Source organism: Wandonia sp. (assembly GCF_984588085.1).
Map to the genome: position 1 here is coordinate 1 of NZ_CFIGVI010000008.1, position 42,784 is coordinate 42,784.

Here is a 42,784-nt window from a genome sequence, read left to right on the forward strand (position 1 = left end):
TAAAATGAACAGAAGAAGAAAACATCTGCCACATTAGCGATAATAAATTACCGTAAAATTGGGGAGCAAAAAAAGTCCTACAGGAATATAAATGATATATTTGATACGTATAATACGTTAATTTACAATCCCTGCAACATTGTAAGTACGTGATTAAAGAAACATGAAAAGTAGTTATTTAGTCTTCTTACTTTGTTTGCTTAGTTTACTGCTAAGGTTTTTCATAGCATCCAACGAGAGCTTTCTTCACATATGGGACGAACAGTTTCATGCTCTGGTAGCAAAAAACATGTCTGAGCATCCCTTTACACCGATGTTATTCCCCTCCATTGACAGTATAACAAATACTACCAACTGGAATTACGCCCATATTTGGCTACATAAACAGCCCTTTTTCCTTTGGTTGATGGCACTTTCCATCAAACTATTCGGTTCTACTGCCTTTGCTGTTCGAATTCCCTCTATCCTATTGAGTTCGTTTGCTATATTCGGTGGGTATAGACTTGGTAAAAACTTATCCGGTAATTTTACTGGTCTTGTACTTGCTGTACTTCTGTCTACCTCGTTTATCGCCAATAATCTTTCAACCGGGCAGGAAACAACAGATCATAATGACGCCATATTTGTCAGTTTGGTACTTATTTCTTTTTGGTTGCTTTCCGAATACTGGTTTAACGACAAAAAAAAGATGATGTATTGCATCGGAATAATTGCCGGAATGGCCGTACTGACCAAATGGTTAACCGGACTAATCGTATTCCTCCCCTGGTTTCTTCTTATTGTACAAAAAGGAATTACCGCACAACGCGTTAAGCACATTATTACAGCATTCATCATTACCTTACTTATCGTATTACCCTGGCAATTGTACTGTTATTATCAGTTTCCGGCCGAGTATGTACACGAAATACAATTGAATCAACTTCACTTCTCCTCTGTTGTGGAAGGACATGGTGGTGACTCCTGGTATTATCTCAAAAATTTACGGCACCAATATCTGAAAATTCAATTTCCCGCTGTATTCATAGTATGGCTTGGTTTACTCCTTTTCTTTCTAATTAAAGAAAAAGACAATTCCCGACGAATATTTGTTTCTATACCGATACTGGCTGTATTTCTTTTCTTTTCAATCGCCCAAACGAAAATGCCGCTGTTTACTTTTATGGTCTTCTTTCTACTGTACTACCTACTGGCGTTTTTCATCTCAGAAATCGGAAAATCGATCCAACAACGCTTCTCTCCTGTCATTACCCGAATAATTTTGGGGCTTGTTCTTCTTTTCGTCTCCTTTCACAACCTTAGACTTCAGGAATTCAGAAACATACATTTTCCGAAAACATCCGGAGAACATCAGTACTATTTCAACCAAAATAAGCAACACTATGATCAGATTATGGAAATCGAACAATTAGCATTTTCTGAAAAATCGTCCATTTTCTTCAATACCCCCAAACACCTCCACCCTTCCTATACCTTTTTCACAGGAGTTCCCTCCTTTGATTTTATTCCGAACGAACCGGTAATATACAACCTGATAACAGACGGTTACCAACCGATCATTTTATTTGAACCGGAAGCTTTTAACAAAGAAGAAATGAGTCAACAATACACAATTTTACACAAACTCTCAAACGGTTCTCTGTTGACAACTCCGGTCATTCGTGAATAAATTACCTCGTCTTTTCTCCCGAAATACGGGAAAACCCTTTATTTTTGCCAATTGTGTTTTAACAAATTGAAAAGAATTTGTTAAACTGATTAGTAGTAAATAAATAAAAACCAAATGAAGAATTTAAAAGCTTTCTTTTTATTACTTACCATCACTTTCACGACCTTCCTGAAAGCTGATGAAGGTATGTGGCTTCCTTTCCTGTTAAACAGGAATTATGAGGACATGAAAAAACACGGTCTTAAATTGACTCCGGAGCAAATTTATGACATAAATAACGCTTCGTTGAAAGACGCTATTGTATCCTTTGGAGGATTCTGTACAGCAGAAGTAATCTCTGACAAAGGGCTATTGCTAACCAACCACCACTGTGGATATGATGCTATCGCCGGAGCTTCTTCGGAGGAAAGTAACTACCTGAAAAATGGTTTTTGGGCAAAGTCACTGGATCAGGAGATTCCGATTCCGGGACTTACAGCAACATTTATCATCCGTATGGAGGATGTTACCGAGGCCATCACAAAAGAACTGAACGAAAACATGTCTGTTCAGGAACGGGCTATGAAAATTCGAGAAATCTCTAAGATTCTTACTGACGAAGCAATTGAGGGAACAAATTATGAAGCATTCGTGCGTGATTTTTACGAAGGAAACGAATTCTACCTTTTTGTAAAAGAAACCTACAAAGACGTTCGTTTGGTTGGAGCTCCTCCTTCGGATATCGGAAAATATGGTTATGATACAGACAACTGGGTATGGCCACGTCATACAGGTGATTTCTCTATGTTCCGTGTTTATGCGGACGGAGCAAACAAGCCTGCTGAGTTTTCAGGAGAAAACAATCCTCTGACACCGAAACACTTCCTTCCTGTTTCTCTGAAAGGAGTTAATGAAGGAGATTTCGCTATGGTTATGGGATTCCCTGGATCTACTGACCGTTTCCTATCTTCTTTTGGTGTAAAGCAAGCCATTACGCTGGATCAGCCAAAACGTGTTGAACTTCGCGCCAAGAAGCTTGAGATCATGAAAAAATACATGGATCAAAGCGAGGCTGTTCACCTGAAATATGCTTCAAAATACGCTCAGGTAGCGAACTACTGGAAATATTTCATCGGACAAACTGAGCAGTTGAAAAACAATAATGTTCAGGGGAAGAAAGAAGCATTAGAAGCAAAATTTGCGGCATTTGCAAAAGGAAAAGCTGAGTATGCAACTGTTCTTTCTGACATGGAAGAATCTTACAAAGTTTTAGACAAATACAATGCTTTCTCTGTATTTATCAATGAAGCAATTTTCTCTGTTGATGTCAACCTGTTTGCGTACCGTATGCTTGGACTTGGAAACGCTCTTGAAGAAGGAGATGCTGATATGATTAAAGCCAATGTTGCCAACATGAAAGAGCGCGGTGAAGCTTTCTTTGAAAAATTCAATGCTGATATTGAAGCTGAAATCATTGCTGAAATGTACAGCCGTTATTACAAAGAACTTCCTGAAGACCAGCAAGCAGCATATATTCTATCAGTAGGTAAAAAAGGAAAGGGAGACTTCTCTAAATTTGTCGCTAAGGTCAGAAAAACATCTATGTTCTTCAACAAAGATAAATTTGACACGTTCCTTGAAAACCCTACTAAAAAGGCATTAGATAAAGAACCTCTTTATCAGTTGGTTTCTTCTGTTCTTACATCCATTCGTGAAGTAAACAGTCGTGAAGAGCTAATGGTAGCCCGCGAGAAACAAGACAAAGCCTACCGTCTTTTTGTAAAAGGACTTCGTGAAATGCAACCGGACAAAAAATTCTATCCGAACGCAAACTCCACAATGCGTTTGACCTACGGACAGGTACTTCCTTACGAACCTAAAGATGCTGTTTCGTATGATTATGTAACAACTATTGACGGAATATTTGAAAAAGAAATTCCTGGAAATTATGAATTTACCGTTCCTGAGCGTCTTCGTACTTTATGGAAAAACAAAGATTACGGACAATATGCTGATAAAGACGGAAAATTGATCGTAAACTTCCTGACGAATAATGATATTACAGGTGGTAACTCCGGAAGCCCTGTAATTGATGCAGAAGGGAACCTGATTGGTACCGCTTTTGACGGAAACTGGGAAGCTATGAGTGGAGACATCTACTTTGAGCCAAATATCCAGCGAACTATTGTTTGTGATATTCGTTTTGTATTGTTCATCGTTGATAAATATGCCGGTGCAACCAACTTAATTGAAGAGATGAAAATCATCAAATAAGATAAAAGAGTTTGTAACTTTGAAACCGTCTCGAAAGGGACGGTTTTTTTATGCCTGAAAAAATATCCATAGTGCTCACTGCCCGAAATGAAGAAGATTATATTTCGGCCTGTATCTCTTCGATACAAAAGCAAACGTTTCAAAACTGGGAACTGATTGCCGTAGACGACCATTCCACAGATGAAACACTGAATATTTTACAACAACTGGCCCGACAGGATAGTCGGATAACTGTTCTCTCTAATACTGTTGAAGGTATTATTCCTGCGCTTACACTTGCCTATTCAAGAGCTACCGGGCAACTCATCACGCGAATGGACGCAGATGATCTTATGCCGGAAGACAAACTCGAAACACTCTATCACTTATTGGAGAACCATCCAGCATCTATTGCAACAGGAAAAGTCCGCTATTTTTCGGAAGGTGGTTTATCTGAAGGCTATCAGAAGTATGAAGATTGGTTGAATCATTTGTGTAGTACGCATACACACTGGGACTGGGTTTTTCGCGAATGTGTTATCGCTTCTCCAAACTGGCTCTGCCACAGAGATTGTATAGACCGTATCGGAGGATTTGAAAAATTAACCTATCCGGAAGATTATGATTTGGTATTAAGATGGTTTCGGGCAGGAATCCCCATAATCTCTACAAACAAAACAACCCATCTGTGGCGGGAACACAGTGAAAGAACTTCTCGTAACTCGTTAATCTATGAACAAAAATCTTTTTTTCAGTTAAAACTACAGCATTTTGCAGCACACTTTACCGATAGCTGTATCCTTATTGCAGGGCGTGGCTCTAAAGTGAAACTCGCACAATCGATTCTTACAACTTATACTCTTCAGGTTAAAACCATTGCAACGGAAACAGAATTATTGAATCTGCCTGTCAATCATTCCGGTACTATTCTTTTGCTTGCTTTTCTCCCTGATTCGGCTACTGAATATCTTTTCAAGAAACTCAGTGATAAGAACTATATTTTGGGTCAATCACTCTTTGTTCTGTGATTTGGATTTCCTTAGACACTCTTTGCTCAAAAAAGTGTAAATTAGCAAACATGGAAAAAGATCTCAATTTAGCCGTCCTGATTGACGGTGACAATATACCTTCTAAATATATTGAAAACATGATGCTGGAAATTGCCAAATATGGTAATCCAACCATCAAACGTATATACGGAGACTGGACAAAACCCCAACTGAGTAAGTGGAAAAATGTACTTCTTGAAGCAGCCATTACCCCTATTCAGCAGTATTCATACACTTCCGGAAAGAATGCGACCGACTCTGCTATGATTATTGATGCAATGGATATTCTGTATTCCAACAAGACACAGGGTTTTTGCCTGGTTTCCAGCGATTCGGATTTTACCCGATTGGCTACGCGGCTGCGGGAAGCAGGAATGAAAGTATATGGAATGGGGGAAAAGAAAACACCCAATCCGTTCATTGCTGCCTGTGATAAATTCATTTATCTCGAAATCCTTCAGGAAACAGACACCCCTGAAAATGGAAACAGAAGAACTTCAGAGAAGTCTGTACAGAAATCTGTCGATAAAATTACTCCTAAAGTCATCAAGTTAATCACGGCTACCATTTCTGATGCAGCAGATGAAGAAGGATGGGCTTTTCTGGGAGATGTAGGTACACTTTTACTGAAAAAGCAGCCTAATTTTGACTCCAGAAACTATGGATTCGAAAAATTGACGCCCCTTATTGATTCAATCGGACGTTTTGAAATAGAAACCCGGGATAGTCAGAAAGGACGAAATAAGCTTATCTACGTGCGAAATCTTCCCAAAACAAAATGAGTAAGTTAACAGCATTGGTAATTGGTGCTACAGGAGTAAGCGGACAAGCTTTAGTGAAACAATTACTGGAAGACAATCGCTTTACTGAAGTGATCACTTTTTCAAGAAAAAAACCGGATTTTTCGCATCCGAAGTTAACGGCACACCAGGTCGATTTTACAACTCCCGATACCTGGAAAGGACTGGTTCAGGGCGATGTTCTCTTTTCGGCCATGGGAACAACGAGAAAACAAGCAGGAAGCAACGAAAACCAATACAAAGTTGACTATACCTATCAATATGAAACAGCTCGTACAGCTGCCGAAAACGAAGTAAAAAATTACGTACTTGTCTCTTCTTTCGGTGCATCTTCCTCCTCTTCTATTTTCTACTCGCGAATTAAAGGAGAACTGGAAGATGCTATTCAACAACTTCCTTTTTCGAAGATCAGAATTCTACAACCCGGTCCTATTACAGGAGTCCGAAAAGACAAACGTCTTATGGAAAAAATTTCTGTCAAAATGCTCCGTTTCTTTAACACTATCGGGTTATTTAAGAAATATAAACCGGCTACCGGGGATGATATAGCCAAAGCCATGATTTCCTCTTTCTTTAGTACCGGAAATCGCATTGAACGAATCCAACTGGACAAAATTTTTGATTGTGCACAGGAAGAGAAACCCTGAAAAAAGAGAAAATCCGGTTGTTAAAAACTTTGTTCTATTTCGAAGGAGCAAGCCATAAAAATAATTAACTTTGAAGCATGGATAATTTTGTTGTTTCAGCAAGGAAATACAGACCGCAAACCTTCGATACTGTCGTTGGTCAGCATGCTATTACCTCTACACTGAAAAACGCTATCCGAAACAATCACCTTGCACAGGCTTTCTTATTTTGTGGTTCAAGAGGGGTCGGGAAAACGAGTACTGCCCGTATTCTCGCAAAAACATTGAACTGTTTCAACCGAACAGAAAATATTGAAGCGTGTAACCAGTGTGAGTCGTGTAAATCCTTTAATGAGGGAAGTTCATTAAATGTTTACGAACTGGATGCGGCTTCCAACAACTCGGTAGACGACATCCGCAGCCTTATTGATCAGGTGCGTATTGCTCCCCAGTTAGGTTCGCATAAGGTCTATATCATTGACGAGGTTCACATGCTCTCTACAGCTGCATTCAATGCATTTCTGAAAACGCTTGAAGAGCCTCCGAAGCACGCTATTTTTATTCTGGCAACAACGGAGAAACACAAGATTATTCCCACGATTCTTTCGCGGTGTCAAATTTTTGATTTTAACCGGATCAAAGTTAAAGACATAGCCAATCATTTATCGAAAATAGCTGTCAATGAAAATATAACAGCAGACCCTGACGCGTTGCACCTTATTGCTCAAAAAGCTGACGGAGCATTACGGGATTCTTTGTCTATTTTTGATCAGATTGTTTCTTTTTCCGGTAATAACCTTACCTATCAGGCTGTTTTAGACAACCTGAATATTCTGGACTACGATTATTACTTCAAAGCAACTGGATTTGCTAATGAAGCTAATATACCGGGGGCACTTCTTCTCTTCAATGAAATCATGGATAAAGGGTTTGACGGACATCAGTTTATCGTAGGATTGGCTGAGCACTACAGAAACCTGTTGGTTTGTAAAGATCCCCAGACAAAAGAATTACTGGAAGTTGGAGAAACGATTCAGCAAAAATACATTGAGCAGTCGAAAGAAACAGACACACATTCGATACTCCGTTCGTTACACGTTTTGAACAAAGCGGATGTTGATTACAAATCCTCAAAGAATCAACGGTTACTGGTAGAATTGGCACTTATGCAACTTTGCTCCCTGAAGGAGGAACTGGAAAAAAAAAAGGCCTGACTGACCGGGTAGACATTATTCCCTTTACGGGTCAGAAAATCAGAGAAAAAGTACGAAAAACTCCTGTTAAGCCGGTTGAAAATACGGTGAGTATTGAAACGATGTTCAAAAAGAAGGAGAAAAAAATACTTGCTGCACCAACAGGAAAGCTAAATACCACCAATTTTTCACTCAAACAGTCTTTTAACCAACAGGAAAACAGCCAACAAAACGAAGAAACCCAGGATTTTTCCAATCGCCCCAGTGAACCTTTCGGGATAGATGAATTGAAAATGGCCTGGAAACGTTTCGCCTATAAAATTCAAAATGAAGGACGTCCAAGCCTTCATTCTACACTTATAAAGCGTGATCCCAGGATTATCGGTGATAATCATATTTTATTTGAACTGGACAATACCATACAACTCAGCACTCTGGAAAATGAAAAAGGTGAGTTGATTCAGTTTGTTCGGAAGGAATTAAATAACTGGTCGATAAAACTGGACTTCAAAGTCGTTGAAGAACAAAAAACAGCCAATAGTCTGTATAGTGGGATTGATAAATTTAAAGCATTGGCTGAAAAGAATCCTAACCTGAACATGTTACAGCGTATGTTCAATCTGGACGTTGACTTTTAAGTTCGTTTACCTATTTCTGTGAGTTTTATAAGCATATTTTCTATCTGCGGTAATAACATAGTTGTACCGTCATTGTGAATCACAAAATCGGCCAATTTGGCTTTTTCCTCATCCTTCCATTGATTATTCATACGGGAACGAACCTGTCCTTCAGGAATTGTGTCACGCTCAACAACACGATTAAGGCGAACAGATTCCGGAGCTGTTATCAAGACGGTTGCATCAAACGTCTTATAAGCTCCTGTTTCAAAAAGAATAGCTGCTTCATTAAAAACAATTCCTTTCAACCCGGCGTTCTGTTCCACAAAATTAGCAAAAGCTTCTCGTACACGAGGATGTACAATTGCATTAATACGGGAGAGTAAATCTTTATTCTCAAATGCTTTTTCCGCCAAAAAAGGACGATTTAATTCACCATCTGCGTACGCCTGCTCTCCAATAAGTGTCGTTATTTCCTGAATAATACCGGGATGTACATTCATTAATTCTTTCGCCTCCTTATCCGAATAAAAAACAGGATACCCCATTTTTTCGAGTACCCTGCATACAAATGTTTTTCCGGCGCCTATTCCTCCGGTTATTCCAACTTTTAGAGGAGAACTCATATTAAATCTCCTCTACTTCAATCATTTGGAACGGCAGAGATATAATAGCCTGGTAGTCTTCTCCCGCCTCTTCCATATCCTCATCATCTTCCTCAAAGTACCAGTTTACTTTTACATCTGTACCTTTTCCGTTCAATGCTTCCAGTTTTTTAAAGAAATCGAGAATACATTTTGAGGAGGAAGTATTAAAATATTCAAGCCGGACATCGACTGTTGTAATCGGTTGCGGAGCCACACTATAGGTGTCTACCCACTCATTTAACGGTTTAAAGAAATCTATTGAATTTTCAGGAATTGATCTGCCTTGCAGAACCAGCACCCCGTTACCTTTATCGAAATTTACAGTCGGTGTCTTTGCTGTTCCATCAATTACCAGGTTTTCCATGTTATTCATCATTTATTTCGTTAAGCAATTTTTACATTTAAACAAAAGAAACTATCATCCGAATCAATCGGTAAAAACTCGTAATCCAGTTTGTTTCCAGATTTCCGGGCAATATCAATCATTCCCAATCCTGCCGTTCCTTTTTCTGAAACCTCTCCCCCGGTAAGTACTTCCTTATAATATTCTTTCAGTTGATCCCGGGACATTGAATTAATCAGTTCCAATTTAGTCCGTAATCCTGACACCTGATGAACCGGAATATAATTCCCCGTTTTTATCTCATAACTGTCCACATTGCGCGCTATCATAAAAAGTGCGGCATCCGACTCATGAAAATCACCAGTTTTCAAATCATCAGGATCAATATGATGGTACAGGTTCTGCAAACATTCTACCAACACATTAAACACTTTTTTACGAACCTTGGGAGATTGTTCAATATGCTCCATTTTCGATTCCATAATCTGTAAAACAGAAGTCAGTAATTCCGAAGTCACTATTCCCTTGAACGACAACATAATGTTTTCCCGTTCCATGGTTTTGTATAATTCATAAATGTTTTTCAGCGACTTCAAACTGAGCATATTTCTATCTCCTACAAATATAACCATTTGTGTGGCAAAATTCCTAAAACACAGGAAATTTAGCATTTAGCTCTTCTTTCCGCTAATCCGGTTTAATTGTTATTTTTGCGCAAACAGAAAATTCTTCAGAATGGCAAACCGAATAACAGAACTTTTTTCGATCGATTATCCCATTATTCAGGCAGGGATGATCTGGTGTTCAGGGTGGGAACTTGCTTCAGCAGTTTCTAATGCAGGTGGTCTGGGAATCATCGGATCCGGTTCGATGTACCCCGAAATACTGGAAGATCATGTAAAAAAGTGTAAAGCAGCTACAAACAAACCTTTTGCCGTTAACCTTCCCATGTTATACCCGGATATTGATAAACATATTGAAACAATTATCAAGTATAAAGTTCCTGTCGTTTTCACTTCTGCAGGAAACCCGAAAACATGGACCGGAAAACTGAAAGAACATGGAATTAAAGTAGTTCATGTTGTATCATCCGTAAAATTTGCCCTGAAAGCACAAGAAGCAGGCGTAGATGCTGTGGTGGCAGAGGGATTTGAAGCAGGTGGACATAACGGGCGTGACGAAACGACAACACTTTGCCTTATCCCCATGGTCAAAAAAGCGCTGGATATTCCTTTAATTGCTGCCGGAGGGATCGGAACCGGACGAGGAATGCTTGCCGCTATGGCTCTTGGTGCAGATGCGGTTCAGATCGGAAGCCGTTTTGTAGCTTCGGAAGAATCCAGCGCTCATCAGGCATTCAAAGAAAGTGTTGTTCAGGCAAAAGAAGGAGATACGATGTTGACGTTAAAAGAAATTACTCCGGTACGCCTGATAAAAAACCCTTTCTTCTCAAAAGTAGAAGAGGCTTATAAAAACTGTGCTTCTCCAGACGAAATGAAAACTCTTTTAGGACGCGGAAGAGCTAAAAAAGGAATGTTTGAAGGGGATCTGGAAGAAGGAGAACTGGAAATCGGACAAATTTCCGGTTTAATCGATACTATTTTACCTGCTGAAAAGATCATGCGCGAACTTCTCAGCGAATACAAACAAGCACGTACAGAATTACTTTCTGATAAATTCGACTGGTAACATTTATGATTCAATTCGAAAAATTCAAACTGGACAACGGTCTGACGGTTCTTTTCCACAGGGATGCAACTTCCCCTATGGCTGTTGTTAATACACTATATGATGTAGGAGCACGGGATGAGAGTCCTGAGCAAACCGGATTTGCACATCTTTTTGAACATCTCATGTTCGGAGGATCAGTGAATATTCCGGATTTTGATGCTCCCTTACAACGCGCCGGCGGACAAAGCAATGCTTTTACCTCGAACGACATCACCAATTATTATGATGTTCTACCCAAAGAAAATCTTGAAACGGCTCTTTGGTTGGAATCTGACAGAATGGTGAGTCTTGCTTTTACGGACAAAAGTCTGGAAGTACAACGCAACGTGGTTATTGAGGAGTTCAAACAACGTTACCTGAATCAACCTTATGGAGATGTCTGGTTACAACTTCGTCCGCTTGCCTATAAAGTTCACCCATACAGGTGGGCTACTATTGGTAAAGAGATCAGTCATATTGAAAACGCCACAATGGAAGATGTACGGTCTTTCTTTTCGCGATTCTACTCCCCTTCCAATGCTATTCTGACGATTGCCGGGAACTTTGAATCGGCCTATGTACAGGATAAGGTGAATAAATGGTACGGAGATATCAGTTCTGTTACCAAACCTTTCAGGAACTTGCCGGTGGAACCTGTTCAAACGGAATATCGCGAATTATCCATAGAACGAACTGTTCCGGCCCATGCGTTTTACTATGCTTTTAAAATGGGAGCAAGAAATGAAAGTGCTTATTATGCAACTGATCTTCTTTCTGACATACTGGGAAGAGGTAAGTCTTCGGTTCTGTACAAATCACTTGTGTCGGAAAAACAACTAACGACAGAAATCTCGTGCTATATTACGGGTTCAATTGATAACGGTTTACTGATCATTTCCGGTAAATTAAAAGATACAAGCACTTTTGAGGAAGTGGATACAGTTTTGTGGGAAACCCTTGAACAACTTAAAATAAAGGGTGTATCTGAAAACACACTGGCTAAAGTCAGAAATAAATGGGAAACCGGAAAAACATTCTCTGATATGGGACTTTTACCGCGTGCTATGAATCTTTCTTTTATGGAATTACTCGGAGATGCAAATGCGGTAAATACAGAGCATCAGGAATACGAGAAAGTAACCACCACGCAGATTCAGTCTTTACTACCTGCTCTGTTTACCAAAACAAACTGTTCCTGTTTAAAAGTTATTGCCAAGAAATCCTGAAATATGACTGATAGAACAAAAGCCCCTGAAATATACTCTACTGAACACATTCAGTTAGCTACTCCGTCAACCAGAACTAGTGATTCGGGAATACCTTTTTATTTCATCGAGAATATTCCCGAAGATGCCGTAAAAATCACACTTGAATTTGCTGCCGGAAAGATGTACCAGAACAGATCTCTACAAGCTGGATTTACAGCCGATTTGTTACTGTCCGGAACTGCAACAAAAACACAACAGGAAATACAGGAGTCTATTGACTTTTTTGGCGGTTATGTACAAAGTGAAATGGCAATGGAACGCAGTTCACTAACTATCTATGGGTTAAAAAAGAACATTGCTTCTATATTCGACATTGTTATAGATGCGTTTTTCAACGCTACATTCCCTGAAGATGAATTTGAAAGGCACCGGGCGATAGAAAAACAGAAGTTTATCGTCAATATGGAGAAAAATGCGGTGAAAGCCCGAAAGCTTTTCATAAATCGCCTTTTTCAGGGAACTCCGTTTGACAGCAATGCAGACATACCGGATTTTGATGAGATCAGTCGTCAGGATTGTATTGATTTTTACGAAAGCTACTTCAAACAATGCCTGATGGATGTCAATGTTGTTGGAAATCTTGACGACACATTCAAAGAAAAGCTGATAAACGACCTGTCACCTTTGAAAATCAATATTCCGACACCCCCCGCATTTGAACTCGACCCTGAAACAGGATTTTTCGAAGAGAAAAAAGAAAAAGCACTCCAAACTGCCATTCGTATCGGAAAACCGCTTTTCACTCCCGAACATCCCGACTATATTGCCTTTGACGTAGTAAACACGTTGTTAGGAGGCTATTTCGGCAGTAGATTAATGTCAAATATCCGCGAGGACAAGGGCTATACGTATGGAATCGGTTCCGGAGTTGTTTCGATGAAATCCCTGGGATATTTTTACATTGCTACGGAAGTCGGTGTTGAAGTAAAAGAAGATGCTCTTTTCCAGATCAGGCATGAAATTGAACGCTTGCAAACAGAGCTGGTTACCGAAGAAGAGTTGGAACTGGTCAGAAACTATATGATCGGGCAAATGCTAAAAAGTACAGACGGACCGTTTGCTATGATGAATCAGTTTCTTTTTCTGAACTGGTATGAATTGGATACGACCTATTTTGATACGTATATGAAAACAATACAAACCATTTCTCCTGAACAAATCCGGGAATTGGCTCAGAAGTATCTGAAATGGGAAACATTTTCAATCATAACTGTCGGGTAAGCAACTTACACTGAAAATACACGTTATCCATACGAAAACTATCAATTTCACGTTTTTACATCAGATGACAAAACTATACAGCTACATAGTATTGATTTTGATAACCGGGCTTATTCCTTTTCTTTCCCGGTCAACTCACATTATGGGAGGAGAAATCACATGGACCTGTCAGGGAAATGGCTCCTATATTTTTGAACTTGTCGTTTACAGGGATTGTAATGGCTTTGACGTATCAACAGGTGTAGAAACGATTGATGTCTGGAATCATCCTTCTGTTAATAGTATTGGTGTGAGTTTTGTCCAGCGGGAGGATCTTTCTCCCTCTTGTACACAAGTTGGAGGTGGTCCTCTACCCTTTTCATGTGGTTCGGGACCTAATGCCGGAAATGGAAGCGGTGCGCTTGAGAAAATAACCTACAGAAGTTCCAATATTATGCTCCCCGGCAATCCGGGAGCGTCGGGTTGGATTTTTACGTATGAGAGTTTTTCACGAAGCCAGAATCTCACAAATATTCAGAATCCTACAAATGTTGGGATTACAGTTGTTGCCAAAATGTTTTCTACCGGAGCGAACGGAACCTGTAATGATTCATCTCCCCGGTTCTTTGAAAACCCGTTTGTAGTTGCCTGCGCAGGTACTCCTTTTGTTTACAATCAAAACTCGTATGACCCGGATCTGGATTCGATGGTCTTTTCATGGGGCGTTCCTTTGGATTTAATCACCACAGCTTATACTCCTCCTTCTGATCCTGCTCCGGTTGCTTTTGAACCCGGATTTGCATATAATAATCCAACTCCGGATGCTACCATCAACCCGGGAAACATTCCTGCAGCGCTTGATGCCCAGACCGGAGAATTGAGTTTTACTTCATTTACAATTGGAAATTACGCTTTAAAAGTACTTGTACAATCCTACAGAAACGGAACTCTTATTTCCGAAATACAGCGTGAAATTCAGGTTATTGTAGAAAGTTGTGCCACACCAAATGCTCCCCCTCAGGTAACAGCTCCGTTTGCTGGAAATTCTTACGAAATTGATGTTTTTGCAGGAGATCCTGTTAACTTTTCCATCTATGCGGAAGATTTCGATCTGCTTCAGGACGGGAACCCTCAATCGGTTGAAATAACTGCCTCAGGTGCTCAATTCGGTGCAGGTTATACCAACGCTGCTGCAGGCTGTCCTAATCCTCCCTGCGCTACGCTTAACACTCCCATTCCGGTAAGTGGTACCCCCTCCGCACAAGTTGATTTTTCGTGGCAGACAGACTGTAATCACCTGATCGGAGCAACAGGAAATGCACAAAACAGCGTCCCTTATTCATTTGTTTTTAAAGTTAAAGATGACCTTTGTCAAATTCCGGCTGTTCGTTATGCTACTGTGACTGTAAACGTAAAAAACAGTAGTGTACTCCCTGCTTCCGAAATTGAATGTATTCAGGTACAACCCAATGGGGATATGCGTATTACATGGGAAGAAGCAACAAATCAGGGGGGAGCATTTGACAGCTACGAAATTTATAGTATTCAGGATGGTTTACTGGCAACACAAAATACAATCACTTCCAATACATTTGTTCATGTAGGAGCCGGGGGAAATACAGCCTCAAAAGACTATTATGTTATCACAAAAAGTGGATGTAACGGAGCTACAGCAGTTTCTTCCGATACGATTTCTTCTCTTTTTATGGTATTAAACAACCCCGGAAACGGAACGGCTGTTATCCAATGGAACACACCTTCTACACCACAGTCTCCCAACTGGAATGACTATTATTACATTGAGCGGGAATATCCCACCGGAACCTGGACAGTTGTAGACTCTGTCCGGTTTGGCTTAACCAGTCATACAGATACAATAGATATATGCTCGGCATTCCTGAATTACAGGGTTAGTTTACCAACTGAGACCTGTTCTTTTGTTTCCAATACAGACGGAGACAATTTTGAAGATCAGATCGGGCCAAACATCCCTGAAATTTATTCGGTTTCTATTGATACACTTTCCGGACAAATTCAGATTACCTGGAACGAAAACGAAGCTCCTGATACCTATGGATACATTGTGTATGCGCAGGATGAAAATGGTTTTTACACCGAGTTGGACACATTGTGGGGAATCGGATCGACGACGTATTCTACCGGAGACTTTCCTACGGGAGACGGTCCCCTTTCTTTCTCTGTAGCTGCTTTTGACAGTTGTTATACTCCACAAATCCCCCCTACTTTTCAGACTTCGGCAAAAGCAAATGTACACCGCACCAATTTTCTCAGTGGTGAGTTAGATATCTGTGACCAACAGGTCGACCTTAGCTGGACTGAATATGCAAGTTGGGACGAAGGGGTTGAAACCTATCGGATATTTGGCTATTCTTCAGGAAATCTGTGGACACAATTGGAAACAACATCAGAAAGTACCATTTCCATAGATGTAGAGACAGACACACGTTATTGTTTTGTTATCGAAGCCTTATCGAACGAAGGAAAAACAGCTTTTTCAAATAGTATCTGCCTTGATATCGTAAGCCCGGATGATCCCGATGTTCACTATCTATCAACCGCTACGGTTGAGGAAAATGGAGTATTGATTAAACACAGAACCAGTCTTCCTATTAATGATGGAGCTCTTATTCTACAACGTTGGGATGAAAAGGATGAAGTATTTGAGGACATTGAAACACGAACTGTAACTGCAACTGAAGAACTGTTCATTGACGAAGAAGTTAATCCTTCCAAACAGAGTTATACCTACCGGGTTGTGGCAATTGACAGTTGTGGTCGTCCCAGCCTTGCTTCCAACATCGGTAAAACGATTTTCCTGGAAACATTTGCGGATGACAACAATATGAAAGTTTACCTGCAATGGAGTTTATATAAAGACTGGAAAGGACCCATTCTCGGTTACCAGATACATCGTGGGGTAATGGGACTAACCAATGTTATAGACCCGATTCCGATAGCTACCCTACCTCCCAACTCCCGCAGTTATGAGGACAATGTGGAAGATTATCTTTCTACTTCGAATGGTCGTTTTTGTTATTTCGTAGTAGCGGTAGAAGGAACCAATGCACTAAACATAAGCGAAACAAGTACTTCTAATTCTTCCTGTGAAGTGCTAGAACCATTGATTTACATTCCCAATGCCTTTACTGTTGGGGGTAAAAATCCGATCTTCCGTCCGGTGGTCAATTTATTTGATTTCACCAATTATGAGTTCACTGTTTTTGACCGTTGGGGACAAACCATTTTTCGTACCAATGACCCTGCACAAGGGTGGGAAGGCTTTACGCGTGATCGAAGCATAGCCAAGGAAGGTGTTTATATGTATGTTCTTCGTCTTAAAGACGGAAACGGGAACGAAATCACACGCAGAGGACACGTTACGCTGCTCGACTACAGAGCTGTTGAATAGTCCGTTGTTTTTTCGGTCTACAAATCATTCCTTATTCGTAATTTTGCACTCGTATGAGTCTAATTATTCGAAAACAAAAGGAAGCCAGTATCCTTCGTCGCCATCCCTGGATTTTCTCAGGAGCAGTAAAAACGATCACATCGGCTTATGAAGATGGTGATATCGTGGAAGTTTTGAACGAGAAAGGTCGTTTTCTGGCAAAAGGGCATTATCAAAATGGTACAATTACAGTTCGTGTACTTAGTTTCCTTGAGGAGGAGAACATTGATTCTGATTTCTGGAAAAGACGTGTTGAACTTGCCGTAAGATTGAGAGAAAAAGCCGGACTATTTGACAACGAAAACTCTATTTGTCGTTTGGTACACGGAGAAGGAGATAATCTTCCCGGCTTGATCATTGACTGGTTTAATGGTGTTGCTGTTATTCAATGTCACAGTATCGGTATGTACAAAGTACAAGACCAAATTTCTGATGCTCTTCAGGCTGTTTTCGGAGACCGGTTACAAGCGGTATATACCAAAAGTGCTGATACTCTGCCTGCCAGAGTGAATGCAACGAATGAATACTTGTTCGGAACAGCTCAAACACCTCATACAGCTTATGAGTATGGACATGCTTTTCATATAGATTGGATCAACGGTCAGAAAACCGGATTTTTTGTAGATCAGCGCGAAAACAGAGCCTTATTAGCCAAATATGCCCGTGGTAAAAAAGTATTGAATACTTTTTGTTACTCAGGTGGTTTCTCTATTACCGCATTGGCTGCCGGAGCAGAATTGGTTCATTCACTTGACAGCTCGAAGAAAGCCATTGCTCTTACTGAAGACAACGTCAGTCTTAATAAGCTGGAAGAGCGACACAAGTCCATTGTAGCTGATGCTATGAATTACATGAAAGAACTGGAAGAAGATTATGATATCATGGTGCTGGACCCTCCTGCATTTGCTAAACATCGCGATGCAAGACACAAAGCAATTCAGGGATATAAACGATTGAATGCACACGCCATGCGCCAAATCAAATCAGGAGGTATTTTGTTTACCTTCTCCTGTTCACAGGTTGTCGATAAACAATTATTTACCAACACAATTATTGCCGCAGCGATTGAGTCCGGAAGAAATGTCAGAATACTGGAACAATTGCACCAACCGGCAGACCATCCTATCAGCGCATTTCACCCGGAAGGAGAATACCTGAAAGGTCTTGTAGTTGAAGTTTTATAAGAAACAGCTGTATGCTTAAAACAGGGTATCTATCGATATTAAAGGTTGCCTTTCCACTTATGGTAGGTAATTTTGTCCAGTCTATTGTATTAATAACGGACATGGCTTTTCTGGCTCGTCTGGATTCGGTATCTTTTGATGCCGCCGGAAATGCAGGACTTTTGTATGTAACATTTTATATGATTGCAGCAGGTTTCGGAGACTCTATGCAAATTACGAAAGCACGTTTCGTTGGAAGAAATGAACTTTCAGTACTTCCCCGTTTTTTTCAAACAGGGGTACTGTCTCTGTTATTACTGGCACTCATCTTTTACCTCATTCTAAGTCAGGTAATGCCCGGACTATTACTGGATTATTCCTACAGTTCTGCTATTGCAGAAGCTCAGGGAGAATTTCTTGGAATCCGGAGCTTTGCCTTATTCTTCAGCCTCAGTTCCCTTGCTTTGATGTCTTTCCTTATGGCTACGGGAAAAACACAAATTGTATTTGTCAGTTCCATTCTGATGAGTGCTGTCAACATTATACTTGATTACGGGCTTATCTTTGGGGAATTAGGACTTCCTCAAATGGGACTGGAAGGAGCTGCACTGGCTTCTGTACTCGCAGAAGTTACTGTTTTTCTTTTCCTGTTGTTTTATTTTCTACTCAGAAAATGGATTCGGGAATATAATTTATTTAAAAACTTTCATTTTGACCTGCACGCCCTTAAGACACTCTTCTCGATTGGGTGGCCACTTATGTTACAGGGCTGTATTACATTAGGTACCTGGACTGTTTTCTTTTCCTGGATCGAACAAATGGGAGGTCATAACCTTGAAATCAGTCAGAATATACGATCTATCTATTTCCTCGCTTTTGTCCCTATTTTTGGTTTTGCCGCCACAACCAAGACGTATATTAGTCAGTTTATAGGAGCCGACAGGACAGGTGAAATTCCACTCGTACAAAGAAGGATACAGTTGCTGGTTACAGTTACGCTACTTATTTTCTTCCACGGAGCGATCCTATATCCTGATTTTCTGATTTCCATGATCAATCCCAACGAAGTTGTTTTGGAAGATAGTGTGTACATCATACAACAGGTTGCACCTGCAATTTTCGTTTTTGGATTGACTTCTGTCTACTTTAATACGGTAGCAGGTTCCGGAAATACAATGGCTTCACTCGCTATCGAAGCCATTTCAACAGGAGTTTACCTCTCCTCCGCTTACCTGTTTATATACATTTTGCAATGGGATATCGTCGGCATCTGGTATGTTGAATATATCTACTTTGCCACCCTGGGTATTGTATCTTTGGTGTATCTTCGCTTTTTTAACTGGACAAAAACCGGACGCATAGCATGAAAGAAAAACGCATAATTTTTATGGGAACTCCAGAATTTGCAGCCACAATTCTGGAACATTTAGTCAAAAATCATATCTCTATTGCCGCAGTGGTTACTATACCCGACAAACCGGCAGGAAGAGGTCAGAAACTAGCTGAATCTGCCGTAAAAAAATGTGCATTGCAATACAACCTCCCCGTATTACAACCTGTAAAACTGAAAGATCCTGAATTTCTGGAGCAGTTAGCTCAATACAACGCGGATCTATTCGTCGTTATCGCATTCAGAATGCTTCCCGAAGCCGTATATGGTATGCCTCCTTTGGGAACGATAAATCTTCACGGATCTCTTCTTCCACAGTACAGAGGAGCAGCACCTATTAATCGTGCCGTGATGAACGGTGAACAGGAAACAGGAGTTACAACTTTCTTTATTGAAAAGGAAATTGATACGGGAGAGATCATTCAACGCAAAAGTATGCCTATCGGTCCAAATGAAACTGCCGGAGAAGTACATGATCGCATGATGCATTTAGGTGCTGAAGTAACGCTTGAAACCGTACAGTCAATTTTCGAAAATACTGCCAAAGGCACACCGCAATCTGCCTATGTGGAGGATGAACTAAAAGATGCTCCTAAAATTTTCAAACAAGATTGTAAAATCAACTGGAATCAGACAGCTGAAGCAGTACACAATTTCATTCGTGGGTTATCTCCCTACCCTACTGCCTGGACTTCCTGGCCGGAAAACGGAAATAAAACACTGAAAATCTTCAAAACGGTTCTTGCCGAAACAGGTACATCAGAAACACCGGGAAAAGTTCAGGTTATAGAAGGACGGCTTTTTATTGCCTGTGCTACAGGAGCCCTTGAAATTCTTGAACTCCAGATGGAAGGTAAAAAGAGAGTTCCCGCCAAAGATTTTATAAACGGATTACAAACTTCCGAATTGTTCTGGGAGTAATTTACAGTTGAAAAACATATTACTTTTGGCCATCAGGATTATTTACAAAGTCTGGATATTGTATATCTACAAACTCATTAAGTCCTTGAATTTAATCGCTTGTCTACGGGATATTTCGACTTTTTCCCCTTCCCGTAATTCCACCTGAAGTCCTCCGTTAAACCAACTTTCAATACGGGAAACCCACTTAAGGTTAATAATATACTTGCGATTTGCCCTGAAGAAGTGCTTACTGTCCAGTCGGTCTTCCAGATTATTTAACGAACGTAGAATCAACGGGCGGAAATTGTCAAAATGTACCTTTACATAATTCCCCTCGGACTCAAACATACGCACTTTATCCAATTCCACAAACCAGCACTTTTCACCATCTTTTATAAAAATACGATCCGAAATACTCAGTTTACCGGGTTTTTCGTCTGAATTTTCTTCTTTTTCAGGCGAAATACGTGGTCGTAATTTATCCAGTGTTTCAGAAAGACGCTTCGGATCAACCGGTTTTAGTAAATAATCCAATGCGTTTACTTCAAATGCCTTGATAGCATATTCATCATAGGCGGTCACAAAAACGACATCCGGACAGGCCGGTAACTGTTCCAATAATTCAAAGCCATTCTTTTCAGGCATCTGTATATCCAGAAAGACAACATCTGCATCCTTTTCTTTCAATAAATCTGTTGCTTCATCCACATTTTTAGCCTCTCCAATTATCTGTACATCGTCATACTCTCCCAGTAACTGCGTTAATTCCGCACGAGCTAAACGTTCATCATCTACAATAACTACTTTCATGTTTCCTTTTTTAAGCGGATCTCCGCTACCACCATATTTTCTGCTTCCCGTAGTGTAAAGTCAGCCTTATCACCATAGGTTAACGCTAATCTTCGTTTTGTATTTTGTATCCCTACTCCAACATCCACTTTATTTTGGATTGTACCGGAATTCCTTACAGTTAAAACCAACTCCCGTCCTGTATTTTCAGCACTAATTTCAATAATCCCACCTGCTTTCAGATTCGAAATCCCATGTTTAATTGCATTTTCTACAAGTGTCTGTAAGATCAAAGGGGGAATGGTTTCTCCTAATAACTGCGTATTTATCATCCACTCTACCTGTAATCGCTCTTCAAAACGAACTTTTTCCAAGTCGAGATAATCCCGGACAAAATTACACTCCTCTTCGAGTGTTATCAGCTCCTTTCTTCCAAACAACAACGAAGTACGAAGGATATTAGACAGTTTGGTTACCGAATCTTTTGCCAATTTCGGCTCCAGATCTATCAATGCCCGAATACTATTAAGCGCATTGAATAAAAAATGAGGGTTTAACTGTGTCCGAAGATTTTGTAGTTCTATTTCCTTTTGAGAATCGGCCAATTGTAAATTCTTAATTTCTTCCAGCCTTGATTTACGTACATAATGATAGGAAAAATAAAAAAGAATCCAGATCAGAAAAAGAAACATAATCAGTAAAATCTCTACAATAATCTCCAGGATAGAATCGGGAGCTTTGGGTCGGCTGATAACCAGTGAAAGTAATGCATACGTCCCCTGAAACAGAACACTACTAACTAAAGCAACCAATAGCAATCTAGGAATCAAAGGATTAAGTTTAAACCTAAAAAAATCAAACCTTCTGAAAACCCAGCGCATTCCATGGGAAAACAAAATCCCCAGCGCCGAAAATAGAAATAGAAGAATAATTCCGTTTCTTGTCAGTTTATTATCAATGTACAGCACAAGAAAAATGATCATAGAGTAAGAAAACCAACCTATGAACTGAGCTAACCAGTAGATTCCCGTTTGTGATTTCATGGTAAACAAATATAATTTTTGTTTTTATAATCAGGAAAGAATACGACGTTTACGCAATTAGAAATCATGATAAATAGCGTTTCGAAAAGAAACACTCCTCAAAATGTAAATGTGGGAATGGCTTTGATTCCATTTACTCCATCTCACTATATTTGGTACAATAGTTGGTATATTCGTCTAAAACCAGTGCCATGAACATAGAATTCAAAACAATTCTTCCACACCCGTTGCGGGATATACAACACCGTCCGGAATCAATCTGGGGGTCGTCTTTTACTATGGTTCCCGGAGAAAAAATACTATTAAATGCATCCAGTGGTAAAGGAAAATCTACTTTCACCAATATTATATTGGGATTACGAGATGATTATGACGGTACCATTCTTTTTGATGGAAAAGACATCCGTACGCTTTCACTTGATAAATGGGTTCAAATACGCCAGTCAGGTATTGCTGTCATTTTTCAGGATTTACAATTATTCCCCGACTATTCGGTAAAAGAAAATTTATTACTCAAAAGTAAACTAGGCTCTCCTTTCGGAGTAGATGAGATAAAGGGATTCCTTATTGAATTAGGGATTGGCGAAAAATGGGATCAGAAATGTGGAACCCTCTCGTTGGGACAACAACAGCGTGTTGCAATTGTCCGTGCACTTCTCCAACCTTTCGAATGGCTGATCATGGACGAACCCTTCTCCCATCTTGACGAAGAAAACACACAAATAGCTTTGCAGCTTATCAACCGAATAACAGACATCAACAAGGGTGGATATGTACTCACCTCTTTGGGTGAAAAATTCGGTTTTCAATTTGATCGCGAACTAAAACTATAAGGTATGCTCAGAGACGTATTATTCAGACATAGCAACAACAGACAGTTTATAATTGCAGCGGCAGGAGCTTTACTTGGTTTTCTGTTCCTGCTGAGCAGTGCACATTATTATATTTCATCCCGTCAACTTGGAGGGGGAAAAGAAGCATTGGGCGCCAATGTTCTTATTCTCCAGAAAAAGGTATCCAAATTCGATGCCTTGAGTTTAGGATCTAATACATTCAGTGATCAGGAAATTCTTACCATACGGGATAAAAGTTTCATAAAAAAAGCTGAACCGGTAATCAATAACAGTTTCGGAATCTCCTTAGGAATGAAAGAAGAAGGGCTGCCCTATTTCAGAACTGACATTTTTGTGCAGGCTGTTCACCCTGAGCTGATGGATATACAAACCGATAACTGGAACTGGCAGCCGGGAGATGATTTTATTCCTCTTGTCATGCCCAGGGATTTTATGGTAATGCTGAATCAATTCGCAGCTTCTTACGGAATACCACAAGTTTCGGAAGATCTTGCCATGACTTTTAATTTTAGAATTGATATCTCCGGAAACGGAATAAAAGAGAACTATAAAGCCCGTGTTACAGGATTTTCCAATCAAATCAGTGCTGTGCTCGTACCCTTGGAGTTTATCAATTATGCCAATGAAAAATGTGGAGATGCAGAAAAACAAACGATCTCACAAATTATGGTAGAAATGGAAGATGGAGCCTATGGTAAACTGGAAGCTGTCATTGAATCCATGAACCTGGATATTAAGAAAAATGACCTGATTCTGACCAAAGTTAAAAGCATACTGAGTGCGGTACTCGTTGTATTGTTTATCATTAGTGCTGTCACCATTATTCTCAGTGCACTATTAGTTATTCAGTATTCACAGATTATTATTTCAAAAGCTGATTACGAAATCACAACACTTCTTCGTCTTGGGTATCACCCCAACGAGCTGAGCAATACCTTTTTGAAATATTATATAAGATTGTTCGGATGGTTATTTTTCATTTCTATCACCAGCTTTTTAGGGATTAAATACATCATTGACGGGTATCTTTCCGAAGCAGGTCTTCCCGTTGAACAATTTATTGCCTGGCAGGCTATTTTGCTATTATTCGTAATCGTCAGTAGTATTGTTCTGTTAAATTATATAACCGTGAAGCGTCAATTCATCCGAAAAATCAGTCTGACTAGACACGGTTAAAAAAATGTTAATTTGCATATTAAATTAGCATAATTTCAGCTATTAAGTAAATTGGTATTCTTTAATTACAGAAAAACAGATAGATATAAAATGAAAATCAACATGAAAAGATTACTTCTGCTTACCCTGTTAGTCGTAACATTCGGTGCTTCTGCCCAGACGATCAAGTTTCGTGTTTCCGGGCATCAGGACACAACGGTAAATCTGATTCGCTATGTCGGCAATAAATTATACATGGCAGATACAGCTGAAATGAAAAACGGAGTGGTTGTATTTGACGGGAGTAAACATGCCCCGGGAATTATGGCCGTCTACTTCCCCGATCAAAAATATGCTGAATTTATTTATAACAAAGAAGAGATTGATATCAGTTTTACGTATCCGAACTTCATTCCTTCCATGAAAGTTCAGAAATCAAAGGAAAATAAGCTTTTCATTGATTATATCCGGTACATGGGAGAAATGCGTCAAAAATCAGAAGCAGCTTCCAAAAAAGAAAATGGAAAAGAGGAAGTGAAAAAGATGGGAGAAGAAGTAAAGGTATATCAGGATAAACTTGTGCAGGAAAATCCGGAAACCTTTGTTTCTAAAATCATCAATATGTCGCGAGATGTTGATATACCTGAACCTCCTAAAAACGAAGACGGAAGTCTGAAAGATTCAAGTTTCTCCTATCATTATTTCAGAGCTCACTACTTTGATAATATTGATCTCAAAGATGACCGACTTGTGAATACTCCTGTATTTCACAATAAACTGGAATATTATTTCAGTGACAAAATGTTAATCCAAATCCCGGATACAATTGTAAAGTATGCTTTCGATCTTGTTGATCGTCTGCAGCCGGGAAGTGAGATGTTTAAATACGTTGTGCACTTCATCACGTATAAATATGAAACTTCAAAAATAATGGGACACGATAAAGTATTTGTCGAAATGGCATTGAAATACTATTGTCCCGGATATAAAGAAGGAAATTCAATGGCTACCTGGATGAAACAGGATAAATTGGAAACGATGTGCGAGCGCGCTGAAATTCTGCAACATCTTGTTATTGGTGTTCGCCCCCCGAATATCTCTCTGCGTGATACAACAGATGTTAACTGGCTCAATTTCTATGATCTTGATGCAGACTATACTATTCTCTATTTCTGGGATCCGGAATGTGGGCATTGTAAAAAAGACACGCCTAAACTGGCAAAGTTATATAATGAGAAGTTCAAGGAAAGAAATGTAGAAATTTTTGCCGTTGGTAAAGCAACAGGAGAAGATTTTGAAAAATGGAAAAAGTTCATTCACGACAATAACCTTTCATTTATAAATGTCGGTCTTACGCAGTCACTTTACGATGCAGCTTCCAAAGACTGGCGTCAGTTTATTCCCAAATACACGAATGTTCAGTCGTTGAATTATTCGGAACACTACGACATTTATGCTACTCCAAAAGTATTCCTGCTGGACAAAGACAAAAAAATAGTAGCAAAAAGTCTTTCAATAGGTCAATTGGAGGAATTACTGGATCGTTTGCAGGATGTACCGGATGCTCCGAAACTTTTCCCTGTTGAAAAAGAAAAGGAAGAAGAAAAAGAATAAAATATATCGTATTTTTGTTTCAGAAAAAAGCAGTCTCAACGGACTGCTTTTTTCATGATAAAGTGTAGAGTTGTCTTCAGAAGGCAAAAAGTTTTTAGTATTTTCGGCCGAATTATAAAACTATGGTTAAGATAAAATCGTTTCATGCTGTGCGCCCTCCGCGTGACAAGGCGCATTTAGTAGCTACGCGTCCTTATTACACGTACAAAAAACATATTATGGATGCCAAACTGGAAGAGAATCCATATACGTTTATGCATATCATTAACCCTGAATATGGTTTGAGTGATAAAACACTGCCTAATTCAGAAGAACGATTTTCCCGGGTTCGCGAAAAATATCAGGAATTTCTGGAACAGGGACTTCTCGAAAAAGACGAAGAAGAAGCTATCTATATCTACCGACAAACAAAAAAAGGACGGGTATACACAGGTGTAATAGCCGGAGCTTCTGTTGAAGAATATGAAAAAGACCAAATAAAAAAGCACGAAGCAACCCTTACATCCCGGGAAGAGGTATTTGTGAATTACCTTGATATCACAGGATTTAATGCGGAGCCGGTTCTTCTTTCACACAAGCCTAACGAGGCATTGAATACACTTCTTGAAGAAATTTGCTCCGAACGTCCAGAATACGAATTTTCGACAACGGACTGTGTCAAGCATGAGTTGTGGATTGTTACCGGAGAAAATGAAGCAAAAATCAAGCACTGTTTTGAAGGAATTAATGAGACGTATATCGCGGATGGACACCATCGCTCTGCTTCTTCTGCAATTCTGGCTCAAAGATACCGGGAGAACGGGCAAGTAAAAAATGAAAACGCACAGTACTTTCTTGCCTTTTTCATTGATGAAAACCGTCTGGATATCCTTCCCTTCCATCGCGTGGCTAAAGATTTGAACGGTTTGGATTGTGACACCTTTAGAGAAGCTCTCGAAATAAACTTTCATATTGAGCCTTCACTTGCACAAATCCCCTCCGCTGAACATGAAATAATGATGTTTCTGGAAGAAAAATGGTACAAACTTACCTGTAAATCTGAGATCATTAATTCTGAAAATCCTGTAAAGGAACTGGATGCACAAATACTAACCGATTATATCCTCGACCCGTTATTAGGTATCAAAGACCTCAAAACGGATGAACGCATTGAATTCGTAAGCGGCGAAGAAGGTGTTGAAAGTATGATCCGACAGGTGCGAAAATATCCTCAGGGTGTAGGTTTTGTCTTATATCCGGTAACGATGGAGAAGGTTAAGGTGGTTGCGGATGCACATATGATTATGCCTCCTAAATCAACCTGGGTAGAGCCTAAATTAAGAAGCGGATTAACCATTTATCCCATTCATTAATTTTTTTTTATATATTCCTATATGATACAAGACAACTTAAAAAAAATACAGGAAACCATTCCTTCCGGTGTTACATTGGTCGCCGTATCAAAAACAAAACCGGCTGAAATGATTCTGGACGCCTATACTGCCGGACAGCGCCATTTTGGAGAAAATAAAGTTCAGGAACTTACAGAAAAGCAGGAACAACTTCCAAAAGACATTCACTGGCATTTAATTGGTCACTTGCAAACCAATAAGGTAAAGTACATTGCTCCGTTTGTTTACCTGATTCACGCGGTAGATTCTCTGAAATTGCTTAAAGAAATAAACAAACAGGCTAAAAAGAATAACCGGATCATTTCATGTTTATTGCAATTTCATATTGCAACAGAGGATACAAAATTCGGGATGACAAGATCCGAAGCGGAAGAACTTATAAATTCTGACGCATACAAAAGCATGGAAAACATTAAACTATGTGGCGTTATGGGAATGGCGACATTTACAGATAATGAATCCCGAATACGCACAGAGTTCCAACACCTCAAAAATGAATTTGACTACTTCCGGAAAAATTACTTTTCAGATTCGGATCAATTTTCTGTAATCTCTATGGGAATGAGTGGAGACTACCAACTAGCTATAGAAGAAGGCAGTACCATGGTACGCGTTGGTAGTTCTATATTTGGTCAGCGATAATCCCCTTTCTGTAAAATTTTCCTGCTGTAACTTTTGTGCTTCTGATACGTATTAGATAAAAAACTTTATTTATGAAAAAATTAATTTTATCCCTTGCAGTAATTGCAACCACTGGATCTTTATTTGCTCAGCGTCCTGTTGATGGAGCAAATCCTTTCTCTTTGGAAGGGCAGGTTAGTTTGAATTCGGCATCCGGTAACACATTTGCCGCACCAACAATTCGTTTTCGTTACTTTGTAATGGACAATCTTTCTCTTCGTCTTGGAGCAACTTTCAACAGTACGTCTTCAAAAGAGAATTTTTACGGATCTGTTGCAGCTCCAATGAATTATGAAGATTCAGTAGGAACAGTTACAACAAAATCAATGGCGTACAACTTCTCTATCGGAGCTGCGTATCACTTCTCTCAACTGGAGAAACTTTCTCCTTATGTAGGAATTGATTTCGTTATCGGTGGTGCAATTGATCGTCAATTCGGAGAAAACTCTGATAACAATACATGGATTGATGAATTTCAGTACGAAACAAAAACTCCGGGAATCATGTTTGGAGGTAATATCGTTGCTGGTGTAGATTGGTATTTTGCACAGAACGTTTACCTTGGAGCTGAATTTGGATGGGGAGTTTCTTCTGTTTCCTACAAAGATGTTACTACTTCTGTAACAGTTGCAGGAACAACAACAGAAACTGTAACTCCGGTTACTGGATCTGCAGCATCTATGCTTTCATTAGGACACAACTTCATCGGAGGTTTGCGTCTTGGATGGAGATTCTAATTCATGATTATAGAATGATCTGAAAAGGAGGTTGTAAACAACCTCCTTTTTTTATATCTTCACATAGACACATCAACTAATATATTGTATGAAGATTAACAACTGTCAGATCTATTCGTATACACCTGAAAACTTTTCAAAAATTACCCAAAACATTCACCTGAAGGATATCGAAGAAAATCTGAATACAGACGGTGTTATGTGGTTAAATATGCATCGGGTTCCCACAGAAAGTGAACTTTTGGAATTGGGAAAGATTTTTAAATTACACCGGACAACAAGAGAGGATATACTCGACCTTTCACAACGACCTAAGGTGGAAGAGTTTGAAGATTATCTTTTCTTTTCACTTACATGCTTTATCCCTTCCCACAAAGAGGATACTATGCGAACAGAGCAGATCAGTTTTATACTTGGAAAGAACTTTGTATTATCGATACAGGAGAGGAAATCAGATCATTTTCAGACAGTTAGAGAACGCATTGAGAACAACACCGGAATACTGAGAACAAAAAAAGCGGATTATCTGGTATACCGATTGCTGGATGTTATTTTGGATAGTTATTTTACCTCTCTGGAAAAAATAACTGAAGAAAGTGAATTACTGGATGTCGAAGTGACCAATTCGCCAGAACCGGAAAGTTTGAATAAAATCGAACGAATCAAAAGAACATTAATTTTCCTGCGAAAACTGATTTTCCCGATTAAAGAGATTGTTTCGCGTCTGGATAACGGCTTTCCCCGTTTTATTACAGAGGACAATCAACCTTACTTCAGAGACTTGAAAGACTCTACACAAAGTTTACTTGACGAAACGGATACGAACAAGCAAATCATCGAAAGTATGGCGCAAATGTACTTTGCAACACTCAGCCATAAGATGAATGAAATCATGAAGGTTTTGACGATGGTCGGAACTATTTTTATTCCCCTGACATTTATTGCCGGAATTTATGGAATGAATTTCACAATAATGCCGGAATTACACTGGGAATTCGGTTACTTTGCAGTTTGGGGAATTATGATCGTTCTGGCGATCCTTTTATTAATTTATTTTAGACGAAAAAAATGGTTTTAACGTATTCTAAACTAACCTGGGAAGAGTATAATGCTTTGTTTGACTTCATTCTTGAAGGAAAAAGCGACAATGAAGTGTACAAAAATGACGAGTATCTTAATTATGTAAAACTCAACAAATCCAGAATGAATCGCTGGATAAAGTCACTGACTATAACTGATAGTCTGCAACAAAAAATACAAGCGATCTCTTCTGCTCAAAAATGGATTCTGATTACGGAACCCTGGTGTGGAGATGCTGCCCACAACGTACCTTTCATCTACAAATTGGCGCAATTAAATCCTTTAATTTCCATTGAATTTGTATTGCGGGATAAGAATACCGAATTTATGGATAATTATCTCACAAACGGTGGTCGATCTATTCCCAAGCTTATTGTACGTGATACGAATGATCATGATTTGTTCACATGGGGACCTCGTCCTGTACAGGCTCAGGAGCTTCTGGCTCGTCTGAAAGCTGAAAACGCAGATCTTCCGACAGTAATGAATGAATTACAACAATGGTATAATTCAGACAAGGGTCAGCTTCTTATGCAAGAAATTGAAGCATTACTCGAAACTAAGATACAGTAGGACCGAACGGTCTTACTGTCGGTTCTCAACAATTCCTTCAACAATCTCCGGATTGAGTAATGTTGACGTATCACCGAACTGATCAAGCTGATCTTCTGCTATTTTTCTTAAAATTCTTCGCATAATTTTTCCGGACCGGGTTTTCGGAAGACCTTCAACAAACTGAATTTTATCCAGTTTGGCAATCGGACCAATGTGATCAGCAATAAACTGGTTGATTTCCCTTTTCAGGTTATCTCGGTCTCTTCCTTCACCCGATTCTTTCAAAATTATATAGCCATACAAAGCATTTCCTTTAACTTCGTGAGGGAAACCTACAATAGCTGATTCAGCAACAGCCGGATGTTCGTTAATCGCATCTTCGATAGGAGCTGTTCCCAGATTATGTCCCGAAACAATCACAACATCATCAACACGCCCAGTAATACGATAATAACCTACCTCATCACGTAATGCGCCATCTCCTGTAAAATACATTCCCGGGTAAGCACTGAAATACGTTTCAATGTACCGTTGATGATTTCCCCAGATTGTTCTTGCCATAGAAGGCCAGGGGAACTTAATACACAAACTTCCGGACACCTGATTACCTACTGCTTCCTGCTTATTCTCGTCCATTAAAGCCGGTTGAATACCCGGAAGAGGAAGTGTCGCATAAGTAGGCTTTGTAGGCGTTGTAAAAGGAATCGGAGCAATCATAATCCCTCCTGTTTCTGTCTGCCACCAGGTATCCGTTATCGGGCAACGTTTTTTACCAACATGATCATTGTACCAGTGCCAGGCTTCTTCGTTAATTGGCTCACCTACTGTCCCCAGTACTTTCAGAGAAGAAAGGTTGTATTTTTCGACCCATTCCAGATTTTCTTTTGCCAGAGCACGAATTGCTGTCGGAGCCGTATAAAACTGATTTACTTTATGTTTATCCACCACTTCCCAAAACCTTCCATGATCCGGGTAAGAAGGAATTCCTTCGAAAAGAATAGATGTTGCTCTGTTTAAAAGCGGACCGTAAACAATGTAAGAATGTCCTGTAATCCATCCTATGTCTGCCGTACACCAATAAATATCTCCCGGTTCATACTGAAATACATTTTTAAATGTATAACCGGAATACACCATATAGCCTCCGGTAGTATGTACCATTCCCTTTGGTTTTCCCGTAGAACCGGAAGTATACAAAATAAACAGAGGGTCTTCCGCATCCATTATCTCTGGTTCTGCCTGATCAGAAGCATTATCCATAAGTTTCTCCAACCAAAGATCTCTCCCCTCCTCCATATTCAGATCTTCACCGGTTCTTTTTACAACCAGTACATTATCTACGGATGTACAATTTTGAAGAGCTTCATCAACGATGGATTTCAAATGAATCGTTTTATTCCCTCTGTAGCCGCCATCACTTGTAATTAAAAGCTTACAGGAAGAGTCATTAATTCGGGAAGCTAAAGCAGACGCTGAGAAGCCCGCAAAAACAACAGAGTGAATCGCTCCTATTCGTGCACAGGCTAACAATGCATAAGCCAGTTCCGGAATCATGGGTAAATAAATACATACCCGATCTCCTTTACCAATTCCCCGACTTCTCAAAACATTCGCCATCTTATTCACCTCACGACTTAACTCATGATATGAGATTTGTTTTGCTGGTTCATTAGGATCATTGGCTTCAAAAATAAAAGCGATTTCATCTCCGTGCTCTTTTAGGTGGCGGTCTATACAATTCTCAGTAATATTTAGTTTTCCTCCCTCGAACCACGAAAACTTAGCTTCGTGCATAGAGAAATCAAGAACTTTATTCCATTTGCGGTACCAACTGAATTCTTCTTTTGCAATTTTGCTCCAGAATTTCTGCGGGTTCTTTACTGACTTTTTATATTGTTCAAAATAGGATTCCAGATTTTGTATTCGATACGACTTCATAATAGCATAGTTTTTCGTTATATCTTCCGGCTAAAGATAGAGAATGCAAAACAAAAAGAAAAGATATATTTTGCTAAAATACTATAGCTCCCTCTTCAATTCATCTATCACTGTAATGTCTTCAATCGTGGAAGGAATACGAGGTTCTCTTCCGTTTAGTACATCTCTCAATACATTCCTAAGAATCTTTCCTGACCTTGTTTTTGGTAATCTTTTTACCCGGTATACCTTTTTTAATGTAGCAATGGCGCCTATTGTATTTCGCACCATCTGATTCACTTCTTTTTCAATTTCCCCTCCTACTCCGGAAGCGATTACAATCAACGCTACAGGGACCTGTCCCTTTAACTGATCGGCTACTCCTACTACAGCACATTCAACGATTCCTGAATGAGTTGCTACAACTTCTTCCATTTCAGCGGTAGATAACCTATGTCCGGCAACATTGATCACATCATCTACCCTACCTGTTATTGTAATATACCCATCATCATCAATTACCCCTCCGTCTCCTGAAAAGTAATACCCGGGAAAACGCTCCAGATATCCTGCTTGAAAACGCTCAGGATTACTCCAGATCGTCAGCAAATTTCCGGGAGGTAATGGTTGGCGAACCACCACATATCCTTCAGTACCTACCTGTACTTCCTTCCCTGATTCATCGACAACTTCAATTGCATATCCCGGAACAGCTTTACCTGCTGCCCCTACTCTTTCTTTGGGATGCTCTTCTCCCATACAGGTAGCAACAATAGGCCAGCCGGTCTCTGTCTGCCACCAATGATCAATAACCGGAACCCCCAACTGATCCCGTAACCATAACAATGTAGGCGTATCACAACGTTCTCCGGCAAGAAACTGCGTTCTCAGTGATTTCAACCGACGCTTCCGGATTAAATCACCCTCCGGGTCTTCCCTTCTCATTGCACGAATCGCTGTAGGAGCTGTGAACATGACATGAACACCATGTTCTTCTATAACCCGCCAAAAAGCACCTGCATCAGGAGTTCGAACCGGTTTTCCTTCGTAAATAACTGTTGTACAACCTGTAATCAAAGGACCATAAACAATGTAACTGTGACCTACCACCCATCCAACATCAGAAGCCGCCCAAAATACTTCTCCTGGATTTAATCCGTATATATACTCCATAGAAAACCGAAGTGCTGTGGCATATCCTCCTGTATCCCTTACTATTCCTTTTGGTTTCCCTGTGGTTCCTGATGTATATAAAATATAAGATGGATGAACAGATTCTACCGGAAGTGCATCCACAGAATCTGCACCTGTAACGGCAGAATCAAAATCCAACCACCCGTCAGGAAGAACTGTGTCAAATTGTGGTCGTTGCTTGAAAATAACAGATTGTGGTGAATAAGTGCTTTGTTCTATTGCTTCTTCCACTATCGGAATATAGTGTATTTTTTTGTCCACTTCAATTCCACCACTTGCTGTAATCAGTACTTTGGGTTGACAGTCATCTATACGCACGGCTAATTCGTGTGCAGCAAACCCTCCGAAAACAACCGAATGAACAGCACCGATCCGTACACATCCCAGCATAGCAATTGCTGCTTCCGGAATCATAGGCATATAAATAATAACCCTGTCGCCCTTTTCCACCCCCAATCCTTTCAGAACACCGGCAAAGCGGGCTACCTTATCCAATAACTCACGATAGGTGTATTTTGTTACAGTACCGGTAACAGGAGAATCATAAATCATAGCCACTCTGTCTCCTGCCCCATTCCGGACATGAACATCTAATGCCTGTTCCGAAAGATTTATTTTTCCATCTCTGAACCATATACTATGTCCATTATCTTCACTCAGAATGTTTTTGGGAAAAGCATTCCATTCCAGCTTATTTGCCTGTTCTCTCCAGAACTCTTCCGGTTTTTCTATACTTCTTTTTAGTGTTTCGTTAAGTTGATTTTTCATTTGTTTTTCGATTAGCTAATAAGTAATTCATTCACCTGTTCAACCAGTTTTTTGAGTGAAAAGGGCTTTGCCACATATGCATCCGCTCCTGCTTCCAAACCTTTTGAAACATCCTGTTCCTTATTCTTAGCTGAAACAAATACAACTCTCACTTCTTTTAAAGCAGGATGGTTCCTGATAAATTTCAGAATCTGATATCCATCTACTTTTGGCATCATTATATCCAAAAGAATCAGATCCGGTTCAACATACTCCAACAACTCTAAGGCCTCTTGTCCGTCTCTTGCAATAAATACATCAAACTTATTCTTCCTGAATGTATATTCCAGTGACATCAAAATAGAAGGCTCATCATCTACGATTACAATTTTTTTCATATCCTACAAACTATCTTCCGGTTTTTCTCTGCTATCCAGCGGAATGGAAAAACAAACCGCTACTCCTTCTTTTTTGTTTTCTGCCCATATTTCACCATGATGTGCTAAAATGATTCTCCTGCATATCGCAAGACCTAATCCACTTCCCTGCGTTTTTTTCAACCGGGAATCAGCACTTTGGTAAAATTTATCAAAAATTAAATCCAACTCCTCCTCAGGTATCTTCGGTCCGTTGTTACTGACCTCCACCTCCTGTACACTATCCTTTAAAGTTACAGATATTTCAATAATTGCAGGTTCACCTTCCGCATATTTAAGTGCGTTTCCTATAAGGTTTGTAAGTACCTGATAGATTCTCACCGGATCAACCCAGACCAGAGTATTTATCTCCAACCCATTCCGGATTAACCGAATATTTTTTGACACAAACAGGTGGTTCAATGTTTCTAAAACGGAGCTAAGTATTTCATTCAGATTTTGGTGTTCGAAACTCAAAGCATTCTTCCCAGAATCAAATCGTTCAAGATCAAGAATTTCTGAAATCAATCCGTTCAACCGATCTGATTCAACAATAATATTTTCCAAAAAACGGTTTCTAAACTCTTCCGGAAGCTCATCATCATCCCGCAAAATTTCACTTGCCGACCGGATAGCGGTTATCGGAGTACGGAGTTCGTGTGTCACAATATTCAGAAATTCATCCTTTTCCTTGTCTTTTGTCAACAAAGCCTCGTTAGCTGACTGTAAATGTTCCGACAACTGGCGAAGCTCTTCTCCTGCCTTTACCAACTCTTTATTCTGTTCGATTTGTCTTTTAGATTCTTCCAGAATTCGCAGTACTTCATTCAAACTGATCTTTTCTTCTTTTGTTACCCCCTGAATAAGAATTCGAGCTGAAGAAGTTCCGATTCTTCCTGCCAGTAAATTTTCGGCAAACTTGATGAATCTTGCATCAGCAAGATTTTCTTCAGGCGCGATCTGATTTCTCTGTCTGAAAATACGTAACGCTCTTTGTGTTCGCTCTTCCCCCAAAAAGCGTACGAGAATTTTTTCAACATCTGAGATATAGGCTGTTCCTCTCCATACAAAAGCATTGATGTGGGAGTCGACATAGTGATCAATATCTACAAACATTTCTGCATAATTGCGCTGTCTGTAATCTGTTTTTGCCAGAATTGAAACCACAACAAAAACGAATGTATTGAAAAGTAAACTCCACCACAGCGCAGCCGGAATCGGATCAAGGATACCCATACCAATGGTATCCAATATTCCTGCCCCTCCAAATTCATCCATATCTATTTCTAGTAGTCCGTATCCTTTAAACGCTTTCAAAACGGCCGGAAACACCAATAAAACCAGCACGATCAATACACCCGTCAGCATCCCCCATAGCACTCCCTTTCTGTTTGCCGTTTTCCAGTACAACCCACCGAAAAAAGCAGGAGCTAACTGAGCGATCAAAACAAATGCAATCATCCCAACAGAAACCATGGAATAATCCATTGCAAAACTGCGGTAAAATACAAAGGCCAGCATCAACAGAAGAAAGATTCCTATCTGACGAAATCGTACAATCAGTTCTGTCGGATGGAAGTCCGGACGATGAATCCGTTTTGACAAGCCAAAAGGTAAAATGAGATTGTTTGTCAGCATAACACTTAAACTAACAGAGGCCACTATTGTCATCGAAACGGTTGCTGAAAGTCCTCCCAGAAATACCAATAGAGTGATTACCTGATTATCCATATACTGAGGAATCAGAAGCGCATATACATCAGCATTTACCTGTTCTCCCTCAAACAACACATTTCCTCCCCAGGCAATCGGGAAAACAAACAGATTGATAAAAAACAAATAAAGCGGAACAAGCCAGGCAGCTGTTTTTAGGTGTTTTTCTTTCCGATTTTCTACTACACTCACATGAAACTGACGGGGAAGCAGAAAAAAAGAAAGAAAAGAAAGAAGCGACAAAAAAAACCAATTCACGGCGCCTTCAGCTCCATCAATCCTGTTTTTCTTAGCAAAACCTTCCAACTCTGAAGCTTTGTTATACAAATCTGTACTTCCATCAAATACAAAGTATACTACGAATATTCCAACCAGAAGCAAAAACAATAGTTTCAAAATTGATTCCAATGCAACAGCAGCAATCATTCCCGGGCGTTTTTCAGAAGCATCAAAAAAACGACTCCCGTAGAATGCTGAAAAGGCAGCAATAATCAGGATAACATAACTAGCCGAATCCAACAGAAACGAACTCGATTCATCTGTATGTGTAACGACGTGAAATGTTTCGGAAATAGCCTTTAACTGAAGCGCCAGATACGGAATTACTGCTAATATAATCAGTAAGCTCACCCAGGCACCAACTGACCGACTATTTCCATAGCGCAATGCTAACAAATCTGCAATACTGGATATTTTATTAATTCTTGATATCCGGACTATCTTTCGGATAATAAGATACCAGAAAGGAAAAGCAATCAAAGGACCTATATAAACCGTCAGGTAATCTATCCCTGATGTTGCAGCAACACCAATACTTCCATAATAGGTCCAGGCAGAACAATAAACAGCGATGGACAAAGCATATACATACGGTCCTGTGAGTAATTTTCCATTGCGAAATTTTTCAGCCCATCTGGCAACAACAAATAACAATCCCAGATAGAAGACCAGTAATACTATGATTGAAATACTATCCACGACGACTCTTTAACAAGATATAAATAATCAGGCTCGTCGACAACCAAAGTGTAAATAATACAACATAAAATTTCGGAAACCCAAAAACGGATGAATGAGAATTATAAAGAAATAGCAAGGGAGCATTAAAACAAAGCCAAAGAACGCCCCCAAAAACAAACAGTAGTTGCTCCTTACGTGTTTTCATACTCCGGTCTTAAGTTCTGGAAAGGTAAACAATTTTATTGATTTTTAATGACTAACTGACTTGCCTGCACCAAAGGGAACCAGAAACCAAATAATCAACAGTACAAGTAGGTACTTCAGGTTTTCTTTCCAATATGCTTTAGCACGGATTTTTGTATTCATAATTATAAATTTTAGGATTATAAGTAAATCATTGCCTGGAGAGTAACCAAATTCACCGGTTGTAAACCAAATGATTCGTATTTGTATTCCAACGTAAGTTTAGAATTATGTCCGTTCAAATACAGGTTGGTCCCCACACCTACTGCCCAACGATCTTTCATAGCGGACGTATAATGGAAATACCCACTATGAAGGTATGGCTGAATCCTGACTGCTTTATCCGACGGGAGAACAAATCCTGCAGTTGCATAAACAAAACCACCTGTTCCGTAAGGAACAAACCAATAATCTCGTCCATAGTGATTGTATTGATAAACTCCATATACAGTCACTGCTGCATTTCTCTTCCCTACGGGCAGGTCGCAGAAGACATCTGTAGCCAACATTGTTACATCTTCGGATTCCAATTCACCTGTTACCTGTCGGACAACCCCCTTGGGGTGATACAATCCCCCTAACCCAACATTCAGAATTTTCTTTGTTCCCAGATAGCTTCCGGCGCGAAAAGGGAGGAAGTTACTTTCGTGGTCCAACAGGGCAAACTCGTAATAACCAGAAAAAACCAAGCCTGCACTCCGCGAACCACGATAGCGTCTTCCTCCATAAATTGCTACATCGGGATAATCCGCAGGATTTCGTTCATCCAGGCTATTAGCTATAGCCTCATTTACCGACATCCTGTAGAAAAAATTCCCGATGTTTCCCTTAAAATAGACTCCCAAATGTCTAGCAAACTGATCGGATAGCCCTAATGTCGCCCAGGACTGTCTGTTATTATCTAAAGTCATTGAATTAATAGTCCCTGCACTATTGATTCGGGAAACACCGTTCCAGTAATGTAACCCCGCACCTATTTCATGATTTTTGTATAACCGATACTGAACCCAAACATCGTGAAAGAAGAGTTGTGAACTGGCTCCTTTTCCGACAGAAGACATATTCGATGAATTCATACTATTCAATCCAAAATGAGTCAGAATTAGAAACTTCGGTGTTATTTGAGCATAGGTCAGTAATCTTGCTCTTCGTAATGACAACTCAACAGGCCGTTCGTCACTACCCCTATTATCTGCATATTGGAGCCAGACCTGTCCCCAGGCCAGAATACGGATATACTTTGATCCGTCATTGCTAATATTCAAACGAATACCCGAACCGTAATCCGGAGCCCCCTGTGCCAGAGATACATCGGAGAATAGTAAAATCAGAAAAATACACAATAACCACTTTTTCATAAGCTGAATTTTTCTCAGCAAACCTTTTCTTTTGGTTTTCGTGTTTCAAATTCTATTTTAATCTCCAATGAAAAAAATTTGAACTATATTTTTGTAAATTAGTATAGTTATTTTTTAAATCGTTCCCAACGGATCACCATAAATTTATCTCCTAATTCAGTAATAATCATACCAGCCCCTTCCAAACGTTCCTTATCGGAAAGATAGTGGATGAGTTCCGAATGATTTACAATTTTATAAGCAGGATGGTATTGTTGATTAGGTACTCTCTTCAGATTATACTCTTTTACCCAATTACTTATTGTCACATGTGAAACTCCCAGTATTCGCTCTATTTCTCTCAAACTCATCCCCTCCAGATAGAGTTGCAATGCTTTAACTACATAATAATTATCGATACGTTTCCCCATTTTGGCTACTGTAAAGAAATAATTACATTCCTTACAGTGATAACGCTGCTTTCCAGCCACTACTCCACTCTTTATGATGCGTTCATTTCCACATTTCGGACACAACCTGATTTGCATGACTATATTTATTTTGCATAAATATATAATTTTTGCAAAATATAGCTAGAAAAACAAAATGAAAAGTACTATTAGACAAAACACCACAACACACACTATCAACATACAACAACCGAAAACCTATATTTTTTCTACAGGCAAAGGAACCAGATCAGTTTCACCTTCAATAGCAGGAAATTGATGATTTTTCCACTTCGTTTTTGCGGATTCCAACGTTTCTTTATCCGAACTGACAAAATTCCAGTAGATAAAGCGTTCTTCCGGAAATTTATCTCCGCCAAAAATAAATGCCATACTATCCTTCTTTAATGTAAAAGAACACAAAGTACTGTTTTTCGCTATTAGAAGCTGCTTTTCACCGAACACATGGCCGTCTGTTTCAACAGATCCTTCAATTACATATAAGCCACTTTCACCAAAAAGTTTATCCCCGATATTTACTTCCACATCCTCGTCCGCTTTCAGCTCAAGCATATAAGATGGGCTATGCATGGGAACAGGGGACTTCATTTCTCCAAATTCTCCCAACACACAACGTATTGACAAATGCTCTTCTTTCAAAATAGGAATAGCCTTTGCTTCCACGTGTGTAAATTCGGGAGCTGAGTTTTCAATAGCCTTCGGAAGTGCCAACCATATTTGAAGTCCGTGGACTATTTTATCCTCCGCGATATGTGAAGGCGGAGTTCTTTCAGAATGTACAATTCCCTTTCCGGCTTTCATAAGATTCACCGCTCCCGGACGTATTTCAATATCCGTACCAATGCTATCTCTGTGCCGGATCACTCCTTCCAAAAGATAAGTAAGTGTAGACAACCCGATATGCGGGTGCGGACCTACATTTAATTTTTCTCCGGGTGGCAGATGAGCCGGCCCCATATGATCAATAAATATGAACGGTCCTACCATCCTTTTCTTTCTGAATGGCAATAACCTACCCACCAAAAAATTTCCTATATCTGCGGCTCTTTCTTCAATAATTAAATCAATGTTTGACATACTATAAAATTAAGTAAATTTCTTCTGATTTATAGACAAAACCCTACCTAAAACAGGCCTACATCTATGTTTCCATTTGAAATTACCAGACAAACCCTACTGACTCATAATTAGTTAGTCTAAAAACCCCGGTTTTTTAACTTTTTCCCTCTGAATTTTTAAATAATTTTATTTAGATTCGTCACAATTATCAACGTAGCGTTAATTTTTTCTTACTACTCATTAAGTTAATTTAATAAACTATGAAACACTCACTGGTAACGTACACTACGATTTCTGTGTTCTCCCTCTTCTTTAGTTCTCTATTATCTGCACAAAGTATAAAAAGAAGTACTCTATCATCCACCGGAAATACAGTAACAACAGGAAATATTTACTTATCTTCAAGTACGGGGCAAAGCTCTATCACAGGAACGAAAACTTCATCCGATTCGAAAATTCAGCAAGGGTTTCAACAACCTCTTCAATTGACAAACGGAAGCGTTTCAAAACGTATTGATCTGCAAATATATCCCAACCCCAACACGGGTTCTTTTTATCTAAACACCAGTTTACCTGAAGACACGGAGTATTCTTTTATACTATTCGACATGAATGGAAAACAAATAACAGAAGGTTCCGCCCTGTCAGGTACCCGAAAATTAGTAGAACTACCAAACGAAGCTGAATCGGGAACTTACCATATCCATATCTTAACTACTGAAAAACTAGCCGGAAGTACTAAAATTATTGTCACACACTAATTTACATAACTCATGAAAAAAATCCTTTTTACAGTTGCTTCATGCCTGCTTTTTCACGGAGTGAATCATGCTCAGGACAATATGCAACTGAAAGAAATTACCCTGGTTGGTGGGAAGAATTTTTCCTCCTTCATTTTTAAAGATTCCGGTGGATCAAAAGACAAAACACTGGACTATGTAATGTATAATTCCTTCGGAGCCAACCTAAGCTTCACGAAAAGAAATCACACCATCCGTCCCGAATTATTATTCAGACAAGCCGGTGCCAAATCTGATTTTGAAGGAACATCGCTTTCATGGAAAATGAATTATCTTGATTTAAATGTTGCCTATTTATATAGTGTACTGAACACCCGTAAGTTTGCTATTTCTCCCGGAGTTGGTATAGGCGCCGGGTATATGCTGAATGGGGAACAACATATCGGTGAGGTTCGTTATTCGGTTTCCGAAACTCAGGCTTTAAAGCGTTTCGATTTCGGATTTCACGGACTGGCGAACTTTAAAGCTTATCTGAATGATGCTTTTACAATCAGTCTTGAATATCGCTTCGGAATGGGAATTACACAAATTGAAAATGATGCCAACGCACAAATGTCCCGAAACTTATATCACTCAGCACTGTTAGGTTTCGGCATATTGCTAAATCAAAAAAAATCATCCCGATTTAATTAATTAAAACCCAAAAAACTTAGTATACTATGAAGAAAAAAATTCTAACAATTGCGGCAATACTCGCTTTCGGTTGGACATTTGCTCAAGTTGGAGAAGCACCACCACAAGGGATCAATTATCAGGCTGTTGCTGTAGATCTGAATGGAAAAGAGATCGTCGGTGTTGATATAAATGGAATGCCCGTAGCAGGAAAAGAGATTCGCGTACGTTTCAGCATTATAAAAAACACTTTTGACGGAGATCTTGCATATCGTGAGACACATATGACAAGTACAGATGAAAATGGTTTGTTTAATCTAATCATCGGTCAGGGAACTCCTGATAACAACTCTGTTCTGTTTTCTTCTATTGATTGGGGTACAGGATATCACTTTCTAAAGGTAGAACTGGATATTGCCGGAGGGACGGATTACAAGGACATGGGAACTCAACAATTATGGAGTGTTCCTTATGCTCTTTACGCAGAAGAAGCCAAAAATGGTATAGAAAGCATTACTGATAACGGAGACGGTACCAGTACATTTATCTTTGAAAACGGCATTACTTATACAACGAACAATAATGCCGGACCACAAGGTCCGCAAGGAGATCCCGGACCACAAGGTCCGCAGGGCCCCGCAGGACCACAGGGAGCTCAAGGAGAAGGAATTACAAACATTACTGATAATGGTGACGGAACACTTACCATTACGTATGCAGGTGGTTCTACCGTAATTACCTCAGATCTTACTGGACCTCAGGGACCACAAGGACCAGCCGGGGCAACCGGAGCGCAGGGACCTCAAGGAGCTACAGGAGATGGAATTACTAATATCACTGACAATGGTGACGGAACGCTGACTATTACCTATGGTAGTGGCGCTACTGTAATAACTTCCGATCTAACAGGTCCGGCAGGAGCACAGGGACCTCAAGGACCGGCAGGACCAACCGGGGCACAAGGACCACAGGGAGATCCTGGAGCACAAGGACCTGCAGGAGCGCAGGGTCCGGCAGGCCCACAAGGACCTCAGGGAACTGCCGGAGATGGAATTACTAATATTACTGATAATGGTGACGGAACACTTACTATTACCTATGGAAGTGGCGCTACCGTAATAACTTCCGATCTAACGGG

At 39.7% G+C, this 42,784-nt stretch carries 38 protein-coding genes; 25 read left to right on the forward strand and 13 right to left on the reverse strand.

The genetic code is table 11. From position 1 onward, the window contains the following. Positions 1–163: 163 nt before the first annotated feature. The 7 genes from AC4PL9_RS04695 (at position 164) to AC4PL9_RS04725 (ending at position 8,207) form a co-directional block, all read left to right on the forward strand. Positions 164–1,669, forward strand: a complete 1,506-nt coding sequence (locus AC4PL9_RS04695) for an ArnT family glycosyltransferase (RefSeq protein WP_491603618.1) — start codon at positions 164–166, stop codon at positions 1,667–1,669. 114 nt (positions 1,670–1,783) lie between these two features. Continuing rightward, positions 1,784–3,922, forward strand: coding sequence for a S46 family peptidase (locus tag AC4PL9_RS04700; RefSeq protein WP_491603619.1), 2,139 nt, complete (start codon positions 1,784–1,786; stop codon positions 3,920–3,922). Between the two features lie 50 nt (positions 3,923–3,972). Continuing rightward, positions 3,973–4,929, forward strand: coding sequence for a glycosyltransferase family 2 protein (locus AC4PL9_RS04705; RefSeq protein WP_491603620.1), 957 nt, complete (start codon positions 3,973–3,975; stop codon positions 4,927–4,929). Between the two features lie 50 nt (positions 4,930–4,979). Continuing rightward, positions 4,980–5,732 carry an NYN domain-containing protein gene (locus AC4PL9_RS04710; protein ID WP_491603621.1) on the forward strand — a complete coding sequence of 251 codons (753 nt, stop codon included), beginning with the start codon at positions 4,980–4,982 and terminating at the stop codon, positions 5,730–5,732. Beyond that, a complete protein-coding gene (locus tag AC4PL9_RS04715) occupies positions 5,729–6,397 on the forward strand; it encodes an NAD(P)H-binding protein (RefSeq protein ID WP_491603622.1) in 669 nt (222 codons plus the stop codon). Before AC4PL9_RS04710 ends, AC4PL9_RS04715 begins: the two co-directional genes overlap by 4 nt. 77 nt (positions 6,398–6,474) lie before the next feature. Beyond that, positions 6,475–7,590 carry a DNA polymerase III subunit gamma/tau gene (locus AC4PL9_RS04720; RefSeq protein WP_491603623.1) on the forward strand — a complete coding sequence of 372 codons (1,116 nt, stop codon included), beginning with the start codon at positions 6,475–6,477 and terminating at the stop codon, positions 7,588–7,590. Further along, complete coding sequence (locus AC4PL9_RS04725; RefSeq protein WP_491603624.1) at positions 7,551–8,207, forward strand: DUF8439 domain-containing protein; 657 nt, start codon at positions 7,551–7,553, stop codon at positions 8,205–8,207. Before AC4PL9_RS04720 ends, AC4PL9_RS04725 begins: the two co-directional genes overlap by 40 nt. Here AC4PL9_RS04725 and coaE read toward each other — a convergent pair. From coaE to AC4PL9_RS04740, 3 genes are read right to left on the reverse strand one after another with little or no spacing between them, the layout of a single operon-like run. After that, the gene (gene coaE / locus AC4PL9_RS04730; RefSeq protein ID WP_491603625.1) at positions 8,204–8,812 is read right to left on the reverse strand and encodes a dephospho-CoA kinase; all 609 of its coding nucleotides are present in this window, start codon (positions 8,810–8,812) and stop codon (positions 8,204–8,206) included. The genes AC4PL9_RS04725 and coaE overlap by 4 nt on opposite strands. 1 nt (position 8,813) lies before the next feature. Further along, positions 8,814–9,209 (reverse strand): DUF1987 domain-containing protein, encoded by a 396-nt coding sequence (locus AC4PL9_RS04735; RefSeq protein WP_491603626.1) that lies wholly within the window; start codon positions 9,207–9,209, stop codon positions 8,814–8,816. Positions 9,210–9,217: 8 nt separating this feature from the next. Continuing rightward, positions 9,218–9,781, reverse strand: coding sequence for a SiaB family protein kinase (locus AC4PL9_RS04740; protein WP_491603627.1), 564 nt, complete (start codon positions 9,779–9,781; stop codon positions 9,218–9,220). A gap of 130 nt (positions 9,782–9,911) precedes the next feature. On the opposite strand from AC4PL9_RS04740, the gene AC4PL9_RS04745 reads away from it, so the two are divergent. From AC4PL9_RS04745 to fmt, 7 genes are all read left to right on the forward strand, one after another. Continuing rightward, positions 9,912–10,865, forward strand: a complete 954-nt coding sequence (locus AC4PL9_RS04745) for an NAD(P)H-dependent flavin oxidoreductase (protein ID WP_491603628.1) — start codon at positions 9,912–9,914, stop codon at positions 10,863–10,865. 5 nt (positions 10,866–10,870) lie between these two features. Further along, positions 10,871–12,112, forward strand: a complete 1,242-nt coding sequence (locus tag AC4PL9_RS04750; protein ID WP_491603629.1) for a M16 family metallopeptidase — start codon at positions 10,871–10,873, stop codon at positions 12,110–12,112. Positions 12,113–12,115: 3 nt separating this feature from the next. Continuing rightward, complete coding sequence (locus AC4PL9_RS04755) at positions 12,116–13,375, forward strand: M16 family metallopeptidase (protein ID WP_491603630.1); 1,260 nt, start codon at positions 12,116–12,118, stop codon at positions 13,373–13,375. Positions 13,376–13,439: 64 nt separating this feature from the next. Then, positions 13,440–16,784, forward strand: coding sequence for a T9SS type B sorting domain-containing protein (locus AC4PL9_RS04760; RefSeq protein WP_491603631.1), 3,345 nt, complete (start codon positions 13,440–13,442; stop codon positions 16,782–16,784). A 53-nt stretch (positions 16,785–16,837) separates the two neighbouring features. Then, complete coding sequence (locus AC4PL9_RS04765; protein WP_491603632.1) at positions 16,838–18,007, forward strand: class I SAM-dependent rRNA methyltransferase; 1,170 nt, start codon at positions 16,838–16,840, stop codon at positions 18,005–18,007. Between the two features lie 11 nt (positions 18,008–18,018). Next, positions 18,019–19,353, forward strand: coding sequence for an MATE family efflux transporter (locus AC4PL9_RS04770; protein ID WP_491603633.1), 1,335 nt, complete (start codon positions 18,019–18,021; stop codon positions 19,351–19,353). After that, entirely contained in the window at positions 19,350–20,297 is a 948-nt protein-coding gene (fmt, locus tag AC4PL9_RS04775) for a methionyl-tRNA formyltransferase (protein ID WP_491603634.1), read from the forward strand. The genes AC4PL9_RS04770 and fmt overlap by 4 nt, the downstream gene beginning before the upstream one ends. 66 nt (positions 20,298–20,363) lie before the next feature. On the opposite strand, the gene AC4PL9_RS04780 is transcribed toward fmt, so the two are convergent. Together AC4PL9_RS04780 and AC4PL9_RS04785 are read right to left on the reverse strand one after the other, a co-directional pair. Then, complete coding sequence (locus tag AC4PL9_RS04780) at positions 20,364–21,089, reverse strand: LytR/AlgR family response regulator transcription factor (protein ID WP_491603635.1); 726 nt, start codon at positions 21,087–21,089, stop codon at positions 20,364–20,366. After that, a complete protein-coding gene (locus AC4PL9_RS04785) occupies positions 21,086–22,111 on the reverse strand; it encodes a sensor histidine kinase (protein ID WP_491603636.1) in 1,026 nt (341 codons plus the stop codon). The genes AC4PL9_RS04780 and AC4PL9_RS04785 overlap by 4 nt, the downstream gene beginning before the upstream one ends. Before the next feature lie 191 nt (positions 22,112–22,302). Between AC4PL9_RS04785 and AC4PL9_RS04790 the strand changes: the two genes are divergently transcribed. From AC4PL9_RS04790 to AC4PL9_RS04825, 8 genes are all read left to right on the forward strand, one after another. Continuing rightward, the gene (locus AC4PL9_RS04790; RefSeq protein WP_491603637.1) at positions 22,303–22,944 is read left to right on the forward strand and encodes an ATP-binding cassette domain-containing protein; all 642 of its coding nucleotides are present in this window, start codon (positions 22,303–22,305) and stop codon (positions 22,942–22,944) included. A 3-nt stretch (positions 22,945–22,947) separates the two neighbouring features. Further along, a complete protein-coding gene (locus AC4PL9_RS04795; RefSeq protein ID WP_491603638.1) occupies positions 22,948–24,141 on the forward strand; it encodes an FtsX-like permease family protein in 1,194 nt (397 codons plus the stop codon). A 102-nt stretch (positions 24,142–24,243) separates the two neighbouring features. Further along, complete coding sequence (locus AC4PL9_RS04800; protein ID WP_491603639.1) at positions 24,244–25,734, forward strand: redoxin domain-containing protein; 1,491 nt, start codon at positions 24,244–24,246, stop codon at positions 25,732–25,734. Between the two features lie 122 nt (positions 25,735–25,856). Then, on the forward strand, positions 25,857–27,086 hold the full coding sequence (locus tag AC4PL9_RS04805; protein ID WP_491603640.1) for a DUF1015 domain-containing protein: 1,230 nt from the start codon (positions 25,857–25,859) through the stop codon (positions 27,084–27,086). A 21-nt stretch (positions 27,087–27,107) separates the two neighbouring features. Next, positions 27,108–27,767: a YggS family pyridoxal phosphate-dependent enzyme gene (locus AC4PL9_RS04810; protein ID WP_491603641.1), complete on the forward strand. Its 660-nt coding sequence runs from the start codon at positions 27,108–27,110 to the stop codon at positions 27,765–27,767. 71 nt (positions 27,768–27,838) lie between these two features. Then, entirely contained in the window at positions 27,839–28,543 is a 705-nt protein-coding gene (locus AC4PL9_RS04815) for a BT1926 family outer membrane beta-barrel protein (protein WP_491603642.1), read from the forward strand. Between the two features lie 88 nt (positions 28,544–28,631). Continuing rightward, positions 28,632–29,621, forward strand: a complete 990-nt coding sequence (corA, locus tag AC4PL9_RS04820) for a magnesium/cobalt transporter CorA (protein ID WP_491603643.1) — start codon at positions 28,632–28,634, stop codon at positions 29,619–29,621. Then, positions 29,612–30,196, forward strand: coding sequence for a thioredoxin family protein (locus tag AC4PL9_RS04825; protein ID WP_491603644.1), 585 nt, complete (start codon positions 29,612–29,614; stop codon positions 30,194–30,196). The genes corA and AC4PL9_RS04825 overlap by 10 nt, the downstream gene beginning before the upstream one ends. Positions 30,197–30,208: 12 nt before the next feature. Here the strand turns inward: AC4PL9_RS04825 and acs are convergent, their stop codons facing one another. From acs to AC4PL9_RS04865, 8 genes are all read right to left on the reverse strand, one after another. Next, positions 30,209–32,116 (reverse strand): acetate--CoA ligase, encoded by a 1,908-nt coding sequence (gene acs / locus AC4PL9_RS04830; protein WP_491603645.1) that lies wholly within the window; start codon positions 32,114–32,116, stop codon positions 30,209–30,211. A gap of 81 nt (positions 32,117–32,197) precedes the next feature. Next, positions 32,198–34,057, reverse strand: coding sequence for an AMP-binding protein (locus tag AC4PL9_RS04835; protein WP_491603646.1), 1,860 nt, complete (start codon positions 34,055–34,057; stop codon positions 32,198–32,200). Between the two features lie 11 nt (positions 34,058–34,068). Next, positions 34,069–34,434 carry a response regulator transcription factor gene (locus AC4PL9_RS04840; protein ID WP_491603647.1) on the reverse strand — a complete coding sequence of 122 codons (366 nt, stop codon included), beginning with the start codon at positions 34,432–34,434 and terminating at the stop codon, positions 34,069–34,071. A gap of 3 nt (positions 34,435–34,437) precedes the next feature. Continuing rightward, entirely contained in the window at positions 34,438–37,143 is a 2,706-nt protein-coding gene (locus tag AC4PL9_RS04845) for a sodium:solute symporter family transporter (RefSeq protein ID WP_491603648.1), read from the reverse strand. A 231-nt stretch (positions 37,144–37,374) separates the two neighbouring features. Further along, the gene (locus AC4PL9_RS04850) at positions 37,375–37,491 is read right to left on the reverse strand and encodes a sodium/substrate symporter small subunit (protein WP_491603649.1); all 117 of its coding nucleotides are present in this window, start codon (positions 37,489–37,491) and stop codon (positions 37,375–37,377) included. 17 nt (positions 37,492–37,508) lie between these two features. Then, positions 37,509–38,726, reverse strand: a complete 1,218-nt coding sequence (locus AC4PL9_RS04855; RefSeq protein ID WP_491603650.1) for a hypothetical protein — start codon at positions 38,724–38,726, stop codon at positions 37,509–37,511. A gap of 107 nt (positions 38,727–38,833) precedes the next feature. Continuing rightward, entirely contained in the window at positions 38,834–39,253 is a 420-nt protein-coding gene (locus AC4PL9_RS04860) for an IS1/IS1595 family N-terminal zinc-binding domain-containing protein (RefSeq protein ID WP_343786606.1), read from the reverse strand. Between the two features lie 120 nt (positions 39,254–39,373). Then, positions 39,374–40,252 (reverse strand): pirin family protein, encoded by an 879-nt coding sequence (locus AC4PL9_RS04865; RefSeq protein WP_491603651.1) that lies wholly within the window; start codon positions 40,250–40,252, stop codon positions 39,374–39,376. Positions 40,253–40,494: 242 nt separating this feature from the next. Here AC4PL9_RS04865 and AC4PL9_RS04870 point away from each other — a divergent pair, with 242 nt between their 5' ends. From AC4PL9_RS04870 to AC4PL9_RS04880, 3 genes are all read left to right on the forward strand, one after another. Further along, complete coding sequence (locus AC4PL9_RS04870) at positions 40,495–40,995, forward strand: T9SS type A sorting domain-containing protein (protein WP_491603652.1); 501 nt, start codon at positions 40,495–40,497, stop codon at positions 40,993–40,995. A gap of 12 nt (positions 40,996–41,007) precedes the next feature. Next, positions 41,008–41,667 carry an outer membrane beta-barrel protein gene (locus tag AC4PL9_RS04875; protein ID WP_491603653.1) on the forward strand — a complete coding sequence of 220 codons (660 nt, stop codon included), beginning with the start codon at positions 41,008–41,010 and terminating at the stop codon, positions 41,665–41,667. A 26-nt stretch (positions 41,668–41,693) separates the two neighbouring features. After that, the coding region (locus AC4PL9_RS04880) for a DUF8740 domain-containing protein (RefSeq protein ID WP_491603654.1) at positions 41,694–42,784 on the forward strand (1,091 nt) is incomplete at its 3' end.

What these genes read in the sequence shown, in the direction of transcription:
- AC4PL9_RS04695 (WP_491603618.1), top strand. Translation starts at nt 164, where the DNA reads ATGAAAAGTAGTTATTTAGTCTTCTTACTTTGTTTGCTTAGTTTACTG.
- AC4PL9_RS04700 (WP_491603619.1), top strand. Translation starts at nt 1,784, where the DNA reads ATGAAGAATTTAAAAGCTTTCTTTTTATTACTTACCATCACTTTCACG.
- AC4PL9_RS04705 (WP_491603620.1), top strand. Translation starts at nt 3,973, where the DNA reads ATGCCTGAAAAAATATCCATAGTGCTCACTGCCCGAAATGAAGAAGAT.
- AC4PL9_RS04710 (WP_491603621.1), top strand. Translation starts at nt 4,980, where the DNA reads ATGGAAAAAGATCTCAATTTAGCCGTCCTGATTGACGGTGACAATATA.
- AC4PL9_RS04715 (WP_491603622.1), top strand. Translation starts at nt 5,729, where the DNA reads ATGAGTAAGTTAACAGCATTGGTAATTGGTGCTACAGGAGTAAGCGGA.
- AC4PL9_RS04720 (WP_491603623.1), top strand. Translation starts at nt 6,475, where the DNA reads ATGGATAATTTTGTTGTTTCAGCAAGGAAATACAGACCGCAAACCTTC.
- coaE (WP_491603625.1), bottom strand. Translation starts at nt 8,812, where the DNA reads ATGAGTTCTCCTCTAAAAGTTGGAATAACCGGAGGAATAGGCGCCGGA.
- AC4PL9_RS04735 (WP_491603626.1), bottom strand. Translation starts at nt 9,209, where the DNA reads ATGATGAATAACATGGAAAACCTGGTAATTGATGGAACAGCAAAGACA.
- AC4PL9_RS04740 (WP_491603627.1), bottom strand. Translation starts at nt 9,781, where the DNA reads ATGCTCAGTTTGAAGTCGCTGAAAAACATTTATGAATTATACAAAACC.
- AC4PL9_RS04745 (WP_491603628.1), top strand. Translation starts at nt 9,912, where the DNA reads ATGGCAAACCGAATAACAGAACTTTTTTCGATCGATTATCCCATTATT.
- AC4PL9_RS04750 (WP_491603629.1), top strand. Translation starts at nt 10,871, where the DNA reads ATGATTCAATTCGAAAAATTCAAACTGGACAACGGTCTGACGGTTCTT.
- AC4PL9_RS04755 (WP_491603630.1), top strand. Translation starts at nt 12,116, where the DNA reads ATGACTGATAGAACAAAAGCCCCTGAAATATACTCTACTGAACACATT.
- AC4PL9_RS04760 (WP_491603631.1), top strand. Translation starts at nt 13,440, where the DNA reads ATGACAAAACTATACAGCTACATAGTATTGATTTTGATAACCGGGCTT.
- AC4PL9_RS04765 (WP_491603632.1), top strand. Translation starts at nt 16,838, where the DNA reads ATGAGTCTAATTATTCGAAAACAAAAGGAAGCCAGTATCCTTCGTCGC.
- AC4PL9_RS04770 (WP_491603633.1), top strand. Translation starts at nt 18,019, where the DNA reads ATGCTTAAAACAGGGTATCTATCGATATTAAAGGTTGCCTTTCCACTT.
- fmt (WP_491603634.1), top strand. Translation starts at nt 19,350, where the DNA reads ATGAAAGAAAAACGCATAATTTTTATGGGAACTCCAGAATTTGCAGCC.
- AC4PL9_RS04780 (WP_491603635.1), bottom strand. Translation starts at nt 21,089, where the DNA reads ATGAAAGTAGTTATTGTAGATGATGAACGTTTAGCTCGTGCGGAATTA.
- AC4PL9_RS04785 (WP_491603636.1), bottom strand. Translation starts at nt 22,111, where the DNA reads ATGAAATCACAAACGGGAATCTACTGGTTAGCTCAGTTCATAGGTTGG.
- AC4PL9_RS04790 (WP_491603637.1), top strand. Translation starts at nt 22,303, where the DNA reads ATGAACATAGAATTCAAAACAATTCTTCCACACCCGTTGCGGGATATA.
- AC4PL9_RS04795 (WP_491603638.1), top strand. Translation starts at nt 22,948, where the DNA reads ATGCTCAGAGACGTATTATTCAGACATAGCAACAACAGACAGTTTATA.
- AC4PL9_RS04800 (WP_491603639.1), top strand. Translation starts at nt 24,244, where the DNA reads ATGAAAAGATTACTTCTGCTTACCCTGTTAGTCGTAACATTCGGTGCT.
- AC4PL9_RS04805 (WP_491603640.1), top strand. Translation starts at nt 25,857, where the DNA reads ATGGTTAAGATAAAATCGTTTCATGCTGTGCGCCCTCCGCGTGACAAG.
- AC4PL9_RS04810 (WP_491603641.1), top strand. Translation starts at nt 27,108, where the DNA reads ATGATACAAGACAACTTAAAAAAAATACAGGAAACCATTCCTTCCGGT.
- AC4PL9_RS04815 (WP_491603642.1), top strand. Translation starts at nt 27,839, where the DNA reads ATGAAAAAATTAATTTTATCCCTTGCAGTAATTGCAACCACTGGATCT.
- corA (WP_491603643.1), top strand. Translation starts at nt 28,632, where the DNA reads ATGAAGATTAACAACTGTCAGATCTATTCGTATACACCTGAAAACTTT.
- AC4PL9_RS04825 (WP_491603644.1), top strand. Translation starts at nt 29,612, where the DNA reads ATGGTTTTAACGTATTCTAAACTAACCTGGGAAGAGTATAATGCTTTG.
- acs (WP_491603645.1), bottom strand. Translation starts at nt 32,116, where the DNA reads ATGAAGTCGTATCGAATACAAAATCTGGAATCCTATTTTGAACAATAT.
- AC4PL9_RS04835 (WP_491603646.1), bottom strand. Translation starts at nt 34,057, where the DNA reads ATGAAAAATCAACTTAACGAAACACTAAAAAGAAGTATAGAAAAACCG.
- AC4PL9_RS04840 (WP_491603647.1), bottom strand. Translation starts at nt 34,434, where the DNA reads ATGAAAAAAATTGTAATCGTAGATGATGAGCCTTCTATTTTGATGTCA.
- AC4PL9_RS04850 (WP_491603649.1), bottom strand. Translation starts at nt 37,491, where the DNA reads ATGAATACAAAAATCCGTGCTAAAGCATATTGGAAAGAAAACCTGAAG.
- AC4PL9_RS04855 (WP_491603650.1), bottom strand. Translation starts at nt 38,726, where the DNA reads ATGAAAAAGTGGTTATTGTGTATTTTTCTGATTTTACTATTCTCCGAT.
- AC4PL9_RS04860 (WP_343786606.1), bottom strand. Translation starts at nt 39,253, where the DNA reads ATGCAAATCAGGTTGTGTCCGAAATGTGGAAATGAACGCATCATAAAG.
- AC4PL9_RS04865 (WP_491603651.1), bottom strand. Translation starts at nt 40,252, where the DNA reads ATGTCAAACATTGATTTAATTATTGAAGAAAGAGCCGCAGATATAGGA.
- AC4PL9_RS04870 (WP_491603652.1), top strand. Translation starts at nt 40,495, where the DNA reads ATGAAACACTCACTGGTAACGTACACTACGATTTCTGTGTTCTCCCTC.
- AC4PL9_RS04875 (WP_491603653.1), top strand. Translation starts at nt 41,008, where the DNA reads ATGAAAAAAATCCTTTTTACAGTTGCTTCATGCCTGCTTTTTCACGGA.